Below are 54888 nucleotides of genomic sequence, written 5' to 3' on the forward strand. Positions count from 1 at the left end.
TCGAGGACCCGACGCGGACCGAGGAATCCATCACCGTCATCGAGAAGAACCTGGACAAGATCAACGAAAAGACGGACGACGACAAGGGCCACGGCAAGGTCGACAAGGCGGTCGACGACCTCAACGACGCGATCAAGGACTACAACAGGGCGATCCTGAACGGCGACACCCACCCCGACTCCGGCAGGATCGACGCCGCGGCCGACCGGCTCAAGAGCGTGTGCACGTCCTGACGCGGTCTCCGGGCCCGGCCCCGCCGGAGCCCGGAGACCGCCACCCGAGAGACACTCGTCCTGTGACGAGTGTCTCTAGTGAGGAGTGGCGCATGACCACGGTAGGTATTGCCACCGGTGCCGGTCGCGGGACGGGGCAGGCATGCGCGAACCGCCTGGCCGACATGGTGGACGTGCTGTTGCTCGTCGACCGTGACGAGGCCGCCGTGGCCGCGTTCGCGAAGGACCTGTCGGGTCATGGCGGGCGGGCCGTCGTCGAACCGTTCACGGGGGACACCGCCGACCGCGACGACATGGCCAGGCTGGCTGCGCGGGCCGGGGAACTCGGCACGCTCAGGGCCGTCGCGCACGCCGAGGGCCTCGCTCCGGAAGAGGCCGACTGGCGGGGCATGCTCCAGGCCGACTTCGTCGCGACCGCGCTCGTCGCCGAGGCGCTGCGCCCGCTGGCCGGCGCCGGAACGGCGTTCGTGTACCTGGCCTCCGTGTCCCCCCTGATCGCCCACGTCGACCCCGACCCGGCGGTCGCGGCGGTCCTCGACGATCCGTTGCAGGACGACTTCCTCGACCGGGTCCGCGAGGCGGTGGGCCCGGCGATCGAGGATCCCGCCTGGGCGTACCCGTGGGCCACCTACGGCGTGCACCGCTACGTCCGCGCCGAGGCGGTGCGGCTCGGACCGGTGGGCGCCCGGGTGTGCTCGGTGTCGCCCGGCGCGATCGACACCCCGCAGACGCGCTTCGAGATGGCGCGGCACGCGTCGGTACGGGAGCTCGTCGAGAGCACACCGCTGGGGCGTGTCGGCCGGTGCGAGGAGGTCGCGGCCGTCGCCGCGTTCCTGCTGTCGGACGAGGCGAGCTTCGTGACGGGCGTGGATGTCGTCGTGGACGGGGGGCTGTGTGCGGCGGTGGGGGAGGAGTGAGGTCGTAGCGCTGCGTGGGGAGTGGGGTCGGGGGTGCGCGGCTGCGGGCCGGTGGGGGCTGGTCGCGCAGTTCCCCGCGCCCCTGACGGGACGCTTGAGTCACGTGACGTGCAGCGTGTAGGGCGATTCTCGCTTACGGTATTGGCATTCTCTTTTTGTGCAAGTAGCGTATCCGGGCGATGGATGACTTCGTGCAGACCTCGTCCGGCATCCCGCTGAAGCCGGTCTACGGACCGGCGGACCGGGGTGCCGAGCCGCCCGTGCCGGGTGCCTTCCCGTTCACGCGCGGCAACTACGCGTCCGGGTACCGGGGGCGGCTGTGGACGCTGAGGCAGTACTCGGGGTTCGGCACCGCCGAGGAGTCGAACCGGCGCTACCGCTATCTGCTGGAACAGGGCGGGACGGGCCTCTCCGTGGCGCTCGACCTGCCCACCCAGTGCGGTTACGACTCCGACGACCCGGAGGTGAGCGAGGAGGTCGGCCGGGTCGGGGTCGCCGTCGACACGCTGGCCGACGCCGAGGTGCTGTTCGAGGGCATCCCGCTGGACCGGATCAGCACCAGCTTCACCATCAACGGCACGGCGGCGATCCTGCTCGCGTTCTACGTGGCCGCCGCCGAACGCCGGGGAGTTCCCCGGGCGAAGCTCACCGGCACCATCCAGAACGACATTCTCAAGGAGTACGCCTCCCGGGGCACCTGGATCTGGCCGCCCGAGCCGTCGCTCAGGCTCATCGCCGACACCATCGAGTTCTGCGCCGCCGAGGTGCCGAGGTTCAACGCGATCTCGGTGGCAGGCGCGCACTTCCGGGACGCGGGCGCCAACGCCGTGCAGGAGATGGCGTTCACGCTCGCGGACGGGGTGACGTACTGCGACACCGTGCTGGAGCGCGGCCGGATGACGATCGACCAGTTCGCCCCGCAGGTCTCCTTCTTCTTCTACACGCACGGAGATTTCTTCGAGGAGATCGCCAAGTACCGTGCGGGGCGCAGGCGTTGGGCGTCCATCGTGCGCGAGCGGTACGGCGCCGCGTCCGACAAGGCGGCCATGTTCCGCTTCGGGTGCGTGGCCGGGGGCGCCTCGCTGTACGCACCGCAGGCCCGCAACAACACGGTCCGGGTCGCCTACGAGGCGCTCGCTTCCGTCCTCGGCGGCGTCCAGTCGATGTTCACCGCCGCCTGGGACGAGCCGTTCGCCCTGCCCAGCGAGGAGTCGGCGACCCTCGCCCTGCGCACCCAGCAGATCCTCGCCCACGAGACCGGCGTCGCCCGGGTCGCCGACCCGCTCGGCGGCTCCTACTTCGTCGAGGCCCTCACCGACGCCACCGAGGAACGGATCGTCGAGATCATGGCCGACCTGGAGGCGCACGGCGGCATGGTCCGGGCCATCGAGGACGGCTATCTGCAGGGGCTGATCGCCGACGAGGCCTACCGGGTCCACCAGGAGGTCGAGGCCGGCACCCGCCCGGTCGTTGGCGTCAACCGGTACGTCGACGCGCACGAACCCGCCCCGGAGATCGCCACCTACGAACTCGACGCGCGGGGCCGCGAGACCCAGCTCAAACGCCTCGCCCGCGTCCGGGCCGAACGCGACCCGGCCGACGTCCGGGCCCGGCTGGCCGCCCTCTCCCGGGCCGCCGAGGGCACCGACAACCTCATGGGCCCCCTGATCGACTGCGCCAACGCCTACTGCACGGTCGGCGAGATGGTCGCGGCGCTGAAGAACGTGTGGGGCGAGTTCCGGCAGCCGGTGGTGTTCTGATGGGGATCCGCGTGCTCATCGCCAAGCCCGGCCTGGACGGCCACGACCGGGGCGCCAAGATCGTCGCGCGGGCCCTGCGCGACGCGGGCTTCGAGGTCGTGTTCACCGGCATCCGGCAGCGCGTCGACGACATCGTGGCCACCGCCGTCCAGGAGGACGTGGCGATGGTCGGCCTCAGCATGCTCTCCGGCGCGCATCTCGCGCTGACGGCGAAGACGGTCGAGGCGCTGCGGGCCGCCGACGCCGGGGACATCGCGGTCGTCGTCGGCGGCGCCATTCCGCCCGCGGACGTCCCGCGGCTCAAGGCCGCGGGTGCGGCGGGGGTGTTCCCCACCGGCACCCCGCTGGACGTCGTGGTCGCCGAGGTACGCGCCCTCACGGCGTCCCCCTGAATCCCCTGACTTTCCCCCGGCTCCTCGCAGGAGCGGGGCCCGCACCCGGACAGCTGGAGGGAACGTGCGGATCGGTGTCATGATCGGGCCCGAGCGGGGCGACTCCGCCCGCAAGGCGGCACGCATGCTCGCGGACGTGGGGTGGGCCGAGTCGGCGGGCCTGGACACCGCCTGGATCCCGCAGGTCCCCACGGACTTCGACGCGTTGACCGCCGTCGCGCTGATGGGTGCGCGCACCTCGCGGATCGAACTGGGCACCGCCGTCGTACCCCTCCAGGCCCAGCACCCCATTGCGCTCGCCCGCCAGGCCCTGTCCACGCAGGCGGCCACCGGCGGACGGCTCGCGCTGGGCGTGGGCCCCTCGCACCACTGGATCGTCCAGGACATGCTCGGCCTGCCCTACGAGCGCCCGGCCGGGCTCACCCGCGACTACCTCGACATCCTGGACGCGGCCCGCCGCGGCCCCGGCCCCGTCGACGTCGAGAACGCCACCTACACCGTCCACAACCCGCTCGACCTCGGCCCCGTCGCACCCCTGCCGGTCCTGCTCGCCGCCCTCGGCCCGGTCATGCTGGCCCTCGCGGGCGAGCGGGCCGACGGGACGGTGCTGTGGATGGCCGACGAGCGGGCCGTCGCCGAACACGTCGTCCCCCGCATCACCAGGGCCGCCGAGGCCGCCGGACGTCCGGCACCACGCGTCGTCGCCGGTATCCCGGTCTGTCTGTGCGGCCCCTCCGAGGTCGACGCGGCGCGGGAACGCGCGAACCGGATTCTCGGCGAGGCGGAGATCTCGCCCAACTACCAGCGGCTGCTGGAGTACGGCGACGCCAAGGACGTCGGCGACCTGTGCGCGGCCGGTGACGAGGCGGCCGTCGCCGCCCGGTTCCGGCGGTTCGCGGACGCGGGCGTCACCGACCTCTCCGTACGGCTGCTGCCCCTCGGTGACGGCCGCGAGGAACTGGTCGCCTCCAAACGCCGTACCCGGGAGATGATCGCCGGTCTCGCGGCGGAGTTCCGGTGAGCCCCGGACCGCTTGCCGGGCTGCGTATCCTGGAGGTCGGCCACATCCTCGCGGGCCCCTTCGCCACCATGCTCCTCGCCGACCTCGGCGCCGAGGTCACCAAGATCGAGCCCCCCGGCGGCGACCTGTCCCGGCAGGTCGGCGACGCCTACTTCGCCAGCATCAACCGCAACAAGCGCAGCATCCGCCTGGACCTCACCACCGGGCGAGGGCAGTCCCGGCTCGGCGAGTTGGCCGCCGACGCGGACGCGCTGCTGGTGAACCTCAAGCCGTCGGTGATACGGCGCCTGGGCCTCACCTACGACGCTCTGCGCCGCTTCAACGAGCGGATCGTCTGCGTCGCCGTGACCGGGTACGGGCTGGACGCGGGCGACGACCCGGCCTTCGACTACGTCATCCAGGCCGCGACCGGCGTCGCCGCGCTCACCGGGGACCCCGACGGGCCGCCGACCCTGCCCGGCTACTCCTCCGCCGACAACTCGGCCGCCCTGACGGCCGCGTTGGGGCTGCTCGCGCAGATCGTGTCCGGGCGCGGCGGCCAAGTGGAGGTCGCGCTGCGGGACGTGATGCTCGCGCAGCTCAACTACCGCGCCGCCGCCTACCTCAACGACGGCGTCGCACCGCGCCGCATGCCCCACGGCGCCCACTCCTACTACGTACCGGCCCAGCTCTTCCCCACGGGCGACGGGTACCTGGCGCTGTTCGTCACGCACGACGGCTTCTGGCGGGCCTTCGCCACCGAGGCCGGGATCGACGGCTTCCCGACGATGGCCGAGCGGGCCGCCCGCCGCGACGAGGTCCTCGCCGCCGTCACCCGGGCCCTGGCCGCCGACACGGCCAAGGGCTGGGAGGCGCGGCTGCGCCCGCTCGGCGTCCCGGCGGCGGCCGTGCGCACCCTGCCCGAGGCGCTGGACGCCACCCCGGAGATGATCGTGCGGGCGGGCGGCTTCCGGCTGGTCGGCAGCCCGGTCCGGGTCGCCGGATACCAGCCCGAGTTCCGGCCGCCGCCCCGCCTCGGCGAACACGGTTCACTCGTAGTGGACGGTGACTGACCCGTCGTCCGGCACGCCCTGGCAGGTGAGGACGTAGCCCTCGGCGACCTCCTCCTCGGTGAGGACGTCGTTCACCCGCATCGTCACGCTGCCCTCCGTCACCCTGGCCATGCAGGTGGCGCAGTTGCCGGCCTCGCAGGAGAACGGCGGGGTGAGACCGGCCCGGCGGGCGCTCTGCAGGAGGGTCTCGTTCGGGTGCTTGGGCACCGAGACGCGGGCGCCGCCGAGCAGGACGGTGACGGTCCCGGTGTCCTCGGGCGCCTCGGTGCCGTTGACCCCGGCCGCGGGCACGGGCGCACCGCCGCCGAATCGCTCGCTGAAGACCCGCCCCGGACCGGGCAGCGCCGCCTCCACGAGCTCCATGAAGGGCTCCGGCCCGCACAGGTACGCGTCCGCGCCGGTGTCCGCCCCGACGAACTCCCGTATGCCGTCGGGGTCCAGGAACCCGCGCTCGGCATCGAAGTGCCGTACGACCGTCAGCCGCCCCGGGTATCGGGCGGACAGCTCCTCCAGCACCGAGCGGAAGATCGCCGCGTCCCGGTCGCGGTCGGCGCAGAGCAGCCGGACGCTCCGCCCGGTGCCGGCGAGGGCGCTCTTGGCCAGGGAGAGGATCGGGGTGACACCGCTGCCGCCGCTGAAACCGAGCAGCGGTGTCCCGGCCGGGCGTAGGCAGAACTTCCCGCGGGGTTCGGTCAGTTCGAGCTCGTCGCCCTCGCCGACGCGGTCGAGAAGCCAGTTGGAGACCTTGCCCCCGGGGACGCGCTTGACCGTCGTCGTCAGCTCGGCGTCGGACTCCGGAGCACTCGACATCGAGTACGAACGCAGCAGGTCCCGCCCGTCGACCCGGACCCGGAACACGCAGAACTGCCCGGCCAGATAGGTGAACGGGCCGTCGTGCGGGTCCAGCACGAAGGTCCGGGCGTCGGCGGTCTCCTGGACGATCTTGACGACGGTCGCACGCCGGAACAGGGCCGGGCTCGCCATGGACGCCCTCCTCAAGCTCTGGTATCAAGGTTCTGTCCAAATGAGAATACTATTCTCACCTGGCAGAGGGGACCCTCTCAACGAGCGGGAGCCGGAGATGACCGAACGGGCCGCGCTGGTCTTCGAGAACCGGGAGTACAGCCGCGCCGAACTGACGGCGCTCGCGGACGGGTTGGCCGGGACACTGGCCCGGCGGGGCCTGCGGGCGGGGCAGCGGGTGGCTCTGATGTCGTCCAACCGGCCCGAGTTCGTGATCGCCGTGCAGGCCGTCTGGCGGCTGGGCGCCGCGGTCGTCCTGCTCAGTCCGGCCTGGAAGCGCGGCGAGGTGGAACACGCCCTGGCCGTCACCGAGCCGGACCACGCCGTCGGCGACCACCCGGTGCTCGGCGGCCTGATGCCGATGCTGGACCTGGACACGACGATCACGCCGGGACGGGCGTACGAGGTGCCGGTGGACCAAGACGCCGACGCGGTGCTGGTGTTCAGCTCGGGCACCACCGGGATGCCCAAGGCCGTCCGGCACACCCACGGCTCGCTGGCCGCCGCCGTCCGCCACTGGCGGGACGCCCTCGGCCTCACCGCCCGCGACCGCGTACAGATCGCCACCCCGCCCTCGCACATCCTGGGCCTGCTCAACATCGTCACGGCCCTCGAAACCGGCGCGCGGCTGCGGCTGCACCGCCGCTTCGACCTGGACCGGCTGCTGCGCCACATCGAACTCGACCGCATCACCGTGGAGATGGCCGTCGCCCCGATCGCGCTCGCCCTCGCCTCCCACCCGAAACTGGAGTCCTACGACCTGTCCTCGCTGCGCTACATCATGTGGGGCGCCACGCCGGTGACCCCGAGCATCGCCGAGACGGTGACCCGGCGGACGGGCGTCCGCTGGGTGCCCGCCTACGGGGCGAGCGAACTGCCGGTCATCGCCTGCAACCCGCTCGACGGGGCCCGGCTGGACACGCCCGGCCGTCCCGTGCCCGGAGTACGCCTGCGGGTCGTCTCGCTGGACACCGGGGAGCCGGTCGGGCCTGGCGAGACCGGGGAGATCGAGGTGCGCTCCGCGTCCCTGATGGCCGGCTACCTCCCGGCCGAGGCCACGGCCGACGCCCTCCACGACGGCTGGTACCGCACCGGTGACGTCGGCAGTGTCGACGCGGACGGCTGGGTGTGTCTCACCGACCGCTCGAAGGAGATGATCAAAGTGCGGGCCTTCCAGGTCGCCCCCGCCGAGGTCGAGGCCGTCCTGCACGGTCATCCGGCGGTCGCCGACTGCGCGGTGTTCGGGGTTCCCGACGGCGCCGACGGAGAGGCCGTCGTGGCGGCGGTACGGCGGGCCGCACCCGTCGAGGCCGCCGAACTCGTCGACCTGGTCGGCAGCCGGCTGGCCTCCTACAAGCGACCCCGCCGCGTGGAGTTCGTGACCGAGATCCCGCGCCTGCCCTCGGGGAAGGTGCTGCGGCGCGTGCTGAAGGAACAGCTTCTCAAGGAACAGCTTCTCAAGGAACAGCTTCTCAAGGAGCGCGATGGACGTACGGCTGACAGCTGAGCAACGCCAACTCCGTGACGCGGCCGCTCGTTTGGCCGCCGACCTGGGGCCCGGCTCGGTCCTCGCGCTGGACGACGCCGACCGGATCGCCAGGCTGGAGAAGGCGGTCGGGGCGACCGGCTGGCGGGCGCTGCGCTCGGACGGCGCCTCCGGGGTCGAAGTGGCCCTGGTGGTGGAGGAGTTCGGGCGAGGGCTGGTCGACGTGCCGTTCCTCGGGCCGGTGCTCGCCGATGCCCTGGCTCCCGGGCTCTCCTCGGCGACCGTGGCCGTCGCCGTGCCCGGCTCGGCGACCGGTTCCCTGACCGGACGGGCCTGGGACACGCGCGGCATGCGACAGGCTCTCGCCCTCGTGGGCAACCGGGTGCTGTCCGCCGGGATCGGCCCCCTCGCCGCCGGCGCCGATCTGACCCGCCGCACCGCCGAACTGCGCGGCACTCCCGCGGGCATTGGCACGATCTCTGCCGAAGCGGCCCACCGCTGGAGGGCGTTGACCCTGGTCGCCACCTCCGCCGACCTCCTCGGCACGGCTCGCGGCGCGCACACCCTCGCCTGCGACTACGCCAGGATCCGCGAACAGTACGGCCGGACGATCGGCTCCTACCAGGCCGTCGCCCATCTCCTCGCCGAAGGACTGGCCCTGATCGAGGGCTCGGTCAGCGTCCTGCGGCACGCGGCCTGGGCCGTCGACGAACTGCCGCCCGCAGAGGCGCTCAGGGCCGCCCGGATCGCAAAGCTCTACTGCGCCCGCGCCGCCCGCACCGTCTGTGAGACGGCCGTCCAGGTGCATGGCGGCGTCGGCAACACCTGGGAGTGCCTGGCCCATGTCCATCTGCGCCGGGCGCTGACGTCCGCCGGCCTGTTCCCCGTACGCCCGGAGGAGATCGACCGTGGACTTTCGTGACTCGCCCGAGGAGGCCGCCTTCCGCGACCGCCTGCGCACCTGGCTGGCCGAGCACGCCGGCGCCTTCCCCACGTCCGGCGACGCGTACTGGGCCCGCCAGGGCGACTGGCACCGCGCCCTGCACGCGGCCGGATTCTTCGGCCTCTCCTGGCCCAGGCGGTACGGCGGCCACGACCTCCCGCCGGTCTACGACGTCATCCTCGACGAGGAGTTGGTCCACGCCGGGGCCCCGGCCCGCCCCAGCCTCGGCTATCTCGTCCAGGGCCTCGGCCGGCACGGCAGCGAGGAACTGCGCCGACGCTTCCTGCCCGGCATGATCGACGGCACCGAACGCTGGTGCCAGGGCTTCAGCGAACCGGGCGCCGGCTCCGACCTCGCGTCCCTCACCACCACCGCCACCCGCGACGGCGACACCTATGTGGTGAACGGCCACAAGATCTGGACCAGTTACTCCGACGTCGCCGACTGGTGCCTGCTCCTCGCCCGCACCGACCCGGACGCACCCCGCCACCGGGGCATCTCCGCGTTCGTCGTCGCCATGGACCAACCAGGTGTGGAGCAGCGTCCGTTGAAGATGATGAGCGGGGTGACCAAGGAGTTCGGGCAGGTCCTGTTCGACGGCGCGACCGTGCCCGCGGACCAGATGGTCGGCGCGCCGGGGGAAGGCTGGGCGCTCGCCATGACGGTCGTCGGACACGAACGTGAACCCTCGACCCTCGGCTTCTCCGCCCGCTACGGGAAGATCGTCGGCGACCTCGTGGCGCGCACCCCGGGCACCCCGCCGCCCGAGCTCGCCTGGGCGGTCGTGGAGACGGAGATGCTGCGCCTGCACGTGCGCCGCAGGCTCTCCGAGCAGCTCGACGGCGTCTCCCACGGCCCCGAGGGCTCCCTGGACAAGCTCCTCATGACCTGGACCGAGCAGACGGTGGGCCACGCGGCCCTGGCCGTCGGCGGCAGCGACGACCCGGAGCTCCTGCACACCTACCTCTACAGCCGCGCGCAGAGTGTCATGGGCGGCACCTCGCAGATCCAGAAGAACATCATCGCCTCGCGGATCCTCGGACTGGGAGCCTGACATGACGGACAGTCAGCACAGGTACGGCATGCCTGCGGAGATCGAGGTCCGCGCGGACGGGCCGTTGCGGATCATCACCCTCAACCGGCCCGACGCGCTCAACGCCGTCAACGACCCGCTGCACACCGGCCTCGCCCGGCTCTGGCCCCGGCTCGCCGACGACCGGGACGCGCGGGCCGCCGTACTCACCGGAGCGGGAAAGGCGTTCTCGGCGGGCGGTGACTTCGGGTATCTCGACGAGATCAGGCAGGATCCCGACCTGCGGGCCAGGGCCATCGCCCACGGCCGGGACCTGGTCCTCGGCATGGTCCGCTGCCGGGTTCCTGTCGTCGCCGCCGTCAACGGCCCCGCCGTGGGCCTGGGTTGCAGCCTGGTCGCGCTCAGTGACATCGTCTACATGGCCGAGTCCGCCTACCTCGCCGACCCGCACGTCCAGGTCGGCCTGGTCGCGGCCGACGGCGGCCCGCTCACCTGGCCCCTGCACACCAGCCTGCTGCTCGCCAAGGAGTACGCGCTCACCGGTGCCCGTATCCCGGCCGAGAAGGCTGTCGTCCTCGGCCTGGCCAACCACGTCGTGGCCGACCCGCTCGCCGAGGCCACCGCCTGCGCCAAGCGGATCGCGGGACTGCCCCGGCAGGCGGCGGAGAGCACCAAACGCCTCCTCAACCTGCACCTGGAACGCGCGGTCCTCGCCACCCTCGACTACGCCACGACCGCCGAGGAGCAGTCCTTCCAGACCGACGACTTCAGGGACACCCTCGCCCGCCTCACCAACCGGGAGAAGTGACCGGCCGCCCCAGGGCGGGGCTCACTTCGGCGGGAAGCGCAGCGCCCCGTCCAGGCGGATCACCTCGCCGTTGAGGTAGTCGTTCTCGCAGATGTGCTGGACGAGAGCGGCGTACTCGGGGGAGCGGCCCATCCGCCGGGGGTGCGGGACCTGCGGCCCCCAGTACTCCTCCAGCTGGTCGCCGGCCTTGCCGTAGGCGGGCGTCAGGAACGTGCCCGGCGCGACCGTGACCACCCGGATGCCCAGCGGGGACAGGTCGCGGGCGGCCACCAGGGTCATGGCGGCGACCCCACCCTTGGCCGCCGCGTACGGCAGCTGCCCGATCTGGCCCTCGTACGCCGCGATGGAGGCGGTGTTGACGACGACCCCCCGGCCGCCGTCCTCGTCCACCGGTTCCTGCCGGGCCATCGCGGCGGCGGCCAGCCGCAGGACGTTGAAGACGCCGGTCAGATAGATGTCGACGGTCCGCCGGAACCCGGCGAGGTCGAGCGGTTCACCGTCCCTGCCGACCAGCCGACCGCCGCTCGCCGGACCGCCGTGCACGTCCACGGAGATCCGCAGCGGGCCCAGCGACTCCGCCTCCCCGAGCGCCGTACGCACCTGGCCCTCGTCGGTGGCGTCCGTGCGCACGTACCGGACCCCCAGCTCCTCCTCCAGGGCCTTGCCCTTCTCGTCGGCGAGGTCGGCGACGACCACGGACGCTCCCGCCGCGTGCAGCCGGCGGACGGTCGCCTCGCCCAGACCCCCGGCCCCGCCCACCACGACCGCCGACGCCCCTTGAACCCGCATCGCGACTCCCCTCCCAGGGATACATGGTTCTAGTATGAGGAGAGTAGCATTCTCGCAGTGTGCTGAGATCCCTGTCCGGCCCGCCGAGTTGGAGACCTCCATGCCCGAGGCAGTCATCGTGTCCGCCCTGCGCACCCCCGTCGGCACCGCCCGCAAGGGGACCCTGCGCGACACCACCGCCTTCGAACTGGCCCACCACATCGTCGAGGCCGCCGCGGCCGGGCTCGACCCGGACCGTGTCGACGACGTCATCCTCGGCGAAGGCCTCTACGGCGGCGGCGTCCTCGCCCGGCACGCCGCCCTCACCACCGGCCTCACCGGAATCCCGGGGGCCGCCGTCAACCGGCACTGCGCTGCCGGCCTGGCCGCCGTCGCCGACGCCGCCGCGAGCATCCGCGCCGGGATGGACGACCTGGTGATCGCGGGGGGCGTCAACTCCGCCTCCACGGCCCCGAAGTCCGCCTTCCGCGTCGACGGCGCCTGGGTCGAGCCCTGGATGCCGCCCACCCATCCCGACCGCCCGGACGCCCCCAACAACGACATGTCGATCACCATCGGCTGGAACGTCGCCCAGCGCGCCGGCATCAGCCGCGAGGAGATGGACGCCTGGGCGCTGCGTTCGCACCGCAACGCCGTACGCGCCATCGACGAGGGCCGGTTCGACGCCGAGACCGTCCCCGTCGGCACCCCGCACGGCTGCTTCGCGGTCGACGAACACCCGCGCCGTGACACCTCGTTGGAGAAGCTCGCCGCGCTCAAGCCGCTGCACCCGGAGATCGACGGCTTCAGCATCACCGCGGGCAACGCCTGCGGCGGCAACGACGGGGCGGCGGCCCTGGTCGTCGCGAGCGAGGTGACGGCGACCGCCCAGGGCCTGCCCGCGCTGGCCACCGTACGGTCCTGGGCGTCCGTCGGCGTGGACCCCGCGGAAACCGGGCTCTCACCCGTCAAGGTCATCCCGAAGGCACTCGCCCGCGCCGGCCTCACCACCGCGGACGTCGACCTCTACGAGATCAACGAGGCCTTCGCCTCGGTGACCGTGGCCGCCGTCCGCCTCCTCGACCTCGACCCCGACCGGGTCAACGTCAACGGCAGCGGCTGCTCCCTCGGTCACCCCGTCGCCGCCACCGGCGCCCGCATGCTCGTCACGCTCGTGCACGAACTGCGCCGCCGGGGCGGCGGGATCGGCGTCGCGTCGATGTGTGCCGGGGGCGGGATGGGGTCGGCGATGGTGGTGGAGGTATCGGCGCCCTGAGACCGGCAGCGGGGGCGGCGCGGCTCCGGCGGGCGGGTCACGTCGGTGCCGCGGCGCTGCTCCGGCGGGTCACGCCAGTGCCGCCGTGATGTGCGGCAGATCGAGCGTCGTACGGATCCCCGGTGCCGCCTCGCACACCACCGGCACGGCGTTGACCGCACGGTTCGCCGTGTACGCCGGTGACACCTCGGCCATCCGGTCGAGCGGCACCGGCAGCCGGATGCCGACCTGCAGCGGGGCGTCGCCCTCGACCGAGAGATGCCAGCCCGTGTCCCCCAGGTCCCAGGCGGGATCGAGGTCCCTGGTGCAGTACCAGGTGGCCCGGAAGCGGAGCAGCGGACGGCCTGCCCGTACTCCGGTCACCACCAGCCGCTGGGCCGCGACCGTGCCGACGGCCAACTCGCCTGCGGCGATGCGGACCGGGCGGTGCGCGGTCGCCAACTCGCCAGAGGCCTCAAGGGAGTCGAGAGGCAGGCCCAGCGCGTCCGCGACCAGTCGCAGCGACGGACCGAAGCTGGTGCGGGCCCCGGACAGCCGTCGCTCGTCGAACGCCGCCGGTGCCAGGCCGAAGCCCATCACCCCGAACAGCAGTTCGGGAGAGGGGCGTTGGGACAGGTCGGCGTACTCGTCGATGGTCAGGCCGTCGAGGCGCCGCGCCAGGGACGTCAGCACGAGAGGCACCGCCTCGGTGATGAACCCGGGGCTGCTGCCCGTGCTGTGGATCGAGCTGCCACCCCGCGCGCACGCCTCCTCGACCCGCCCGCGCACGACGGGATCCATGCTCCCCGGATGATGGAACTCGCCCCGCGTGGTCACCACGTTCGCACCCGACGCCAGCAGTCGGCACACCTCGTCGACGTCGCAGGTGAGCGGCGCGTAGAGCACGCAGTCGGCGCCCAGGGACAGGATGCTCTCGACGTCGTGGCTCGCGGTGACGCCGGTCGGGCCGGTCCCGCACAACTCGCCCGCGTCGCGGCCCGCCTTGGCCGGTGTGTGGACGTACACGCCGGCCAGGGTGAGCCCTGGATGCTCGATGATCCCGCGCAGCGAGCGGGCGCCGATGGTGCCGGTGGCCCACTGGACGACCCGGTACGGCCTCATGCGGGCTCCAGGGTGAAGCGCAGCAGGGCCTCCTGGGCGTAGGACGCGACCAGGGAGCCGTCCTCGGTGAGGACGTCGCCCCTGCCGAAGCAGCGGCCGTGCGCCAGCAGCGGGCTGTGCTGGCGCAGCAGCAGCCAGCCGTCGGCGCTGAACGGACGGTGGAACCAGACCGTGTGCGAGGTGACGGCGGAGGTGAACGCCGTGCCCGAGTCGTGCTGGGTGACCCCGGCCAGGGGGCGCAGGGCGGTGCCGATGAGGGTCAGGTCGGTGGCGTACGCGGTGAGCGCCGGGGCCAGTTCGGCCGCTCCGTTGGCCGGGAGGCGCATCCACACGTCGTACTCGGGCGGTTCGGCGGCCGGGGTGTCCAGGTCGGTGGCGGCCCTTGTCTCCCAGGGAATCGGGTGGAGATCGGTGTGGTGTTCGGGGCCGGGCGGAGCGGACACGGGCGGGACCGTCTGCCGGGCCGGTCCGTCCTCCGGGACGTGCAGGGAGACCGAAGCGGTGGCCACCACGCCCTTGGGCTGCCGGGCGACGATGGTCAGCGCGGCGAAGGAACCGCCGTCGTGGTGGCGCGCCACCTCGTAGCGGACGGGTTCCTCCGGCCGGCCCGCCCGTGCGAAGAGCGCGTGCAGGGACTTGACGCCCTTGTCCGGGCAGCTCAGCTGAGCCGCCCGGACGAACTGGGCCAGCAACTGCCCGCCGAACAGGCGGTGATAGCCGAGTCGCTGGTTGCCCGCCTCGTAGACGGGACCCGTCTCCTCCTCGTGCCCCCGGAGGTCGAGACAGTGCAGGAGGTCGTCCCAGAGTTCACTCACGGCAAGTGGCATACCGGTGAGGGTAGTCCCACTATCCGGATATGAGAATGACGCTCTCGCCCGGCTCAGTCGCTGGTGATCCCGTTGGCGCAGTAGTCCCAGATCTCGTCGGCCGTCAGTGGATGGGCCGCGTCCTGGCCGCTCGACTGGGCGTTGAACATGACGGTCTGCATGGTCAGCGCCGCCACCCGCTTGGGCTTGAAGCCCTCACGGAGCAGGCGGGCGTCCTCCAGCTCCTGCATCAGCTCCGTGAACAGCGTCAGCAGGGGCGCGTTCGCCACCCGCATCTCGGCCGGGTGGGAAACCAGCAGGCGCAGGGCGAAGTCGCTGAACAGCGGGCGCTGCCGGCCGGTCGGGTCGGGGCGCGAGCTCTCGAACAGCTCCTGCACGACGACCCTGAGCCGGTCCAGCGGGGCGGACTGCTCGGCCGCGATCGTCCGCAACTGGTCGGCGGACTTGCTCATCGCGTCCTCGAACAGGGCGAGCAGCAGCTCGTGCTTGCCGTCGAAGTGCTGGTAGAAGCTGCGCAGCGACTGCTTGGACCGGTCGACGACCTCCTGCACGGTGAAGTCGGTCGTGCCCTTCTCCGCCATGATCGCCTGGGCCGCGTCGAGGAACCGCTCCACCCGCTGCTCCGCGCGGCGTTTCGCCGCCTGGGTGGAACGCTCGACCGCGCGCTGCTTCCAGGCCGGTTCCTCGGTCGGTGTGCTCACGGGCTGCTCCGCCTTCTGTGCCATGAGGAGAACATTACTGCAGCCCACCGACAAGCATCTGTATCCAGTCTGGACACCGTCGGAGATCTGGAGGAGACTTCGAATTCCATCTGAGGAGAATTACATTCTCATCGACTGTCACGCTCACCGACTCTCACCGATTCTCGCCGCAGGAGGCCGTCGGGATGCTGTTCGAGTTCGACGCCGAGCAACGGCTGTGGCAGGACACCGTGCACAAGGCCGTCCTCAAGGAGTGCCCGCCCGCGCTGGTGCGGGCCGTCGTGGACGACGGCGCCGACCCGGCCCCGCTGTGGCGCGTCTACGCGGACCTCGGCTGGACCGGGCTGACCGACCCGGCCGACGCGGTCGAACTGGCGATCGTCCTGGAGGAGCTGGGCCGGGCCACCGACCCCACGCCCTACCTGGCGACGCTCACCCAATTCGCCCCGCTCGCCCCCGGGTTCGGCGACCCCGGCCAGTCCGGTACGGCCGTCTACGAAGGCGTCACCGCGCGGCCCGCCGACGGCGGCTGGGTCCTCGACGGCACCGCCCGCCACGTACTGGACGGCGACCGGGCCGACCACTTCGCCGTGGTCACCGACGCGGGCGTCTTCGTCGTACCCGCCGCCGCGGCGAGCGCCGTACGCACCCCGGTCCTCGACCCCGTCCTGCACCTCGCCGACGTCACCTTCAAGGGGGTCGGGGTGGGCGGAGGCGACCGTGGCGGGGCGGATCCGGACAGCGCCCGGGACATCGCGCTCACCGGCATGGCCCTGACCATGGTCGGCGCCTGCCGCCGCGCCCTGGACCTGGTGCTCGACCACGTGCGCGGCCGACGGCAGTTCGACGCGCCCATCGGCTCCTTCCAGGCCGTCCAGCACAAGGCGGCCGACATGCACGTGGCCGTCGAACGGGCCCGCGCCCTCGCCTACTTCGCCGCCCTCACCATCGCCGAGGACGCCCCGCGCCGCCGCCTGGCCGCCTCGATGGCCAAGGCGTCGGCGGGGGAGTGCCAGGCCCTGGTGTTCCGCAACGCCGTGCAGCTGTTCGGCGCGATGGGGCACACCTGGGAGAACGACCTGCAGTTCGCGGTCAAACGGGCCAAGGCGGGCGAGCTGATGCTGGGCGGGGCCGCCGAACACCGGGCGTTCATCGCCGAGCACGCGGTCGCCGGGGAGGTCGCATGAGACTGTCCTTCGACGCCGAAGTGGAAGCCTTCCGGGCCGAGTTCGTGGCCTTCCTGGAGGCGAACCTGCCGACCGGGGCCGAGGCCGCCGAACGCTCCCGCTCCACCGCGCACCTGCCCGAGTGGGCCAGACGCTGGCAGCGCCTCCAGTTCGACGAGGGCTGGCTGCTGCCCGGCAACCCGCCCGAGTACGGCGGTCGCAACGCCACCGTCGTCCAGCAGTACGTCCACCGGGAGGAGCTGTCCCGGCGCCGGATCTGCCACAGCTTCAACCCGCAGGGCGTCGGCATCATCGCCGCCTCCCTGCTCACCTTCGGCACCGAGGAGCAGAAGCGGCGCTGGGCCGTGCCCATCCTGCGCGCCGAACTCACTGCCGCGCTCGGCATGAGCGAGCCCGGCGCCGGATCCGACCTCGCCTCCCTGCGCACCCGCGCCGACCTCGACGGCGACCACTTCACCGTCAACGGCCAGAAGGTCTGGACGTCCGGCGCCCACGACGCCGACGTACTCCTCACCTTCGTCCGCACCGACCCGGACGCCCCCAAGCACAAGGGGATCAGCGTCCTGCTGGTCCCCACCGACACCCCCGGCGTCACCCGCCGCCCCTTCGCCTCCTACACCAGCCCCGACGACCGGGACTTCAACGAGGTCTACTTCGACGACGTCCGGGTTCCCGCCGAGAACCTCGTCGGCCCCCTCAACCAGGGCTGGCGGATCGCGAACGGTTCCCTCGGCCACGAGCGCACCCTGATGTGGCTGGGCGAGGCCGAACGGCTGGAGGCCGTCGTACGGGACTTCCGGCCCACCGGCGCCGTACAGCGGGACTGGTACGCCACCCTGGTCATGGACCTCCAGGCGCTACGACTGCTCGGCTCGGCCGCGCTCGCCCGCGCCGCCCGCGGCGAGCAGGACGTGCCCGCGCTGTCCGTGCTGAAGGTGTTCGGCTCGGAGGCGGCCCAGCACGCCCTGGAGCACGTCCTGGAGGCGTCAGGACCGGACGGCCTGGACCACCCGGCACGGACCGCGCCGTACTTCCACATGAGCTTCGACGACGACTCCGCCAGCTGGTTCAACCGCTTCGCCCGCAGCTTCGGCGGCACCATCGCCGGCGGCACGTCCGAGATCCAGCGCACGATCATCGCCGAGCGGGTGCTCGGTCTGCCCCGACGCTGAGGAGACGTCCGTGCACATCCTGTACGAGGTGAAGGACGGCATCGCCACCCTCACCCTCAACCGGCCCGAGGTCGCCAACGCCCAGAACGCCGCGCTCCTCGACGAACTCGACGCGGCCTGGACCCGGGCCGCCGACGACCCGGACGTGAAGGTGATCGTGGTGCGCGCCGAGGGGAAGCACTTCTCCGCCGGCCACGACCTCAAGGACCGCTGGCCCGGCCCCGACGAGATCACCCTGGAGTGGATCTACCGCGCCGAGAACCGCCGCTACCTGGAGTACACCCTGCGCTGGCGCAACATCCCCAAGCCGTCGATCGCCGCCGTCCAGGGCCGGTGCATCGCCGGCGGGCTGATGCTGTGCTGGCCCTGCGACCTGATCGTGGCCGCCGACGACGCCCTGTTCTCCGACCCGGTCGTCACCATGGGTATCGGCGGCGTCGAATACCACGGCCACACCTGGGAGTTGGGACCCCGCAAGGCCAAGGAGATCCTGTTCACCGGCCGCCCGCTGACCGCCGAGGAGGCGGAACGGGTCGGCATGGTCAACCGGGTCGTGCCGCGGGCCGAGTTGGACACGGCCACCCGGGAACTCGCCGAGCGGATCGCCGCGATGCCCGCCTTCGGCCTGCGCCAGGCCAAACGCGCCGTCAACCAGACCCTGGACGTGCAGGGCTTCTACGCCGCGATCCAGTCCGTCTTCGACATCCACCAGACCGGACACGGCAACGCGCTGAGCGTCAGCGGCTATCCGATCCTGGCAAAGCTGGACGAGATGAAGGAGAAGCTGCGGTAGGGGTCGTCCGCGGGTGGTGACGCCGGCTCACGCGTGCTGAACCGTCGGGGCGTGGCACACCGTCGCGCGCACGCGGTGCCTCAGTGCCGCTCGGCCAGGCTCTGGGTGCCGAGCACCGAGATCAGCGCCAGCTTCTCGGCGTCCTCGGTGCCGGGCTCGGCCGAGTACACGAGGATGTGCAGGTCGTGCTCCTCCACCCGGAGCTGGTCGCAGTCCAGGGTGAGCAGCCCCACCTGAGGGTGCTCGATCGTCTTGCGCGAGGCTTCCAGGCGGCCGACGACCCCCGCGTCCCACAGCTCGGCGAACCGCTCGCTCCCGGCACGCAACTCGGCGATCAGCCGCCGCAGCTGGCGGTCGCCGGGATAGCGGGCCGCCGTGGCGCGCAGTTCGGCGACCATGCCGGTCTCGAAGGCGCGCCGTTCCTCCGGGGTGTGCCGCACCCGGGTCGGCCAGCCCAGGAAGTTCCGCCAGGCGCCGTTGCGCTGGAAGCCGCGCAGCTGGGACGGGTCACCCATCAGCGCCCCGTACATCGTGTTGGCCACCAGCAGCGTCATCGCCGCGTCGGAGACCGCCACCGGGGTACCGGCCAGCCGGTCAAGGAGCCGCTGCACGCTGGGCGTGATGTACCCGGGCACCATGTCAGGACCCGGCGGCACCAGCCCCGCCACCCCGAAGAGGTAGGTCCGCTCGTCGGCGGAGAGCCGCAGCGCCCTTGCCAGCGCCTCGACGACCTGCACGGACGGATTGGCCGCCCGGCCCTGTTCGAGACGCGTCACGTAGTCGACCGAGATCCCGGCCAGCAGCGCCAGCTCCTCGCGCCGCAGCCCGGCCGCGCGCCGCTGGCCGCCGGCCGGCAGCCCCGCCGCGTCCGGGGCGACGCGGTCCCGCCAGCGCCGCAGCGCCTGCCCCAGTTCCGTCGCCGTCATGCCCCCAGTCAACACCGTGGGCCGCCGCCGTGCCTGGTACCGGCAGTCCCAGGAAGAAGGGTCTGCTGGCTGACCCGGCGAGCCGGGCGCAGGGTGGAGACATGACGACAACACTGATCACCGGAGCCAACAAGGGCATCGGCTACGAAACCGCCCGCCAGCTCGTCGCCGCAGGTCACACCGTGTACGTGGGAGCCCGGGACGCCGAGCGCGGACGCCGGGCCGCGGAGGAACTGGGCGCCCGGTTCGTCCTGCTCGACGTCACCGACGACGCCTCCGTCGAAGCCGCGGCCAAGACCGTCGCGGCCGACGGCGGACTCGACGTCCTGATCAACAACGCCGGGATCGAGTCCCGGACCCCGGACAACAGCGTGCCCACGGCCGAGACGGTCACCGCCGACCTGATGCGCAACACCTTCGAGACCAACGTCTTCGGTGTGGTCCGCGTCCTGCACGCCTTCCTGCCCCTGCTGCAGCGCTCGGCCGCCCCGGTCGTGGTCAACGTCAGCAGCGGCCTGGCCTCGCTGACGGCCCTCTCCGACCCCGACCACCCCGCGCACTTCTACCCGGGCATCGCCTACCCGACGTCCAAGACGGCCGTCAACATGCTCACCGTGCAGTTCGCGAAGGCGTTCCCGGCGCTGCGGATCAACTCCGTCGAGCCCGGCTTCACCAAGACGGACCTCAACGGCAACACGGGCACCCAGAGCGTCGAGCAGGGCGCCGAGATCATCGTCCGGATGGCGCAGATCGGCCCGGACGGCCCGACCGGCGGCTACTTCGACGTCAACGGACGACTGCCCTGGTGAACGGCGAGCGACCGGGGCAGGTGCTCCGGTGATGCGCGACCGGCCGGGGCGCGTGCTCCGGTGAATCGTGACCGACCCGGGCGGGCGCCCCGGTGAGTCACAGCTGAACCAGCCGGGGCGCGGTGCCGCGCGAGCGCACCAGCGCCCCCGCCTCGCGTGTCAACTCGCGGGCGCTGCCGAGGAGTCCGTCCAGGACGACGGCCCGGCGGACGTGCCGGTGGAGCGGGTGCTCGGCGGTGAACCCGATCCCGCCCAGCACCTGCTGGCAGTGCCGGGCCGCGGTCAGCGCCGCCTGTCCGGCCGCCGCCTTGGCCAGCAGCGCGCCCAGGTCGTCCTCGGCCGCCGTGAGGACGGCCTCGGCGCCCTCCAGCGCCACCAGGGTCTCCGCGAGCCGGTGCCGTACCGCCTGGAACGCGGCGAGCGGGCGGCCGAACTGGACCCGGTCCACGGCGTGCCCCCGGGCGATCGCCAGCATGGCGTGACCGGTGCCGAGCAGCCACCAGCCGACCGCCCGCCGGCCGGCGGCGAGCGGGACGGGATCGCCGGTGGGTGCTGTGACCGGCCGCAGGGGCAGCTCCTCGTCCAGCCCGGCGCCCGGTACGGCGGCTCCGTACTCCCACACCACCCACCGGCCACCCGCGTACGGCAGCGTCGCCGAGCCCACGACGTCCGTGAGCACCGAGGCGTGCGTGCCCGTCTCGCCCAGCAGCCGGAACACCGTCGCGACGGCCGGACCCGGGAACTCGGCCAGCAGCTCGCGCCAGCCCAGTCCGGCCAGCGCCGTGTCCAGGGCGGGGCCCGGGGCGATGGTCGTCATCGCCTTGCGGAGCGTCTGGGTCAGCAGCTCCAGTTCGGCGGGGTCCACGGTCACTCCCTCCCCAGGTCGAGCAGCCGGCGGGCGATGATGCTGCGCTGGATCTCGGCGGTGCCCCCGTAGAGGGTGGCGGCCTTCGCGTAGAGGTACTCCGACCGCCAGGGCGAGTCCGTCAGTTCCAGGACTCCGGGCAGCAAGTCCCTTACCGTCTCGAAGAGTTGTTGCTCGGCGGTGGCCAGCAGCACCTTGTCGACCGAGGTCTCCGGGCCGAGCCGGGCGCCCGCGGCGAGCCGGCGCTGGGTGGCGTGGGAGCGGCAGCGGACGGTGTGCAGGGCGAGGTAGGCGGCGCCCAGGGCCGTATCCTCCGCCGCGTCCGTGGCGTCGGTCTCGTCCAGGAGGCGGTCGAGGCGGGTGTAGAGGTGGGCGACCCGGTGCCAGAAACAGGTGGAGCGCTCGTGCGGGAGCAGGTCCATCGCGAGCCGCCAGCCGTCGCCGGGGCGGCCCAGCATCCGGTCGGCGGGCACGACGGCCTCGTCGAAGAAGACCTCGGCGAACTCGTCGACGCCGTGCATCGTGCGCAGCGGCCGTACGGTGATGCCGGGGGTGTCCATGTCGACGAAGAACGCGGTGATGCCGTCGTGGCCGGGGGCCGTGCGGGTGAGCAGGACGCAGCGTGCCGCGTACTGGGCGAGACTCGTCCACACCTTCTGCCCGCTGACCACCCAGACGTCGTCCCGGGATACGGCCCGGGTGGCCAGGGAGGCCAGGTCGCTGCCCGAGCCCGGCTCGGAGAAGCCCTGGCACCACTGCTCCCGGCCGCTCAGAAGCAACGGGACCATGTCTGCGGCCAGTTCGGGGCGGGCGTAGGAGAGGAGGGTGGGGGTGAGGACCTCGACCATCGAGTAGATTCCGGGCTCGGCGAGGCCGCGGCCGGCGACCTCCTCGCCGAGCACCGCCCGCAGGACGGCCGGTCCGCCCAGGCCGCCGACCTCCTCCGGCCAGCCGTACCGCATCCAGCCCGCGTCGAACAGGGCCCGGCGCACCCGCGCCAGCTGGGCGACCTGGGCGTCCAGGGAGTGGTCGGGGCCGGGCGTGAGGTCGTTCCGGTCCAGCCAGGCCCGCAGGGCGGTGCGGAACTCCGCCGCCGTGGTGAACGCGCTCATACCGCCGGACGCCCGAACGCGTGCGGGCGCCCCGAGTCGTGGGCGCCGCTGCGCCGGATGAAGGTCATGGCCCGGGTCCGCAGCCGCCAGCCGTCGGCGGTGCGGACGTAGGTGTCGTTGTAGTAGCCGATGCGCATCTCGTGCGTGGTGTGCTCGACGAAGCAGAGCGGCTGGGTGCCGGTGGCCGTGTCGCCCGACAGGTCGACGGCGGGCGCGCCGGTGAGGAACAGCCCCTTGGGGGCCGCCGCGACGAGCGCGGGAAACTCCGCGAGGGGGTAGGTGTCGCCGAACGCGCTGTAGCTGCCGTCGGGGGTGAACACCGCGAGCAGCCCGTCGAGGTCGCCGCGGGTGATGGTCACCGCGTAGCGGGCGAGGAGCTGCTGGATCTCGACGAGGTCGGCGGTGGTCGTGTCAGTGGTCACGGGCCCGCCTCCTTTCCGCACGCTCGCGCGCGTCGTGTTCGGGCCGGATGCCGAAGGTGTTGAAGGCCGTCGCCATGAGGGCGTACGTCCCGACGGTGAACACCAGGTCCATCAGCTGGCGTTCGTCGAGGTGTTCCGCGAGCGCGGCCCAGGTGTCGTCGGACATGTCCGAGCCGTCTTCCAGTTCGTCGACGGCCCGGAGCACCGTGCTCTCCAGCGGATCGTCCGCCTTGCCCCGGCCCGCGGCCTCGATCTCGGCCTCGGTGAGACCGCACTGCTGGGCGGCGAGGACGTGGTGGGCCCACTCGTACGCGCAGTCCCGGCGCCGCGCGACCCGCAGGACGACCAGCTCGCGCAGCCGGTCCGGGAGGGTGGAGCCGACCAGGAGGTACGTGCTGAAGGGGAGGAAGGCCGCGGTCAGGTCGGGGTGCCGGACGAGCGTCGACATCGCGTTGCCGGCCGCCTCGGCGTTGCGCATGCGCCGGGGGAGCAGGGCGGCGAGCACCTCACGGGTCCGGTCGTCCCACTGGTCGTCCGGCAGCGGAGGCAGACGAGGCGGCATGCGGGCTCCCTCGGCAGAGTCTTGTGAGAATGGGATTCTCGGATGCGAGTTTCAGATTTTCACCTGCGTCGCGGCGGCGTCAACCGTTGGGCGCGGCCCTTCGGGCCCGGCGATCCCCGCTCCTCCGTCCTGACCGGGCGCGATTCCTCCCGCTCCCGTGTGATTGCCCAATTCTCCTGTGCGGATGGTTGCTTCTCATCTGATGAGAAGCTACTTTCCACCGCAGGCAGGGCCATGGCAGGCACGACCTGTGACACCCAGAAGAGATGGGGAGCCGTGAGTCTTTTCCATGAGGACCGGCTGTTGATCGACGGGCGGCTCGTGCGCGCGGAGCGCACGTTCGAGACCGTCGATCCGTCCACCGGGAAGGTGCTGGGGACGGCATCCGACGCGGACACCGGTCATGTCGAGGCGGCGGTGGCGGCCGCCCGCCGCGCGTTCGACACCACCGACTGGATGCGCGACCGCGAGCTGCGGCTGCGCTGCCTGCGCAGCCTGTACGACGCGCTGCACACGCACCGCGAGGAACTGCGCGACCTGACCATCGCCGAGGTGGGCGCACCCCGCTCCCTCACCCACGGACCCCAGCTCGACGAGCCGATCGAGATGGTCAAGTACTACGCGGATCTCCTCGAACGCCACTCCTTCCGCGAGGAGTTGCCCGTCCTGGAGAGCCGGGGGCGTCGGCACCGCCGCTGGATCGAGAAGGAGGCCGCCGGAGTCGTCGCGGCCATCCTGCCGTACAACTTCCCCAACCAGCTGGCCCTCGCCAAGCTCGCCCCCGCGCTCGCCGCGGGCTGCACGGTCGTCCTCAAAGGCGCACCGGACACGCCGTGGACGACCCTCGCGCTCGGCCGGATCATCGCCGAGGAGACCGGCATCCCCCCGGGTGTCGTCAACGTCCTGACCTCGTCAGGACCCGAGACCGGCGAACTGCTCACCACCCACCCCGGCATCGACATGATCACCTTCACCGGGTCGACCCCGGTCGGCAAGGCGATCATGGCCGCCGCCTCCGCCACCCTGAAGCGGGTCTTCCTGGAGCTCGGCGGCAAGTCCGCGATGATCCTGCTCGACGACGCCGACCTCGCGGGCGCGGCCATGTTCGCCGCCTTCACCATCTGCTCGCACTCCGGCCAGGGCTGCGCCCTCACCTCACGCCTGCTGGTCCCGCGCGAGCGGCACGACGAGATCGTCGGCATGGTCGCCGCCATGCTCGGCAAGGTCAGGTACGGCGACCCGGCCGACCCCAGGACCCACATGGGCCCCCTCATCAGCGAGAAGCAGCGGGCCAAGGTGCACGGCATGGTCGAGCGGGCCGTCGCCGCCGGCGCCCGCCTGGTGACCGGCGGCCGGCCCGTCGACGGGGAGGGCTTCTTCTACGAGCCCACCCTGCTCGCGGGCGTCGACCCGGCCGCCGAGATCGCCCAGGAGGAGGTCTTCGGACCGGTGCTCGCCGTCATCGCCTACGACGACGAGGACCACGCCGTCCGGATCGCCAACGACTCGGTGTACGGGCTGTCCGGCGCGGTGCTCGGCGCCGACGCCGAGCGGGCGACCGCCGTGGCCCGCCGGATCCGCAGCGGCACCTTCAGCATCAACGGCGGCAACTACTTCGCCGCCGACGCCCCGTTCGGCGGGTTCAAGCAGTCCGGCATCGGCCGGGAGATGGGCGTCGCGGGCCTCGAGGAGTTCCTCGAGCTCAAGACCTTCGCCGTGCCGGCCGACTGACCGGCGGCACGTGCTGCAGCCCGGGGAACACCACCGAGGAGGAACCCCGTGAGAGTCCAGGCAATCCCCGCCGCCCTGGCGGCGGCCGCGCTGTTCGCCGTCGCCGGATGCGGCGGCCACGACAGCGCGGGCGCGTCGGACGACGGCGACGCGACCCCCACCAAGGCCGCCCAGCAGGCCGCGGGCGGCGACTTCGGCGATCTGAAGGACGTCTGCGGACCCGGCGACGCGAAGACCGCCACCGCCCAGGGCGTCACCGCCGACAGCATCGACGTCGGAGTCTTCTCCGACGTCGGCTTCACCAAGAACTCCGAATTCGTCGACACCGCCAAGGTGTTCACCTCCTGGTGCAACGCGGCCGGCGGCATCAACGGCCGCAAGCTCGTCGCCACCACCCGCGACTCCAAGCTGATGGAGGTCCGCCAGCGGATGCTGGAGGCCTGCAAGGACGACTTCGCGCTCGTCGGCGGCGGCGCCGCCCTCGACGCGCTCGGCGTGCAGGACCGGCTGAAGTGCCTGCTGCCCGACTTCCCCGCCCAGGTCAGCCAGATCCAGAACCAGGGCTCCGACCTCCAGCTCAACGAGTCGGGCGGCGCCTCCTACGACCGCTACCCCGGCTACTACCAGTGGCTGCTCAAGACCGCCTACCCCGACTCCGCCCCATCCGTCGGCACCATCGCGGGCGACGCCGCGGTCAGCAAGGTCATCGACGCCCGCGCCCAGGAGAGCCTCAAGGCGTCCGGCGCGAAGATCACGTACCACGACCTGTACCCGGCCGCCGGGGTCTCCGACTGGACGCCCTACGCCCAGGCCATCAAGAGCAAGGGCGTCAAGGGCCTGGTCTTCCTGGGGGACTTCGCGAGCCTCGCCAAACTGGAGCAGATCCTCACCGGCATGGACTACAAGCTCGACTGGATCGACGCCAACAACAACGCCTACGGCGCGCCCTTCCTCCAGCTCGCGGGCAAGTCCCTCGACCACCAGAACAACTTCGCCGACCTCAGCGGGGTCTACCCGCTGGAGAAGGCCGCCGACAACCCGGCCACCGGCCAACTCGTCAAGCTGTTCAAGCAGTACGCGCCCAGCGCGCAGCCGACCCTGCCGGGCATCCGGGGCTTCGCCGCCTGGCTGCTGTTCGCCAAGGCGGCCTCCTCCTGCGGCGACCGGCTGACCCGCACGTGCGTCTACGACGCGGCCCGCAAGGAGACCGCGTGGACCGGCGGCGGCCTGCTGGCACCCGTCGGCCTGTCCGCCGGTGACGCCCCGCTGACCTGCTTCAACGTCGAGAAGGCCACCTCCAAGGGCTGGCAGCCCGCCGACTTCCGGCCCGACAGGGGTGCCTACCGCTGCAACGCGCCCACCTACAGGTTCAAGGGCGCCTACGGCAAGCCCCTCACCCTCGCCGACGTCGGCAAGAGCATGAGCGATGTGAAGTAGAGGCTGAAGCAGATGGAGCAGTTCCTCACCTTCGGCATCGTCGGCCTGAGCACCGCGGCGATCTACGCGGTGATCGGCAGCGGCCTGGTGCTCACCTACGTCACCACCGGCGTGTTCAACTTCGCGCACGGGGCCGCGGGCATGCTGGCGGCGTTCTGCTACTGGCAGTTCACCGTCGGCTGGGGCTGGCCCGTCCCGGTGGCCCTGGCCGCGGTGCTGCTGGTGCTCGCCCCCGCGTTCGGCCTCGCAGTCGAACGGGTCCTGATGCGGCCCGTGCAGCACCTCGGCGAAGCCGAACGCCTGGTGATGACGGTGGCGTTGCTCAGCGGCGCCATCGCCGCCGCCCGCTGGATCTGGGACCCCGACGTGCCCCGCCCGCTCTCGGTGTTCTTCGCCGACCGGCAGCCCTTCCACCTCGGCCCGTCCACCGTCACCTGGCACCAGGCCCTCACCATGGCCGTCGCCGTCGCGGTCGCCGCGGGCCTGTGGTTCCTGCTCACCCGCACCCGCACCGGCGCCGAGATGCGCGCCACCGTCGACGACCGCGCCCTCGTCCGACTCACCGGCGCCGACCCGGTCCGCGCCAGCCGCGTCGCCTGGATCCTCGGCACCCAGCTCGCCGCGATCGGCGGCATCCTCATCGCCCCGACCGTCGCCCTGGACGCCGCCCAGCTCTCCCTCCTGATCGTCAGCGCCTACACGGCCGCCGTCTTCGGCAGGCTGCGCAGCCTGCCGCTCACCTTCGCAGGCGCCGTCGTCGTCGGCTGCCTGGAGAGCTACCTCACCGGCTACCTCCCGCAGAACCCCTACCTGCCCGGCCTGCGGCTGGCCGCCCCGGCCCTGCTGCTCCTGCTCGCCCTGCTCCTCTTCCGCCACCCCCGCCTCCGCCACCGCGACCGGCGCCTGGTCCAGGTGCCCGCGCCCAGCCTGCGCGGCACCGCCGTCTTCGCCGCGTCGACCGTCGCCTTCGGCCTCGTCCTGGCCACCGTCCTGGACGAGGCCGACCTCGTCACCTACGGGCCGATCTTCTCCCTCGGCATCGTCGCCCTGTCCTACGTGCCGCTCGCCGGGTACGCCGGGCAGATCTCCCTGTGCCAGCTGAGCATGGCCGGCATCGGCGCCGTCGTCTGGGGCCACCTCGGCGGCCACGGGCAGCTGTGGGCGCTGGCCGCCGCGATCGCCGTGTCCGGGGCCGCCGGGGCGCTGATCGCCGTACCCGCGCTGCGGTTCTCCGGCGTGTATCTCGCCCTCGGCACGGCGGCCTTCGCGGTGGTCCTGGACCGGTGGATCTTCACCCTCCCCGCCTTCCACCTGTTCGGCGCGCGCATCTCGCTGTTCGACCAGGGCTCGGTGGAGATGAGCGGCCCCGACCTGTTCGGCCTGCACCTCGACTCCGCCGCCGAGCTGACCGTCCTCGCCGCCGTCTGCCTCGGCCTCGCCTCGCTCGCCGTCGCCCGGCTGCGGCGCGGCGGCTTCGGGCGGCGCCTGATCGCGCTCCGGGACAGCGAGGCCGCCTACGCGACCCTCGGCGGCAACCTGCTGCTGACCAAAGTGGCCGTGTTCGCGCTCGCGGCCGGCCTCGCCGGACTCGGCGGCGCCCTCTACGGCATGCAGCAACGCTCCATCACCGCCGAGCAGTTCAACCTCGTCGCCGGACTGCCGATCTTCCTCGTCGCCGTCATCGGCGGCCTCGGCGCGGTGGGCAACGGCCTGTTCACCGGCACCGCCTACCTCGGCCCCAACATCCTGACCGGCGTGGCCTCCTGGACGCAGAACATCGTCGCCCTGCTGCCCGCCCTGGCCGGCATGGGCCTCGGCCACAGCCCCGAGGGAATCATCGCCCGTTTCCGGCACCAGTGGGCGCCCCTCGGCCGGGACCTGATCGCCCTGCCCGTCCTGCTCGCGGCCCTCGCCCTGGGCTGGGTACTGCGGCTCACCGACGCGATCGACGGCTGGACGTTCCTGACCGGCTCCCTGGCCGTGGCGTTCGCCCTGCGCGCCTGGGCCGCCGCCCGCCAGGACCCGGAGACCGAGGCGGACGTCCCCGTCGAGTGGTGGGGCGTACGACGGCCCTGGCGGCCCCAGGACGGGGAGGTGCTGGTCCGTGCCACTGCTGGACGTTAGCGGCGTCACCGTCTCCTTCGGCGGCAACCGCGCCCTGGACGAGGTCGCCATGAGCGCCGACCGGGGCCGGATCACCGGCCTCATCGGACCCAACGGAGCAGGCAAGAGCACCCTGTTCGACGTCGTCTCCGGACTGCGCCGCCCCTCGGCGGGCCGGGTCGCCCTCGACGGCCGGGACGTCACCCGCCTCGGACCCGCCCGCCGCTGCCGGCACGGACTGGCCCGCACCTTCCAACGCCTCGAACTCTTCGGCCGGTTGAGCGTCCGCGACAACCTCCTCGTCGCCGCCGAACTCGGCCCCGGACGACGGCGGGCGGCACCCCTGACCGACGAACTGCTCGACCGGCTCGGCCTGTCCGGCATCGCCGACACCCGCGCCGACAACCTCCCCACCGGCGTCGCCCGCCTGGTCGAGGTCGGCCGCGCCCTGGCCGTACGGCCCGCGCTGCTGCTCCTCGACGAGCCCGCCGCCGGGCAGGACGGCGAGGAGACCGGACGGTTCGCCGCCCTACTGCGCTCGCTCGCCGCCGACGGCACCGCCGTCGTCCTGGTCGAGCACGACATGGGGCTGGTCATGGGCGTCTGCGACGAGGTGTACGTGCTCGACCTCGGCAAGGTCATCGCCGCAGGACCGCCCGAGGTGATCCGCAACGACGAGACGGTGCTCGCGGCCTACCTGGGGGACGTGTGAACGCTCTGCTCGAACTGCGCGCCGTCCGCGCCGCCCACGAGGGCATCACCGTCCTGCACGGCGTCGACCTGGGCGTCGGCGCCGGGCAGGTCGTCGCGCTGCTCGGCCCCAACGGCGCCGGAAAGACCACCACGCTGCACGTCGCCGCCGGACTCCATCCGCCGCTCTCCGGGCAACTCCTGCTCGGCGGGCGGGACATGACCGGCGCCGATCCCCGAGGCCTGGCCCGGGCCGGGGTCTGCCTCATCCCCGAGGGACGCGGGGTCTTCCCCAGCCTCTCGGTTCGCGACAACCTCCTCATGATGACCTTCACCGGCCGCACCCGCGCGGAGATCGAGGAGACCGCCTACGCCCGCTTCCCCGTCCTCGGCAGACGGCCGGGCCAGGCGGCGGGGACGCTCTCCGGCGGCGAACAGCAGATGCTCGCCCTCGCCCGGGGCCTGGCCACCGACCCGGCCGTCCTGCTCCTCGACGAACTCTCCATGGGACTCGCCCCGCTGGTCGTCTCCCGGCTCTACGAACAGGTCGCCGAGATCGCCCGGCAGGGCGTCGCCGTCCTGGTCGTCGAGCAGTTCGCCGCCGCCGTCCTCTCCATCGCCGACCACGCCGCCGTCCTCGTGCGCGGCCGCATCGAACGCCAGGGCCGCCCCGACAGCGGGCTGCGCGACGAACTGTCCGCCCTCTACCTCGGGAGCTCCGCATGACACCCACCGAGCCGCCCACCGACTCCCGTGCGGACCGCTTCGTCCGCGAGCTGGCCGACCTCCGGATCCCCGACCCGGCCGCCGCCCGCGCGGGCCTGTGGCTGCGCCTCGGCGCCGCCCTGATGGCCGTCGGGCTGGTCCTCGCGGTGTCGGCGTACTTCGTCTCGCACACCACCCAGAACGCGCTCGACCAGCGCGACGCCCTCGCCCTCGGCCTCGGCGGCATCGCCGGGACGGTCGTCGGCGCCGCGCTGTTCCTGCGCTACTCGCTCACCGGCTTCCTGCGGTTCTGGATGGCCCGCCAGTCCTACGACCTCGCCGTGCTCGCCGACCGCCTGTCCGAAAGGGACCCGCACCATGACCTCACCAGCACCGACGCTGCGCCCCGGTGACCAGCTCGCCAGCACGGTGTGCACCACCCGCGTCGTCGTGGTCCGCGCCCCGGCCGCCCCGCAGCCCGCCCTGACCTGCGGCGGCGCCCCCATGGTCCCCGCATCCACCGCACCGCCCCCGCCCGCCACGACCACGACGGGCGACCCCGTCACCCTCCTCGGCAAGCGCTACACCGACGCCGACGACACCCTCGAACTGCTCTGCACCAGCCCCGGCACCGGCGAACTCGCCTGCGCGGGCGTCCCCATGACCCTCAAGGCCGCCAAACCCCTCCCCGCCTCGGACTGACCCGCACCCAACGGCTTCACAGCGAAAGGGACCTCGCATGAACAAGGACGACCTGATCCTCATCAGCGTCGACGACCACGTCATCGAGCCGCCGGACATCTTCGTGAACCACCTCCCGAAGCGGTACCTGGACGACGCCCCCAAGCTCGTCCACCGCGAGGACGGCAGCGACGTGTGGCAGTTCCGCGACAACACCGTCGGAAACGCCGCCCTCAACGCGGTCGCCGGACGGCCCAAGGAGGAGTACGGCCTCGACCCGCAGGGCATGGACGAGATCCGCCCCGGCTGCTACGACGTCCACGAACGCGTCAAGGACATGAACGCCGGCGGTGTCCTCGCCCAGATGAACTTCCCGTCCTTCCCCGGCTTCTCGGCCCGCATGTTCGCCACCGAGGACTCCGACTTCTCCCTCGCCCTCGTCCGCGCCTACAACGACTGGCACATCGACGAGTGGTGCGGCGCCTACCCCGGCCGCTTCATCCCGATGGCGCTGCCCGCCATCTGGGACGCCGAACTCTGCGCGGGCGAACTGCGCCGGGTCGCGGCCAAGGGCTGCCACTCGATGACCTTCCCCGAGAACCCGGCCGCCCTCGGCTACCCCAGTTTCCACGACCCGTACTGGAACCCGGTGTGGCAGGCCGCCTGCGACACCGACACCGTCCTGTCGGTGCACATCGGCTCCTCCGGCCGCCTCGCCATCCCGGCCGTCGACTCACCGCCCGACGTGATGATCACCCTCCAGCCCATCAACCTCGTCCAGGCCGCCGCCGACCTGCTCTGGTCCCGCACCCTCAAGGACTTCCCGGACCTGAAGATCGCCCTGTCGGAGGGCGGCACCGGCTGGATCCCCTACTTCCTGGAGCGCGTGGACCGCACCTTCGAGATGCACGCCGCCTGGACCCTCCAGGACTTCGGCGGCAAGCTGCCCTCCGAGGTCTTCCGCGAGCACTTCCTGACCTGCTTCATCACCGACCGGCTCGGCGTGAAGCTGCGGCACGAGATCGGCATCGACAACATCTGCTGGGAGGGCGACTACCCGCACAGCGACTCCCTGTGGCCCGACGCCCCCGAGCAACTGCACGGCGTCCTCACCGAGTTCGCCGTCCCGGACGCGGACACCGTGAAGATCACCCACGAGAACGCCATGCGCTGGTACTCCTTCGACCCGTTCTCGCACATCCCCCGCGAACAGGCCACGGTCGGCGCCCTGCGCAGGGCAGCCGAGGGCCACGACGTCAGCATCCGGGCCCGCAGCCGCCAGCTCAAGGAACCCGTCGACAAGCTGGAGGCCTTCCGCGCCCGGGCCCGCGCGGCCGTAGCGGCGGCGAGCAAGTAGTGGCGAACGGCAACGAGCTGTTCGACCTCACGGGACGCTCGGCGCTGGTCACCGGAGCCGCGGGCGGCATCGGCGCCGCCGTCGCCCACGCCCTTGCCCGGGCCGGTGCCGCCGTCCTCGTCACCGACGTCGACGCGACCGCCGCCGCTGCCGTCGCCGGGAAGATCACGGCGGCGGGCGGCACCGCCGACAGCGCACCCCTCGACGTCCGCGACCGGACCGCCGCCGAGCACACCGTCTCCCGGGCCGCCGACCTCGCCGACGGCACCCTGCACATCCTCGTGAACAACGCCGGCGTCACCGCGCCGGCCATGTTCCCCGACCTCGACGAGGACACCTTCCGCCGACTGCTCGACATCCACGTCCTGGGCACCTTCACCTGCTCCCAGGCCGCCCTCCCGTACCTGCCCTCCGACGGCACCGGACGGATCGTCAACGTCACCTCGTCCGCGGGCCTGACCGGCACCCTCGGCCAGGTCAACTACTCGGCCGCCAAAGCGGCGGTCATCGGCATGACCAAGTCCATGGCCAGGGAGCTGGCGAGACGGCAGATCAAGGTCAACGCCCTCGCACCGCTGGCCGCCACCCCCATGACCGAGACCATCCGCACCCACGAGAAGTTCGCCGCCACCATGCTCGCCCGCATCCCGCTCGGCCGCTGGGCCGAACCCGACGAGGTCGCCGGCGCCTTCGTCTTCCTCGCCTCGGACGCGGCCTCCTTCGTCACCGGCCAGGTCCTGCCGGTCGACGGCGGCCTGGTGATCTGATGGCCCCGGCACCCCTCTCGGCTCCGGGACCTCTCTCCGGCGTGACGGTGGTCGCCCTGGAACAGGCCGTCTCCGCGCCCCTGTGCACCCGGGTCCTGAGCGACCTCGGCGCCCGGGTCATCAAGGTGGAGAACCCGGACGGCGGCGACTCGGCCCGCCACATCGACGACGTGGTCGGCGGCCTCGCCGCCCACTTCGTATGGGCCAACCGGGGCAAGGAGTCCGTCGCCCTCGACCTCAAGTCCGAGTCCGGGACGGAGATCCTGCACCGCCTCCTCGACCGCGCCGACGTGCTGGTCTCCAACCTCGCCCCCGGCACCACGGCCAAACTCGGCCTGGCCCCCGACGACCTGGCGACCCGTCACCCCGACCTGATCGCCGTGGAGATCGACGGCTACGGACCCGGCGGCCCGCTCTCCCACAAACGCGCCTACGACCTTCTCGTCCAGGCCGAGTCCGGCGTCTGCGCCATCACCGGCCACCCCGGCGCCCCGGCCAAACCGGGCCCGCCCATCGCGGACGCCAGCACCGGCCTCTACACGGCCCTGTCGATCGTGGCGCTGCTCTACGCCGGTGAGCGCCGCGGCAAGCCGGGCGGGGCCGTCGCGGTCAGCATGTTCGACACCATGACCGAGCTCATGGGCTATCCGCTCACCTACACCCGGCACGCGGGCCGCTGGCAGCAGCCGCTCGGCATGAGCTCGCCCGCCGTCGCCCCGTACGGCGCCTACCGCACCGCCGACGCCCACACGGTCGTCCTCGGCACCACCAACGACCGCGAATGGCAGCGCCTGGCACGGGAGTTGCTGGAACGCCCCGACCTCGCGGCCGACGACCGCTTCCGCACCAACCCCGGCCGCGTCGCCCACCGCGACCTGCTCGACACCGAGATCGCTGCCTGGTGCGCCCGCCACGACCTGGCACACGTCCAGCAGCGCGCCGACGACGCCGGCATCGGCAACTCCCGCTACAACACCCCGGACGACGTACTCGCCCACCCCCACCTCGCGGCCCGCGACCGCTGGCGCCGGATCGACACCCCCGCCGGACCCGTACCGGCCCTGCTGCCGCCCCCGGTCATCGCCGGCTACGACCCCCCGATGGGCGCCGTCCCCGCGCTCGGCGAGCACACCGAGCGAGTGCTGGCCGAACTCGGCTGCCACGAACCGGAGTCGAGGAGCGGCACATGACCGCCCCGCCCGCCCGCCTGAACGCCGACAGCGGCGCCGTACGGACCCGCCACGGAGGACCCTTCATGCGCGAAGCAGTGATCGTCGAGGCAGTCCGCACCCCGGTCGGGAAACGTGACGGCGGGCTGTCCGGCGTGCACGCGGCCGACCTCTCCGCCGTCGTCCTGAACGCCCTCGCCGAGCGCACCGGCCTCGACCCGGCGCTCGTCGACGACGTCGTCTGGGGCTGCGTCTCCCAGGTCGGCGACCAGTCCGGCAACATCGGCCGCTACGCCGTCCTCGCCGCCGGCTGGCCCGAGACCGTCCCCGGCACCACCGTGAGCCGGGCCTGCGGGTCCGGGCAGCAGGCCCTGGACTTCGCCGCCCACGCTGTCATGTCCGGCCAGCAGGACGTCGTCGTGGCCGGCGGGGTCGAGGTCATGAGCCGGGTGCCGCTCGGCTCGGCACGGGCCACCGGGACGCCGTACGGGCCCCGGGTCCTGGCCCGTTACCACGGCTTCTCCTTCAACCAGGGACTCTCCGCCGAGAGGATCGCCCAGAAATGGGGCTTCACCCGCACGCGCCTGGACGAGTTCGCGGCCCTGTCCCACGAACGCGCCGCAGCCGCGCAGGACTGCGGCGCCTTCGAGGCACAGCTCGTGGCGGTGGAGGGAGTCAAGGCCGACGAGGGCGTACGACGCGGCACCACCGCCGAGAGACTGGCACGGCTCAGGCCCGCCTTCCTCGACGACGGCCTGATCCACGCGGGCAACGCCTCCCAGATCTCGGACGGCGCGGCGGCCCTCCTGGTCACCACCCCAGAGAGGGCAAGGGAGTTGGGGCTCACCCCTGTCGCCCGCTACCACTCGGGCACGATGGTCGGCGCCGACCCGGTGCTCACGCTGACCGGCCCGATCCCGGCCACCGAGAAGGTGCTCGCGAAAGCCGGCGTCGGCCTCTCCGAGGTCGGCGTCTTCGAGGTGAACGAGGCCTTCGCACCCGTCCCGCTCGCCTGGCTCGCCGAGACCGGCGCCGACCCGGCCCTGCTCAACCCGCTCGGCGGCGCCATCGCACTCGGCCACCCGCTGGGCGCGTCCGGTGCCGTCCTGATGACCCGCATGGTCCACCACATGCGCGACCACGGGATCCGCTACGGCCTGCAGACCATGTGCGAGGGCGGTGGCACCGCCAACGCCACACTCGTCGAACTCATCGACTGACCGGGGGTTTCGGTGCGCCGACAGATCTTCACCGCCGACCACGAGGAATTCCGCACACTGGTCCGGGAGTTCGTGGCCAAGGAAGTGGTCCCGAACTACACCTCCTGGGAACAGGACGGCCGCCTGCCCCGCGAGCTCTTCGAGCGGCTGGGCGCGCTGGGCGTCCTCGGCATGGCGATCCCCGAGGAGCACGGCGGGTCGGGCATCGCCGACTACCGCTACAACGTCGTCCTCCAGGAGGAGGCGTCCCGGGCCCTGGTCACGCTGGGCACCGTACGCACCCAACTCGACGTCATCCTGCCCTACTTCCTCGCCTACGCCGACGCGGAGCAGCGGCGGCGCTGGTTCCCCGGCCTCGCCGCCGGCCGGCTGCTCACCGCCGTCGCCATGACCGAACCCGGCACCGGCTCCGACCTGGCGGGCATCCGCACCACCGCCGTACGCGACGGCGACACCTACGTCCTCAACGGCGCCAAGACCTTCATCACCGGCGGGCTCCTCGCCGACCTGGTGATCGTCGTCGCGCGGACGTCGGCGGACCCCGCCGACCGGCGTGCGGGACTGACCCTGCTCGTGGTGGAGGACGGCATGCCCGGCTTCACCCGGGGACGGGTCCTGGACAAGCTGGGCATCAAGGTCCAGGACACCGTCGAGCTGGCCTTCGACGGCGTACGCGTCCCGGTCGCCAACCGGCTGGGGGAGGAGGGCGCGGCCTTCGGCTACCTGGGCCGCAACCTCTCGCAGGAGCGGCTGACGGTGGCGGTCGGCTCGGTCGCGCAGGCACGGGCCGCCCTGGAGACGACGATCGCCTACGTCAAGGAGCGCGAGGTCTTCGGCAGGCCGGTGGCGGCCTTCCAGAACACCAAGTTCGAACTCGCCGCCGTGGCCACCGAGATCGAGGCCGCGCAGAGCATGCTGGACCGCGCGGTCCTCGACCTCGTCGCCGGCGAGCTGTCCGGCGCGGACGCGGCCAAGGTGAAGCTCTTCTGCACGGAGACGCAGGCCCGTGCGGTCGACCGCTGTCTGCAACTCTTCGGCGGCTACGGCTACATGACGGAGTATCCGATCGCCCGGCTGTACGCCGACGCCCGCATCACCCGGATCTACGCCGGAACGAGCGAGGTCATGAAGGTGATCATCGCCAAGTCACTGGGGCTGTGAGCCGCTCGCGCGCGGCTCAGGCTCCGTAGGCCGTCGTCTCCGCCAGGTCGGCCGCGGACCTCATCAGGTCCAGCACCATCGGACCGAAGGCCTGCAACTTCTCGTTGTCACCGGCCCGTTGGAAGCCCTGTTCCAGCACGATGGCCAGCTTCCACTGGGCGAGGACGTCGTAGTAGTCCATGTCGTCGACCTGACGGCCGGACACCTGCGCGTAGTGGTCGATCAGCTGCGCCCGCGACGGCATGCCGAACAGGTCGACGTAGGACGCGGTGGCCGCCTCGGGGGCACCGGTGTCCTCGGGCCAGCCGCGGAGCATCCAGGCGAGGTCGAGCTTGGGGTCGCCGATCGTGCCCATCTCCCAGTCGACGACCGCGGCGAGGCGGGCCGGGGCGCCGTGCCGGAACATCACGTTGGCGAACTGGTAGTCGCCGTGCATCAGCCCCGGCACGTAGTCGAGGGGCTTGTGGGCGCGCAGCCAGGCGGCGGCCGTCTCGAAGCCGGGCAGCTCGCGGCCCTTGGCCCGCTCCAGGTAGCGGGTCCAGCGGTCGACCTGGCGCTCGTGGAAGCCGTCCGGGCGGCCGAGGTCGTGCAGCCCCTTCGCCCGCCAGTCGACCCGGCCCAGCAGGGCGGCGCCCTCGGCCAGTTGGTAGGCCAGCCCGGCGCGTGCGGCGAGATCGGTGCCGAACGGCTCCGGCCAGCCGCGTCCGCCGGTGGTGGACATCGGCGACCAGCCGTCGACGAACTCCATCAGGTAGAAGGTGCGGCCGAGGACGGCGGTGTCCGTGCAGACGGCGATTGCCTCGGTGTGCGGGACGTCCGTGCCGTTCAGCGCCTCGGTGATCCGCCACTCCCGCAGGATGCCCTCGTCGCGTGCGGGCGGCGCGGTGGGCGGCGGGATGCGCAGCGCGCAGTGCAGTTCGCCGCGCCGGATCTCGTAGATCTCGTTCTGCGCGCCGCCCGAGACGAACCGGTGCTCGACCGGTTCGCCCTTGCCGGGAAGACCGGACTCGTCCAGCCAGGGCGCCAGCCGCTCGACGTCGATCACCGGGCCTCCGCCTTCGACTCCGCGGCCGGCTGCGGGGACTCCGCGCCCGGCTCCAGGAACTCGGCGTACTTGGCGCGGGCCGCGGCCAGCCGCTTGGGCAGATAGCCGGTCGGCCAGAGGTCCTCGCTGGCCCGGTGGTCCCGCAGCACCTGCCGGGCGACCGTCACCTTGTGCACCTCGGTCGGCCCGTCCGCGATGCCCAGCACACTCGCGCCCAGCAGCATCCGGAACAACGGCATGTCGCCGCTGACGCCCAGCGCGCCATGCACCTGGATCGCACGGTGTGCAATGTCATGCAGCACACCCGGCAGCAGCACCTTCACCATCGCGATGTCCTTGCGGACCCTGCGGTAGTCGTTGTACTTGTCGATCTTCCACGCGGTGTGCAGCACGGTCAGCCGGAACTGCTGGAGCTGCGCCCACGAGTCGGCGACGTGCCCCTGCACGAACTGCTTGTCGGCCAGGACCGTGCCCTGGGTGTGCCGGCTCAGCGCCCGCTCGCACATCATGTCGAACGCCTTGCCCGCGAGCCCGATCGTCCGCATCGCGTGATGGATCCGCCCACCGCCGAGCCGGGTCTGCGCGATCACGAACGCCTGTCCCTCACCCCCGAGCAGCGCGTCCGCCGGTACGCGTACACCCTCGTAGTGCACCAGTGCATGAGAACCCCGCTCTTCGGGCTCACCGGCCAGCGCGACATTCCGCTCGATGACGATTCCGGGCGTCTCCGCCGGGACCAGGAACATCGACATGCTCTTGTACGGGTCCCCGTCCGGGTCCGTCACGGCCATCACGACGAAGAAGGCGGCCGTCCTCGCGTTGGACGAGAAGTACTTCCATCCGTCGATGACCCACTCGTCACCGTCCCGCACCGCCCGGGTGGTGAACTCCTTGGGATCGGCGCCCGCCTGAGGCTCCGTCATCGAGTAGCAGGAGAAGATCTCGCCGTCGAGCAGCGGGCGCAGATAGCGCTCCTTCTGCGCCCCGGTGCCGTAGTGGGCGAGGATCTCGGCGTTGCCCGTGTCCGGCGCCTGGCAGCCGAAGACGATCGGGGCCCAGGAGGAGCGGCCCAGTATCTCGTTGAGCAGGCACAGCCTGACCTGCCCGTGGCCCGCGCCGCCCAGCTCGGGGCCGAGGTGGGTCGCCCACAGTCCGTGCGCCCGCACCTCCTTCTTGAGGGGGTCCAGGACACGGCGGAGGTTGTCGTCGGGCGGGGTGAACTGCAGGCCGTCCCAGAGGAGATCGAGGGGTTCGACCTCCTCCCGCACGAACTGGTCCGCCCAGTCCAGCTGCGCCTGGTAGTCCGGCTCGGTCTCGAAGTCCCACGGCATTGTGTCTCCTTCCGACGGGTGCCAGAATAACGTTCTCATGAAGGAGAACACAATTCCCGCGACGCGGAACGCGACTTCTGACGCACCGCCGGACCGGCCTCCGGACGGCGTCGCACACCCGCCCGCGGGCGCGGACCGACCGTCGGACGCTGAGCGACCGTCGGGCGTGGACCGTCCGTCGGGCGTGGACCGTCCGTCGGGGGGCGTGGCCGAGCGGATTGCCCGGCGTGCCCTGGCCCGGCGCGCCGACCAGTACGGCGACGAGGTGCGGGCCCTCCTCGACGCGGCACGGGCGGTGATGCGCCGCTGCGGCACGGGCGCACGCCCGCGGGTCGCCGACATCGTGGCGGCCGCCGGACTGTCGAACGAAGCGTTCTACCGGCACTTCCGGTCGAAGGACGCCCTGGTCGCCGCGATCATGGAGGACGGCACCGAGCGCCTGTGCGGCTACATCGCCCACCAGATGGCGAAGGAGCCCACGCCGGAGGGCCAGGTGCGCCGCTGGGTCGAGGGCGTCCTGTCCCAGGCCAGGGATCCCGACACGGCGGCGACGACGCTCGCCGTGATGTGGAACGCGCAGAGCGTGGGGGAGGGGTTCCTGGCCGGCCCGCCCTCGGCCACCGGCCTCCTCGCCGACCTGCTCAGCGCGCCCTACGCCCGGCTGGGCAGCACCGCTCCCGGCCTGGACGCGTCCCTCGCCGCCCACGCCACGGTCGGCCGCCTCGCCGACCACCTGTGGCGCCGGACGCCGCCGACGGACGGCGACGTCGACCACCTGACCCGCTTCTGCCTGCGCACGGTCACACCTCAGGGAGCGCACGAATGAAGGCGACCGACCAGTTCCACGTCGGCATCGTCGTGGACGACATCCCGGCGGCAGCGGCCGAGCTGACGGCACTGTTCGGCTACCAGTGGTGCGCGGAACTGGGCGCACCCGCCCAGGTGAGCCTCCCCGCCGGTGACACGGTGCTCGACCTGACGTCGACGTACTCCATGACCGTCCCCCGGCTGGAACTGGTCCGCAGCGTCCCGGGCACCCTCTGGCAACCGGCCGCCGACTCGGGAGTCCACCACCTCGGGTACTGGTCGGACGACGTGGCCGCCGACTCCGCCGAACTGGCCCGCCGCGGCTACCCGTCCGAGGCCGTCGGCCGCCGCCCGGACGGTACCCCGTACTGGGCGTTCCACCGCGGCCCCACCGGCCCGCGCGTCGAACTCGTCACCCGCGCGCTGCAACCCGTCCTGGAGCAGTACTGGGCGACCGGCAGGAGGCCGTCATGACCGCCGTACCGGAGCCGGGACGGGCGACGAGCGTGGGAATCGTGACCGGAGCCGGGCGCGGCATGGGCCTGGAGTGCGCCCGACGGCTGGTGGGGGTGGTGGACCGGCTGCTGCTGGTCGACCTCGACGAGAAGACGGTGTCCATGGCCGCGGAGGAACTGTCCACGGACGCGCGCACGACCGTCGTCGAACCGCACACCCTGGACATCACCGACCGCGACGGCCTGGCCCGCCTCGCCGCCCGCGCCCGTGAGCTCGGCACCCTCCGTGCCGTCGCCCACGCCGCCGGCATCTCGCCGACCATGGCCGAATGGCGCCGCATCCTCACGGTCGACCTCGTCGGCACCGCACTCCTGGCCGAGGCCCTGCGCCCGCTCGCGACGCGGGGAACGGCGCTGGTGTGCTTCGCTTCGATGGCGGCGCTGTTCGGCGACACCGCACCGCGGCCCGCGACCGAGGAGGCCCTGGCGGACCCCCTGCACGAGCACTTCCTCGACCGCATCCGCACCGCTGTCGGACCGGACATCGAGGACCCCGGCGTCGCCTACACCTGGGCCAAACGCGGAGTCCAGCGCTTCGTGCAACGGGAAGCGGTCCGCATCGGGCCGGCCGGAGCGCGTGTCTGCTCGGTCTCGCCCGGCGTCGTCGCCACCCCGCAGGGCCGGCAGGAGGCGGAGCACCACCCGTCCATGGCCGCGCTGGTACGGCAGTCGGCCCTCGGCCGCGAGGGCCGCCCCGAGGAACTCGCCGCCGTCGTCGCCTTCCTGCTGTCCGACCAGGCGTCCTTCCTCACCGGCGTCGACATCCTGGTCGACGGCGGGGTCCGGGCCGGACTGACGGCACGGTAGCGGAGCCGGGGCACGTGCCGGGCCCGGCCCGCGGGACGTGCTCATGCGGCGCCCGGTACTCCGGAGCGACTTCGCGACCGCGCGCTTGGCCGCCTCGGCGGATGGACGTGGTCGCCCGAGGGCCCGGACCATCCGACGGCCGGCCATCTGCTGTCAGCGAATCCGCCTGGCCGGGCGGTGATCCCGGTGCTTGTGTGTCCGTATGGAGATCCTTGTTCTGGGCGGAACGGCATGGGTGGCTCGGGAGCTGTCGCGGCAGGCGATCGAACGCGGCCATCGGGTGACCTGCCTCGCGCGCGGCGAGAGCGGGGAAGTCGCGGACGGAGCGACACTGGTCGCCGCCGACCGGCGCGATCCGTCGGCGTACGAGCCCCTGCGCGACCGGGTGTGGGACGCGGTCGTCGAGGTGTCATGGCAGCCGGGCTTCGTTCGTGGGGCGCTCGACGCCCTGGGCGGCAAGGCCGGGCACTGGGTGTACGTCTCGTCCGGAAACGCCTACGCCTCGCACGCCACGCCGGGGGCGGACGAGTCCGCGGCCCTGCTCGCCCCGACCGAACGGAGCGAGGTCGACCGGGAGTTGTACGGCGAGGCGAAGGTCGCCTGCGAGCAGGCGTCGACGGCGGCCGTGGGCGACCGCCTCCTCATCGCACGGGCCGGGCTCATCGGCGGCCCGGGCGATCACAGCGGGCGCTCCGGCTACTGGGTCGCCCGCGCCGCACGCGATCCGCGAGGGCCGATGCTGGTCCCCGACACACCGGCCGTCCCCACCCAGGTGGTCGACGTGCGGGACCTCACCTCCTGGCTGCTCGACTCCGCGGAGACGGGAACCACCGGCACGTACAACGCTGTCGGCCCGGTCGTCCCGTTCGAAGAGTGGATCGAACTGTCCCGCGCCGCCGGCGGCCACACCGGTCCGGTGGTCACCGCCGAGTCGGCATGGCTGCTCGCCAACGGCGTGGCCGAGTACATGGGGCCCGAGTCGCTGGCGATGTGGCTGGTCGAGCCGGGCTGGGAAGGATGGTCGGCGAGGGACGGGTCCTCGGCGCACGCGGCGGGGCTGCGGCACCGGCCCCGGGCGGAGCTGCTGGCCGACACGCTGGACTGGGAACGGGAGCAGGGGCTGGACCGGGAGAGGCGCGCGGGCCTGAGCGCGCAGCGCGAGCGGGAGCTGCTGGACGCCCTCGGCTGACGGCGGTCGGCTGACGGCGATCGGCTCACGGCGGTCGGCTGACCGCGGCCGGTTGACGGCTGACGGCGAACCGGCCGGTCAGACCACGAAACGGCGCTGGAGTACTGGAGTACCTGAGTACTGGAGTACTAGTCGCCGGTCGACGTCGCCGCGAACCCCGACACGATCACGGCGTTGGTCCGGGCCGCCGCCTGCCGCAGCGGCTTGGCCTTCTCGTAGGCGGCCGACTCGTACCACGCCCGGGCCGCAGCCACCGACTCGAACTCCAGGACGACGGTCTGGTCGCCGTGCCACTCACCCTCCAGGACCTGGGGGCCGGAGTCGACGGCCAGCACCGTGGCCCCGCTCTCCGCGAGGGAGAGCCCGGCCGCCCTGCCGTAGGCGGCCATCGCGGCCGGATCGTCGATGGCCTCGGTGAAGATGACGTAACCCTTGGGCATGGCGCTCCTCGTCGTCAGCTCACGGTGATGGCGTGTTCGGGGCACAGGGCGGCGGCCGAGCGGACCGCGTCCTCGTGCTCGGCGGGGACCTCGGGCGGGTCCACCACGGCGTAGCCGTCGTCGCCCAGGTCGAACACCTCCGGGCAGATCGAGCAGCAGACCCCGTGCCCGCGGCAGCGGTCGTCGTCGACGGTGGCCTTCACCGGGCCGGGCTCCACTCCAGGTCGAGACGGGTGAGGCCGCGGAGGATGAAGGTCGGCACGTACTGGTAGCGGCGGGCGTTCGCCGGGCCGTGCACCTGCTCGGCGATCCTGATGTCGGAGGTGCGCTCCAGCAGCCGTTCCAGGGTCACCCGGGCCTCGGCACGGGCCAGGGGCGCGCCCGGACAGGTGTGCACACCGCGGCCGAACGCGAGGTGCCGGCGGACGTTCGGACGGCCGACGTCGAAGGTCTCCGGGTCCTCGAACTGGCGCGGGTCGCGGTTCGCGGCGCCGTTGAGGACCATCAGCGTGGTTCCGGCGCGGACTTCGACACCGCCCACCGTCGTCGCCACCCTGGACAGCCGGAAGTCGCCCTTCACCGGGCTCTCCGCGCGCAGCGCCTCCTCGACGAAGTTCGGGATGCGCTCCCGTTCGGTGCGCAACAGCCGCTGCAGCTCAGGGCGTTCGGCGAGCACCTTGAGTGCCGAGCCGAGCAGCCGGACGGTGGTCTCCTGGCCGGCGGCGAAGAGGTTGGCGGCGACCCGGACGACGTCCATGACCTCCGGGGTCGAGCCGTCCGGGAAGGTCGCGGTCGCCAGTCCCGTGAGCACGTCCGCGCGCGGCTCCCGGCGGCGCTCCTCGATGTACGTGGTGAAGCGGCCGTAGAGGAACTCCAGCGGTGAGTGGTGCAGCGTGCCGTCCCCCGTGCTGCCGACGCCGCCCCCGTCCGGCGGGCGGTTCTGCAGCCGGTCCATGAACTCCTGCCGGTCCTCCTCCGGCACGCCGAGCAGGTCGGCGATGACGAGGAGCGTGAACGGCCCGGCGAACCCGCCGATGAACTCCCCCTCGCCCGGCGCGAGAAACGCGTCCAGCAGCCCGTCGGCCAGGTGCCACATGGAGGCCTCGTTCTCCTTGAGGCGCTTCGGCGTGATCAGCCGCATCAGCAGGGCGCGGTGGTCGGTGTGCACCGGCGGGTCCATGGTGGGCAGTTGGTCGCTCATCGGCAGCGCGTCCCGGTGCCGCTCGATCAGCCCGCTCACGTCGTCCCCCTCCAGCGGGACCGGGAACCCGGGGAACGGACCGGTGACGGAGACACAGGAGGAGAAGGTGTCGGTGTCGTTGTAGACCTGCAGCGCCTCCTCGTATCCGGTCACCATCATCACGTCGTGATGGCTCTCCCGGTGGACGGGGCACTGCCCGCGCAGGGCGTCGAAGTAGGGATAGGGGTCCGCGACGAGCCTCTCGTCCCGGAAGAAGTCGATCGCCTCGAAGTCGTTCACGGTCTGTTCGGCTCCCTCTCGGCCGGCACCCTGACGATCGGGGACGGTAGCACAATTCTCCGATTGCTGGAATGCTGAATGAAGTTCAGGAGAGTGGCATTCTCATTCGCTGCGGGGAGAGTTGTGGAAGAGACGCGGGAGATCGACGGAAGCGGCGGAGAACTGCGCGCAGGGAGCGTCGGATTCGTCGGACTCGGCAACATGGGGAGCGTGCTCGCCGGGAACCTGGTGGGGGCGGGGCGCGCGGTCGTGACGCATGACGCACTGGGTGCGGGGCGCTCGCCAGAGGGTGCCGTGCACGTCCCCGGGGTGGCCGAAGTCGCCCATCGTGTACGCGTGTTGGTGCTGAGCCTGCCTGACGGGGCCGCGACCGAACAGGTGGCCCACGAGATCCTGGCGGCGCCCTGCCGCCGGGTCCGCTACGTCGTCGACACCTCCACCGTCGGCCCGGCCGCCGCCCGCACCGTCGCCGGACTCCTGGCCGAGGGCGGCATCGGCTACGTCGACGCCCCCGTCTCCGGCGGGGTCGCCGGAGCCCGCGCCCGCACCCTCACCGTCATGTACGCCGGGGACGACGAGGCGTGCGATGCCGTCGAGGGCGTGCTGGCCGGGCTGAGCGACCGCCCCCGCCGGGTCGGCGACCGTCCCGGCATGGCCCAGGCGCTCAAGCTCGCCAACAACTTCCTCTCCGCGACCACCCTCGCCGCCACCAGCGAGGCCGTCGCCTTCGGGCTCGCGGCCGGACTCGACATGGCCACGATCCTCGACGTGCTCAACGAGTCCAGCGGCCGGAGTGCGGCCACCGAGGACAAGTTCCCGGCCCACGTCCTCACCGGCCGCTATGCCGCCGGCTTCGCCAACTCCCTGATGGACAAGGACGTACGGCTGTATCTGCGGGCGGTGGGCGAGCAGGGCGGTCCCGCCGCCATCGGCGAGGCGGCCGGGGCTGTCTGGGGGCGGTTCGCCCGGGCCGAGCCGGGGGCCGACTTCACCCGGATCTTCCCCTTCGTGGACGGATCCTGACGGACCGGCCGTCGCGGTCTGCGGCGCCCCTCCTGACGAACGGCTGACTTGACGGCCGATCCGGAGCGAGAATAGCATTCTCATTCGGAGAGACTGAGATTATCGTGAGTCCCCTCCGTACAAGCGACTGGAGGACCAGACCCCATGGCGCACTTCAAGAAGCCCGCGGCGGGCAGCTGGACCGCACACCTGAAGATCGGCACGGAGCCGGTGTCGTACGAGGACTCGATCTCCCCCGCGCACTACGAGCTGGAGCGCGAGGCGATCTTCAGGCGCACCTGGCTGAACGTGGGGCGGGTCGAGCAACTCCCCAAGCGCGGCAGCTACTTCACCAAGGAGCTGGACGCGGCCGGCACCTCGGTGGTCGTGGTGCGCGGCATGGACGACGAGGTGCGTGCCTTCCACAACGTGTGCCGGCACCGCGGCAACAAGCTCGTGTGGAACGACTTCCCGCGCGAGGAGACCAGCGGGGTCTGCCGGCAGTTCACGTGCAAGTACCACGCCTGGCGCTACGACCTCGAAGGCAAGCTGTCCTTCGTCCAGCAGGAGCAGGAGTTCTTCGACCTGGACAAGTCGCAGTACGGCCTCAAGGGCGTGCGGACGGAGATCTGGGAGGGGTTCGTCTTCGTCAACCTCGACCCCGAGAACACCACTCCGCTACGGGAGTTCCTGGGCGAGTTCGCCAAGGGCATCGAGGGCTACCCGTTCCACAAGATGACCCAGGCGCACCGCTACCGCGCCGAGATCGGCGCCAACTGGAAGCTGTTCATCGACGCGTTCGCCGAGTTCTACCACGCGCCGATCCTGCACGCGGGCCAGTACGTGTCCGACGAGGCCCGCAAGATCCAGAAGTACGGGTACGAGGCGCTGCACTACGACATCGACGGCCCGCACAGCATGGTCTCCTCCTGGGGCGGCATCGCCCCGCCGCACGACCGGAAGATGGTCAAGCCCATCGAAGGGGCCCTGCGCAGCGGCCTGTTCGGGCCGTGGGAGGCACCCGACATCGGTCTGAGCACCGAACAGCTGCCGCCGGCCGTCAACCCCACCCGGGACCCGCGCTGGGGTATGGACTCGTTCGTCTTCTTCCCCAACTTCATGCTGCTGATCTGGCGGCCGAACTGGGTGCTGACCTACCACTACTGGCCGACCTCGTACAACACGCACATCTTCGAGGCGACCTGCTACTTCGTCCCGCCCGAGAACGCCTTCCAGCGCCTGCAGCAGGAGCTGGCCGTCGTCTCCTTCAAGGAGTACGGCCTGCAGGACGGCAACACCCTGGAGGCGACCCAGACCATGCTCGAATCGCGCGCGGTGGGCGAGTTCCCCCTCAACGACCAGGAGGTTCTGCTCCGCCATCTGCACGGCACCGCCCGGCAGTACGTCCGCGAGTACCAGCAGCGCACCTCCGGCGCCCCGGCCGCGAACTGACCCGAGGAGACCGAACCATGGCCACCGTCCTTCCCGCCGAGTTCGCCGCGCTGGAGCCCTTCGCCGACTGGGCCGTCCCCACCGAGAAGGCCCGTTACGCCAAGCGGATCGCCAGCACCATGGACGAACTGGACACCTTCTACAACGCCGCGTTCCCGCTCCTCGCGTCCGGCACGGAGTACCTGCAGAACGTCTCCATGGCGGACATCTCCGACGCGGACAAGCACCTGCTGTGGCTGTTCTGCGCCCTGGTGACCGTCGCCTTCTCGGTGGAGGCCTGGCGGCAGCCCAGGGTGCCCGACACGGGCCCGGCGAGCATCGACGCCGTCGTCGAACCGGCGGTGTGAGCGCCATGCGAGCCCACCGCGCCGCGGGAGGCACCTGATGCCCCGCCCACGCACTCCGCAGCCCCCGGTCCGGCTGCGCGCCGCCCGCATGCTCGACATCGACAAGGGGGAACTCGTCGAGCCAGGCGACCTGCTGATCGAGGGCGAGCGCATCACCGCCGTCGCCCCGACGACCGTCCCGCCCGACACCGTCGAACTGGACCTGGGTGACGTCACGCTCCTGCCGGGCCTGATGGACATGGAGGTCAACCTGCTCCTCGGCGGGCCCGACCACCGCAGCCCCCTCAACCCCGTCCAGGACGACCCCGCCGTCCGCACCCTGCGCGCCGTCGCCAACGCCCGCCGCACCCTGCGGGCCGGTTTCACGACCGTACGCAACCTCGGCCTGTTCGTGCAGACCGGCGGCCTGCTGCTCGACGTGGCGCTGAAGAAGGCCATCGACCTCGGCTGGATCGAGGGACCGCGGGTCGTGCCGGCCGGGCATGCCATCACCCCCACCGGCGGGCACCTCGACCCGACCATGTTCCAGGCGCTGGCGCCGCACATCATGCCGCTGACGACCGAGGAGGGCATCGCCGACGGGGTCGAGGAGGTGCGCAAGGCGGTCCGCTACCAGATCAAGCACGGGGCGCGGGTCATCAAGGTGTGCGCCTCCAACGGTGTCATGTCACATACCGGTCCGGCCGGCGCCCAGCAGTACTCCGACGACGAACTGCGCGCCATCGCCGACGAGGCGCACCGCGCCGGGCTCAAGGTGGCCGCGCACTGCATGGGCGACCGGGCGATCCGGGCCGCGCTGGACGCGGGCATCGACTGCGTCGAGCACGGCTTCCTGGCCGGCGACGAGACCCTCGACCTGATGGTGGAGCGCGGCACCTTCCTGGTCGCCACCACCTACATCGCCGACGGCATGGACGTCTCCAAGGCCGCGCCCGAACTCCAGGCCAAGGCCGCCGACGTCTTCCCCCGCGCCAAGGCGACGACCAGGCGTGCCATCGAACGCGGCGTCCGGGTCGCCTGCGGCACCGACGCCCCGGCGATCCCGCACGGCCGCAACGCCCGCGAGCTCCTCGCCCTCGTCGACCGCGGCATGACCCCGCTGGCCGCCCTCCGGGCCGCGACGACCGTCGCCGCGGAACTGATCGACGCCGACGACCGCGGCCGCCTCCAACCCGGCCTGCTCGCCGACGTCGTCGCCGTCCCCGGCGACCCGCTGACCGACATCGGGGTCACCGAGGACGTGCGGTTCGTGATGAAGGGCGGACAGGTGTACCGGAACGAGACCGCCGACCACTGACAGGCCGGGGGGACGGGGGACGGAAGGGCGGCGGCTCCGACAGGAGCCGCCGCCCTTCCGTATGGCTCACGGGGTTCAGACCTTCCGTGTGATGCCCCCGTCGACCCGCACGATCGCACCGGTCGTGAAGCTGGACGCGGCACTGGCGAAGTGCAGTGCCAGGGGTGCCACGTCGGCCGGCAGCCCCAGCCGGCCCAGCGGCACGAACGAGGCGTCGAAGTCCTCGGCCGCCCAGGCCCGGTGGGCGTCGGTGAGCACCGGCCCGGGGAGAATGGCGTTCACCCGCACCTTCGGGGCGTACGCCTCCGCGAGCCCCACCGTGAGCGCGTTCAGACCGGCCTTGGCGCAGGCGTAGGGCAGTTCGTGGACGCTCGCCATCAGCGACCCGGCCGTACCGATGTTGACGATCGAGCCGCCGCCGTGGTCCGCCATGTGCGTCGCCGCGAGGACCGCCAGCCGGAACGGCCCCTTCAGGTTCACGGCGAGGGTCTTGTCGTACAGCTCCTCGCCGACGGCATCGAGACGCTCGTACGGGGGTGACATCCCGGCGTTGTTGACGAGCACGTCCAGTCCGCCCAGCCGCTCGACGGACTCCGCCACGAGCCGCTCGCAGTCGTCCCAGCGGCCGACATGGCAGGCGATCCCGACGGCCCGCCGCCCGGTCGACGCCCGCACCTCCTCGGCGACCGCCCGGCACACCTCGCCCTTCCGGGAGGCGACCACCACATCGGCACCGGCCTCCGCCAGCGTCTGGACGATGGCCCGCCCGATCCCGCGCGAACCGCCGGTGACCACCGCCACCTTGCCCGTCAGGTCGTGCAGCTCAGCGAACGACGTCACGGCGTCAGCCCTCCCGTATCAGTGTCAGCAGCTCGCGCCGCAGCAGTTTTCCGGTGGGTGTGTACGGCAACTCCGCGCGGAAGACGACCACATCGGGCGTCCTGGACCCGCGCAGCCGGGCACGCACCCAGGACCGCAGCCCCTCGGCGTCGACTTCCGAGCCCTCGTGGACGACGACGAAGGCCGCGATCCGCTCGCCCCACTCCTCGTCCGGCACCCCGACGACCGCCGCCTCGCGCACGGCCTCATGGCCCAGCAGGACGTCCTCCACCTCGGCGGGCGCGATGTTCTCTCCGCCACGGATGATCGTGTCGTCGGCGCGTCCCACGACGAACAGATAGCCCGCGTCGTCGAAGCGGGCCAGATCCCGGGTGCGGAACCAGCCCGCCGCGTCCAGCAACGCGGCGGCCCCCTTGTACTCCCCGGACACCTGCGGACCACGCACCCACAGCTCGCCCGGCACCCCGGCGGGCAGCACGGCCCCGGCCGTGTCCCGGATCTGCGCCTCCACACCCGGCACCATGCGGCCCGCCGAGCGCAGCCGGGCGCGCACCGCGGGGTCGTCGGAGGCCAGCGCCGCACGATGGTCGTCGGGGCCGAGCAGCGCGATGGTGGAACTGGTCTCGGTGAGTCCGTAGGCGTTGGTGAAACCCGCGCCGGGGAACGCCCGTAGCGCCGCCTCCAGCACCGTGTGCGGCATGCGGGCACCGCCGTAGGCCAGCGCGCGCAGCGTCGGCACCCCGGCCGGCCGGCCGTCCAGGTGCTCGACGATCCTGGCCAGCATGGTCGGTACCACCATCGCGGAGGTGACGCCCTCGGAGCGGACCAGCTCCAGCCAGGCACCCGGCTCGAAGGCGCCGAGGTGCACCATGCGGCGGCCGGCGTACACGTTGCTCAACACGGAGCCGACGCCCGCGACGTGGTACGGCGGGACCGAGGCCAGGACGGTGTCGTCCGGGGCGGCGGAGGCGAACTCCACGGTCTGCAGGACGTAACTGGTCAGGTGGCGGTGCCGGAGCACGGCTGCCTTCGGCGCGGCGGTGGTCCCGCTGGTGAAGAGCAGCACGGCCGGGTCCTCCGCCGCACCCTCCAGACCCTCGGCCGGCTCGGCGGCCCGCCCCTCCGCCAGCAGTTCCTCGGGGGTGCGCACCGGCAGTCCGGCCCCGGCGAACACGCCCGCCAGGGACTTGTCCGCGACCACCAGCGGTGCGTCGGTGTGAGCGAGCAGACCGGTCAACGCGTCCGCGGAGAGGCGGTAGTTGACGGGTACCAACGGGACGCCGGCCAGCGCGGCACCGAACAACAGCACGGGAAACTCCGCGCCGTTGACCCCGGCGAACACCAATTCCCGCGCTCCCGACCGATGGACGACAGCCGCCACTCCACCGGCCGCGCGCCGAAGCTCCGCACGGGTCATACCCGAACCGCGCGGCCCGACCGCCACCCGGTCCGGATCGCCCGCCACGGCCATGTCGAGCAGCATCGCGATGTTCACGGCGCCCCTTCCTTCCGCTCCCCGACTGCGAACGATATTCTACGTATAGGGAAACCTCATTCTCCAGAGTTGTGCAGGATCGCGCTCCAGGGGGCCACGTGGATTTCGAGCTGACCGAGCAGCAGGAGGACATCCGCACGGGCGTCCGCGAGCTGGCCGCCTCCTTCGGCCCCGAGTACTGGGCCCGGCAGGACGAACGGGGCGAGTTCCCCTGGAGCTTCTACGACGCCTTCGCCAAGGCCGGCTGGCTCGGGATCGCGGTCCCCGAGGAGTACGGCGGCGGCGGACTCGGCGTCCTGGAGGCCGCACTGCTGCTGGAGGAGGTGGCCGCCTCAGGAGCCGGCATGAACGGGTGCAGCACCATGCACCTGACCATCTTCGGCCTCAACGTCCTGGCCCGGCACGGCAGCGAGCAGCTCCGCCGCGAGGTCCTCCCGCACGCCGCCACCGGAGACCTGCACGTCTGCTTCGGCGTCACCGAACCCGACGCCGGCACGGACACCACCAGCATCTCCACCGTCGCCCGCCGTGACGGCGGCCACTACGTCATCGACGGCCGCAAGATCTGGATCACCAAGGCGGGCGACAGCCAGAAGATGGTTCTCCTCGCCCGTACGACCCCACGCGACCAGGTCGACAAGCCCACCAAGGGCATCTCGGTCTTCCTGGTCGACGTCGACCGTACGGCGATGGACATCCGGCCGATCCCCAAGATGGGCCGCAACGCCGTCGCCTCCAACGAGATCTTCATCGACGGCCTGCGGGTCCCGGCGAGCGCCCGGATCGGCGAGGAGGGCGAAGGCTTCCGCTACCTCCTCGACGGCCTCAACCCCGAGCGCATCCTGCTCGCCCACGAGGCGCTCGGCCTGGGCCGGGCGGCCCTGGACGCGGCCACCCGGTACGCAACGGAACGGATCGTCTTCGGCCGTCCCATCGGCCAGAACCAGGGCATCGCCTTCCCGCTCGCGGAAGCCCTGACCCGCCTCGACGCCGCCCGCCTGATGGCCCGCAACGCCGCCTGGCGCTACGACCGGGGGCTGGAGTGCGGCCGCGAGGCCAACATGGCCAAGTTCCTGTGCGCCGACGCCGGATTCCAGGCCGCCGACCGGGCGGTGCAGACGCTGGGCGGTATGGGGTACGCCCGTGAGTACCACGTCGAGCGGTACTTCCGTGAGGCACGGCTGCTGCGGCTCGCGCCGATCAGCCAGGAGATGGTGCTCAACTACGTCTCCCAGCACGTGCTGGGGCTGCCCAGGTCGTACTGACCCGGGCAGCGCCGAACCGGTGAACCGCCGCTCGGGGCCCCGAGCGCGAAGGAAGCTTTCTTCAGGCCGCCTTCACAGCGCTTTCAGGCCTCGCGGCTCGGATCGCACAGCACCATGACCGCGCGGGCGACGAGTTCGCCGGCGCCGCCGAGTTCCTGGCGGTAGCGGCCCGTGATGCCCCGTACGGTCTCCGCGAAGGCCGGGTCGGCGGCGCGGGCGCGGGCCGGGGGCGGGAGTTCCTGGGCCATCGCGCGGCGGCGGGCGAGGAGCGCGATGATCTCGTCGTCGAGGCGCTCGAGCCGGGCCAGTGACAGATCCGCCGTCGGGTCCGCGGTGCGGTGCGTCGTCACGAGAGATCTCCGTTCTCCAGGGCGGGAACCCGGTCGCGGTTCCCGTCGGCCTTCATCGCAGTCGGTCCTTCATCACCTTGCCCGTGGCGTTGAGCGGCAACTCCTCGCGGAACTCGACGGACCGCGGCACCTTGAACCCGGCCATGCGCTCGCGGCTCCAGGCGATCAGCTCCGCCTCGGTCACCGGCCCGTGCCGCACCACGAACGCCTTGCCGACCTGCCCCATGCGCGGGTCCGGCACGCCGATCACCGCGACCTGTGCCACGGCCGGGTGCCGCAGCAGGAAGCCCTCGATCTCCGCCGGGTAGGCGTTGAAGCCGCCGACCAGGAACATGTCCTTCTTGCGGCCCACGATCCTCAGGTGCCCCCGGCCGTCCAGGGTCCCGAGGTCGCCGGTGTGCAGCCAGCCGTCCTCGTCCACGGCCTCGGCGGTCGCCGCCGGGTCGTCGAGGTATCCGCGCATCACGCTGTAACCGCGCACCAGCACCTCGCCGTCACCGGCGACGCGGATCTCCACGCCGTCGCAGGGGGTGCCGACGGTGGTCGCGATGTCCTCGAAGGAGTCGCCGGGGCGGGAGGCGGTCACCGTGCCGGCCTCCGAGAGGCCGTAGCCCGTCATGATCGAGCGGAAGGGGAGTTCCTCGCTGATCCGGCGGATGAGTTCGACGGGGATGTCGGCCGCGCCGGTGACGGCGCAGCGCAGGGAGGACAGGTCCCGGCCGCCCTTCGCCCGGGCCTCCAGGAGGGAGTGGTAGAGGGTCGGCGGGCCCGGCAGCATCGTCACGCGTTCCCGCTCGACCAGGTCGAGCACCCGCTCCACGTCGAAGACCGGTACGGGCAGGATCGTGGCGCCGCGGATCAGGGAGGCGACGCAGCCCGCCTTGTAGCCGAAGATGTGGAAGAACGGATTGACGATCAGGTAGCGGTCGCCCGCGCGCAGGTCGGCGAGGTCGCACCACTCCTCGTACAGGCGCAGCGTCTGGGCGTGGGTCATCAGGACGCCCTTGGGGCGGCCCGTCGTCCCCGAGGTGAACACGATGTCCGCCACGTCGTCACCGCCGACGTGCCGTTCGAGGGGCGAACCGCCGTCCAGGAAGCCGGACTTGAGGTCGAGCACCGGCACGCCGGGCGGTCCGGTGAACTCCAGCCCCAGGAAGCCCTGTTGGACCAGTACGGCCTTGGCGCGGCTACGGACGACGATGTCGTGTGCCTCGGCTGCCTTGAACCGGGTGTTGACCGGGACGAGCACCCCGCCGGCGGTCAGCAGCCCGAACGCGGCCACGATCCACTCGGCGGAGTTGGGCGCCCAGATCGCCACCCGGTCGCCCCTGCCGACCCCCAGCGCGGCGAAGGCCCCTGCTGCCACCCGTACCCGCTCGGCGAGCTGGGCGAAGGTGAGGCGCAGCGGTCCGTCCACGACCGCCTCGGCGTCACCGAAGCGGTCGGCCGCGCTCAGCACCATCCGGGGGATGGTCTCCCACCTCACGAGAGAAGCCCTCTCCTGCTCACGCCGGGATCAGCCGGGACAGGTTGCCGCCCATGATCTTCGCCTGGTCGGCCGCGCCGAGCCCCTGGATGGCGTCCACGTAGGAGGTCGGCTGGGCCAGGCCCTCCGGATGCGGGTAGTCCGAGCCGAACAGCACCCGGTCGACGCCGATGAGGTCGACCAGCTCGCCGAGGTTCTCCTCGTAGAACGGGCTGACGTGGATGCTGTCCTTGACGGCCTGCACCGGGTCGCCGAGGAACTGCTCCGGCATCTTCTTGTGGACGTCGGCGAGTTGGTCGAGCAGCGGAGCCACCCAGGACGAGCCGTTCTCGATGAGGGCGATCTTCAGCTCGGGGAAGCGGAACAGCGCGCCGTGGCAGACCCAGGAGGCCACCGCGTCCTGGATCGGCCGCCACTCGTTCACCTGGCGGAAGGCGTTCGACTTGAACGGCAGCATCTCGGCGGAGGTGCCCTCCCAGTCGTTGGCGTACCGGGAGTACCCGCTGTCGGAGGAGTGCATCGCGACCAGCACACCGGTCTCCACGACCCGCTTCCAGAACGGGTCGAACTCCTCCATCGCGAAGGAGCGCGAGCCGCCGTACCCGGGCACCGGGGCGGGCCGGACGAGAATCGCCCTCGCGCCGCGCTCCACGGCCCAGTCGAGCTCCGCGATCGCCTTCTCCACGATCGGGAGGGTGATCACGGGGGTGGTGAAGATGCGGTCCTTGTAGTTGAAGGACCAGGTCGCGTGCAGCCACTCGTTGAGCGAGTGGATGACGGCGTGGATGAGCTCCGGGTGGTGCCGCATCCGCTCCTCGATCAGGCTCGCCAGCGTCGGGAACATCAGCGTGCGCTGCACCCCGAGTTCGTCGAGCAGCTCAAGGCGCGGGCCGGGTTCCCGGTAGGCGGGGATCGAGCGCATCGGCTCCCCGAAGATCTCCCGGCGGGACTTGCCGTCCGGGTTGCCGATCCGGAAGTACTCCTCCATCGCGCCGGGCCGGGCGACCACCTCGAAGGTGGGGTTCGGGATGTACTCGCTGATCTGGCCGAGGATCGCGATCTTCGTACGGCCGCGGACCTGCACGTACTCGATCGCTCCCGCGTACTGCTTGGGGAGGAACCGGGTCAGCGCCTCCTCGGTCTCGTACAGGTGGTTGTCCGCGTCGAAGAGCGGATACGGCAGCGCACGCGACGACATGAGACCCTCCTTTGCGATTTGAGAGAATGTTATTCTCTTCAGGTGCCTACGGCAATGTCCTGACGGAGCCGGAACTTCTGCACCTTGCCGCTCGCCGTCCGCGGGAACTCCGCCACCTCGTGCAGCTCCTCCGGCCACTTCTGCCGGGCCAGCCCCGCCCGCTCGAAGTGCACCCGCATCGCGTCGAGTCCGGGCAGCGGGTGTCCGGGCAGCATCCGCAGGAACCCGGCCGCGTGTTCGCCGAGCCGGGCGTCGGGTGCGGCGACCACCGCGGCCTCCGCGACCCCGGGCATGGCGAGGAGGACCTCCTCGACCTCCAGCGCGCTGATGTT

At 72.1% G+C, this 54888-nt stretch carries 57 protein-coding genes (2 of these 57 running past the window's edge); 36 read left to right on the forward strand and 21 right to left on the reverse strand.

The window, feature by feature from the left end; all coding sequences use genetic code 11:
* From ACIQVL_RS31190 to ACIQVL_RS31215, 6 genes are all read left to right on the forward strand, one after another.
* On the forward strand, positions 1 to 233 hold the 3' portion of the coding sequence (locus tag ACIQVL_RS31190) for a hypothetical protein (RefSeq protein WP_403476994.1). Its footprint begins 175 nt before the window's first position; the window shows 233 of its 408 coding nt (coding positions 176-408); its start codon lies off the left edge, out of view; its stop codon occupies positions 231 to 233.
* A gap of 92 nt (positions 234 to 325) precedes the next feature.
* On the forward strand, positions 326 to 1150 hold the full coding sequence (locus ACIQVL_RS31195) for an SDR family oxidoreductase (RefSeq protein WP_403476995.1): 825 nt from the start codon (positions 326 to 328) through the stop codon (positions 1148 to 1150).
* A gap of 179 nt (positions 1151 to 1329) precedes the next feature.
* Positions 1330 to 2910 carry a methylmalonyl-CoA mutase family protein gene (locus ACIQVL_RS31200; RefSeq protein WP_403438735.1) on the forward strand — a complete coding sequence of 527 codons (1581 nt, stop codon included), beginning with the start codon at positions 1330 to 1332 and terminating at the stop codon, positions 2908 to 2910.
* Entirely contained in the window at positions 2910 to 3302 is a 393-nt protein-coding gene (locus tag ACIQVL_RS31205) for a cobalamin B12-binding domain-containing protein (protein WP_403476996.1), read from the forward strand. The genes ACIQVL_RS31200 and ACIQVL_RS31205 overlap by 1 nt, the downstream gene beginning before the upstream one ends.
* A gap of 64 nt (positions 3303 to 3366) precedes the next feature.
* A complete protein-coding gene (locus ACIQVL_RS31210) occupies positions 3367 to 4323 on the forward strand; it encodes a TIGR03564 family F420-dependent LLM class oxidoreductase (protein ID WP_403438731.1) in 957 nt (318 codons plus the stop codon).
* Positions 4320 to 5375 carry a CaiB/BaiF CoA transferase family protein gene (locus ACIQVL_RS31215; RefSeq protein WP_403476997.1) on the forward strand — a complete coding sequence of 352 codons (1056 nt, stop codon included), beginning with the start codon at positions 4320 to 4322 and terminating at the stop codon, positions 5373 to 5375. Before ACIQVL_RS31210 ends, ACIQVL_RS31215 begins: the two co-directional genes overlap by 4 nt.
* Here the strand turns inward: ACIQVL_RS31215 and ACIQVL_RS31220 are convergent.
* Entirely contained in the window at positions 5352 to 6359 is a 1008-nt protein-coding gene (locus ACIQVL_RS31220; RefSeq protein WP_403438726.1) for a 2Fe-2S iron-sulfur cluster-binding protein, read from the reverse strand. The two genes, ACIQVL_RS31215 and ACIQVL_RS31220, sit on opposite strands and share 24 nt — an antisense overlap.
* A gap of 97 nt (positions 6360 to 6456) precedes the next feature.
* Between ACIQVL_RS31220 and ACIQVL_RS31225 the strand changes: the two genes are divergently transcribed.
* From ACIQVL_RS31225 to ACIQVL_RS31240, 4 genes are read left to right on the forward strand one after another with little or no spacing between them, the layout of a single operon-like run.
* Positions 6457 to 7905, forward strand: a complete 1449-nt coding sequence (locus tag ACIQVL_RS31225) for a class I adenylate-forming enzyme family protein (protein ID WP_403476998.1) — start codon at positions 6457 to 6459, stop codon at positions 7903 to 7905.
* Positions 7883 to 8806 carry an acyl-CoA dehydrogenase family protein gene (locus tag ACIQVL_RS31230; protein ID WP_403476999.1) on the forward strand — a complete coding sequence of 308 codons (924 nt, stop codon included), beginning with the start codon at positions 7883 to 7885 and terminating at the stop codon, positions 8804 to 8806. Before ACIQVL_RS31225 ends, ACIQVL_RS31230 begins: the two co-directional genes overlap by 23 nt.
* The gene (locus ACIQVL_RS31235) at positions 8793 to 9881 is read left to right on the forward strand and encodes an acyl-CoA dehydrogenase family protein (RefSeq protein WP_403477000.1); all 1089 of its coding nucleotides are present in this window, start codon (positions 8793 to 8795) and stop codon (positions 9879 to 9881) included. The genes ACIQVL_RS31230 and ACIQVL_RS31235 overlap by 14 nt, the downstream gene beginning before the upstream one ends.
* 1 nt (position 9882) lies before the next feature.
* Positions 9883 to 10668 carry an enoyl-CoA hydratase/isomerase family protein gene (locus tag ACIQVL_RS31240; RefSeq protein WP_403477001.1) on the forward strand — a complete coding sequence of 262 codons (786 nt, stop codon included), beginning with the start codon at positions 9883 to 9885 and terminating at the stop codon, positions 10666 to 10668.
* 21 nt (positions 10669 to 10689) lie between these two features.
* Here the strand turns inward: ACIQVL_RS31240 and ACIQVL_RS31245 are convergent, their stop codons facing one another.
* Positions 10690 to 11457: an SDR family NAD(P)-dependent oxidoreductase gene (locus ACIQVL_RS31245; RefSeq protein ID WP_403438715.1), complete on the reverse strand. Its 768-nt coding sequence runs from the start codon at positions 11455 to 11457 to the stop codon at positions 10690 to 10692.
* A 100-nt stretch (positions 11458 to 11557) separates the two neighbouring features.
* Between ACIQVL_RS31245 and ACIQVL_RS31250 the strand changes: the two genes are divergently transcribed.
* Positions 11558 to 12712, forward strand: coding sequence for a thiolase family protein (locus ACIQVL_RS31250; protein WP_403477002.1), 1155 nt, complete (start codon positions 11558 to 11560; stop codon positions 12710 to 12712).
* A 69-nt stretch (positions 12713 to 12781) separates the two neighbouring features.
* Here ACIQVL_RS31250 and ACIQVL_RS31255 read toward each other — a convergent pair whose 3' ends face one another.
* From ACIQVL_RS31255 to ACIQVL_RS31265, 3 genes are read right to left on the reverse strand one after another with little or no spacing between them, the layout of a single operon-like run.
* The gene (locus ACIQVL_RS31255) at positions 12782 to 13813 is read right to left on the reverse strand and encodes a dihydrodipicolinate reductase (protein WP_403477003.1); all 1032 of its coding nucleotides are present in this window, start codon (positions 13811 to 13813) and stop codon (positions 12782 to 12784) included.
* Positions 13810 to 14640, reverse strand: a complete 831-nt coding sequence (locus ACIQVL_RS31260; protein ID WP_403438707.1) for an acyl-CoA thioesterase — start codon at positions 14638 to 14640, stop codon at positions 13810 to 13812. Before ACIQVL_RS31260 ends, ACIQVL_RS31255 begins: the two co-directional genes overlap by 4 nt.
* A gap of 53 nt (positions 14641 to 14693) precedes the next feature.
* The gene (locus ACIQVL_RS31265) at positions 14694 to 15365 is read right to left on the reverse strand and encodes a TetR/AcrR family transcriptional regulator (RefSeq protein ID WP_403438704.1); all 672 of its coding nucleotides are present in this window, start codon (positions 15363 to 15365) and stop codon (positions 14694 to 14696) included.
* Between the two features lie 161 nt (positions 15366 to 15526).
* Between ACIQVL_RS31265 and ACIQVL_RS31270 the strand changes: the two genes are divergently transcribed.
* From ACIQVL_RS31270 to ACIQVL_RS31280, 3 genes are read left to right on the forward strand one after another with little or no spacing between them, the layout of a single operon-like run.
* Positions 15527 to 16528, forward strand: coding sequence for an acyl-CoA dehydrogenase family protein (locus ACIQVL_RS31270; RefSeq protein ID WP_403477004.1), 1002 nt, complete (start codon positions 15527 to 15529; stop codon positions 16526 to 16528).
* On the forward strand, positions 16525 to 17700 hold the full coding sequence (locus ACIQVL_RS31275; protein ID WP_403477005.1) for an acyl-CoA dehydrogenase family protein: 1176 nt from the start codon (positions 16525 to 16527) through the stop codon (positions 17698 to 17700). The genes ACIQVL_RS31270 and ACIQVL_RS31275 overlap by 4 nt, the downstream gene beginning before the upstream one ends.
* A gap of 10 nt (positions 17701 to 17710) precedes the next feature.
* Entirely contained in the window at positions 17711 to 18493 is a 783-nt protein-coding gene (locus ACIQVL_RS31280) for an enoyl-CoA hydratase (protein ID WP_403477006.1), read from the forward strand.
* Positions 18494 to 18573: 80 nt separating this feature from the next.
* Here ACIQVL_RS31280 and ACIQVL_RS31285 read toward each other — a convergent pair whose 3' ends face one another.
* Positions 18574 to 19419, reverse strand: coding sequence for a helix-turn-helix domain-containing protein (locus ACIQVL_RS31285; RefSeq protein ID WP_403438692.1), 846 nt, complete (start codon positions 19417 to 19419; stop codon positions 18574 to 18576).
* Between the two features lie 101 nt (positions 19420 to 19520).
* Here ACIQVL_RS31285 and ACIQVL_RS31290 point away from each other — a divergent pair, with 101 nt between their 5' ends.
* A complete protein-coding gene (locus ACIQVL_RS31290) occupies positions 19521 to 20228 on the forward strand; it encodes an SDR family oxidoreductase (RefSeq protein ID WP_403438689.1) in 708 nt (235 codons plus the stop codon).
* A 97-nt stretch (positions 20229 to 20325) separates the two neighbouring features.
* Here ACIQVL_RS31290 and ACIQVL_RS31295 read toward each other — a convergent pair whose 3' ends face one another.
* The 4 genes from ACIQVL_RS31295 to ACIQVL_RS31310 are packed head-to-tail and all read right to left on the reverse strand — an operon-like array spanning position 20326 to position 23189.
* Positions 20326 to 21093: an acyl-CoA dehydrogenase family protein gene (locus ACIQVL_RS31295; RefSeq protein ID WP_403477007.1), complete on the reverse strand. Its 768-nt coding sequence runs from the start codon at positions 21091 to 21093 to the stop codon at positions 20326 to 20328.
* 2 nt (positions 21094 to 21095) lie between these two features.
* Positions 21096 to 22205 carry an acyl-CoA dehydrogenase family protein gene (locus tag ACIQVL_RS31300; protein WP_403477008.1) on the reverse strand — a complete coding sequence of 370 codons (1110 nt, stop codon included), beginning with the start codon at positions 22203 to 22205 and terminating at the stop codon, positions 21096 to 21098.
* Positions 22202 to 22627 carry a nuclear transport factor 2 family protein gene (locus tag ACIQVL_RS31305; RefSeq protein ID WP_403438681.1) on the reverse strand — a complete coding sequence of 142 codons (426 nt, stop codon included), beginning with the start codon at positions 22625 to 22627 and terminating at the stop codon, positions 22202 to 22204. Before ACIQVL_RS31305 ends, ACIQVL_RS31300 begins: the two co-directional genes overlap by 4 nt.
* Complete coding sequence (locus ACIQVL_RS31310; protein WP_403438678.1) at positions 22617 to 23189, reverse strand: carboxymuconolactone decarboxylase family protein; 573 nt, start codon at positions 23187 to 23189, stop codon at positions 22617 to 22619. The genes ACIQVL_RS31305 and ACIQVL_RS31310 overlap by 11 nt, the downstream gene beginning before the upstream one ends.
* A 276-nt stretch (positions 23190 to 23465) precedes the next feature.
* Between ACIQVL_RS31310 and ACIQVL_RS31315 the strand changes: the two genes are divergently transcribed.
* The 12 genes from ACIQVL_RS31315 to ACIQVL_RS31370 all read left to right on the forward strand — a co-directional run bounded on the left by ACIQVL_RS31315 (position 23466) and on the right by ACIQVL_RS31370 (position 36210).
* Positions 23466 to 24920 carry an aldehyde dehydrogenase family protein gene (locus ACIQVL_RS31315; protein ID WP_403477009.1) on the forward strand — a complete coding sequence of 485 codons (1455 nt, stop codon included), beginning with the start codon at positions 23466 to 23468 and terminating at the stop codon, positions 24918 to 24920.
* Between the two features lie 48 nt (positions 24921 to 24968).
* Positions 24969 to 26357, forward strand: coding sequence for an ABC transporter substrate-binding protein (locus tag ACIQVL_RS31320; protein ID WP_403477010.1), 1389 nt, complete (start codon positions 24969 to 24971; stop codon positions 26355 to 26357).
* A 12-nt stretch (positions 26358 to 26369) separates the two neighbouring features.
* On the forward strand, positions 26370 to 28481 hold the full coding sequence (locus tag ACIQVL_RS31325; protein WP_403477011.1) for an ABC transporter permease: 2112 nt from the start codon (positions 26370 to 26372) through the stop codon (positions 28479 to 28481).
* Positions 28462 to 29172: an ABC transporter ATP-binding protein gene (locus ACIQVL_RS31330; RefSeq protein ID WP_403477012.1), complete on the forward strand. Its 711-nt coding sequence runs from the start codon at positions 28462 to 28464 to the stop codon at positions 29170 to 29172. Before ACIQVL_RS31325 ends, ACIQVL_RS31330 begins: the two co-directional genes overlap by 20 nt.
* Positions 29169 to 29876: an ABC transporter ATP-binding protein gene (locus ACIQVL_RS31335; protein ID WP_403477013.1), complete on the forward strand. Its 708-nt coding sequence runs from the start codon at positions 29169 to 29171 to the stop codon at positions 29874 to 29876. Before ACIQVL_RS31330 ends, ACIQVL_RS31335 begins: the two co-directional genes overlap by 4 nt.
* Positions 29873 to 30268 carry a hypothetical protein gene (locus ACIQVL_RS31340; protein WP_403438660.1) on the forward strand — a complete coding sequence of 132 codons (396 nt, stop codon included), beginning with the start codon at positions 29873 to 29875 and terminating at the stop codon, positions 30266 to 30268. The genes ACIQVL_RS31335 and ACIQVL_RS31340 overlap by 4 nt, the downstream gene beginning before the upstream one ends.
* Positions 30234 to 30557, forward strand: coding sequence for a hypothetical protein (locus ACIQVL_RS31345; RefSeq protein WP_403477014.1), 324 nt, complete (start codon positions 30234 to 30236; stop codon positions 30555 to 30557). Before ACIQVL_RS31340 ends, ACIQVL_RS31345 begins: the two co-directional genes overlap by 35 nt.
* Before the next feature lie 37 nt (positions 30558 to 30594).
* Entirely contained in the window at positions 30595 to 31893 is a 1299-nt protein-coding gene (locus ACIQVL_RS31350) for an amidohydrolase family protein (protein ID WP_403477015.1), read from the forward strand.
* The gene (locus ACIQVL_RS31355; RefSeq protein WP_403477016.1) at positions 31893 to 32660 is read left to right on the forward strand and encodes an SDR family NAD(P)-dependent oxidoreductase; all 768 of its coding nucleotides are present in this window, start codon (positions 31893 to 31895) and stop codon (positions 32658 to 32660) included. The genes ACIQVL_RS31350 and ACIQVL_RS31355 overlap by 1 nt, the downstream gene beginning before the upstream one ends.
* Positions 32660 to 33850, forward strand: coding sequence for a CaiB/BaiF CoA transferase family protein (locus ACIQVL_RS31360; RefSeq protein WP_403438650.1), 1191 nt, complete (start codon positions 32660 to 32662; stop codon positions 33848 to 33850). The genes ACIQVL_RS31355 and ACIQVL_RS31360 overlap by 1 nt, the downstream gene beginning before the upstream one ends.
* A gap of 65 nt (positions 33851 to 33915) precedes the next feature.
* On the forward strand, positions 33916 to 35049 hold the full coding sequence (locus ACIQVL_RS31365) for a thiolase family protein (protein ID WP_403477061.1): 1134 nt from the start codon (positions 33916 to 33918) through the stop codon (positions 35047 to 35049).
* Between the two features lie 12 nt (positions 35050 to 35061).
* Positions 35062 to 36210 (forward strand): acyl-CoA dehydrogenase family protein, encoded by a 1149-nt coding sequence (locus ACIQVL_RS31370; protein WP_403438647.1) that lies wholly within the window; start codon positions 35062 to 35064, stop codon positions 36208 to 36210.
* 16 nt (positions 36211 to 36226) lie between these two features.
* On the opposite strand, the gene ACIQVL_RS31375 is transcribed toward ACIQVL_RS31370, so the two are convergent.
* Both ACIQVL_RS31375 and ACIQVL_RS31380 read right to left on the reverse strand, forming a co-directional pair.
* Positions 36227 to 37255 carry a phosphotransferase family protein gene (locus ACIQVL_RS31375; RefSeq protein ID WP_403477017.1) on the reverse strand — a complete coding sequence of 343 codons (1029 nt, stop codon included), beginning with the start codon at positions 37253 to 37255 and terminating at the stop codon, positions 36227 to 36229.
* Complete coding sequence (locus tag ACIQVL_RS31380) at positions 37252 to 38586, reverse strand: acyl-CoA dehydrogenase family protein (protein WP_403477018.1); 1335 nt, start codon at positions 38584 to 38586, stop codon at positions 37252 to 37254. Before ACIQVL_RS31380 ends, ACIQVL_RS31375 begins: the two co-directional genes overlap by 4 nt.
* A gap of 205 nt (positions 38587 to 38791) precedes the next feature.
* Between ACIQVL_RS31380 and ACIQVL_RS31385 the strand changes: the two genes are divergently transcribed.
* The 4 genes from ACIQVL_RS31385 to ACIQVL_RS31400 all read left to right on the forward strand — a co-directional run bounded on the left by ACIQVL_RS31385 (position 38792) and on the right by ACIQVL_RS31400 (position 41904).
* Positions 38792 to 39412, forward strand: coding sequence for a TetR/AcrR family transcriptional regulator (locus ACIQVL_RS31385; protein ID WP_403438639.1), 621 nt, complete (start codon positions 38792 to 38794; stop codon positions 39410 to 39412).
* On the forward strand, positions 39409 to 39867 hold the full coding sequence (locus tag ACIQVL_RS31390) for a VOC family protein (protein WP_403438636.1): 459 nt from the start codon (positions 39409 to 39411) through the stop codon (positions 39865 to 39867). The genes ACIQVL_RS31385 and ACIQVL_RS31390 overlap by 4 nt, the downstream gene beginning before the upstream one ends.
* Positions 39864 to 40715, forward strand: a complete 852-nt coding sequence (locus ACIQVL_RS31395) for an SDR family oxidoreductase (RefSeq protein WP_403477019.1) — start codon at positions 39864 to 39866, stop codon at positions 40713 to 40715. Before ACIQVL_RS31390 ends, ACIQVL_RS31395 begins: the two co-directional genes overlap by 4 nt.
* Before the next feature lie 202 nt (positions 40716 to 40917).
* Positions 40918 to 41904: an oxidoreductase gene (locus ACIQVL_RS31400; RefSeq protein ID WP_403438630.1), complete on the forward strand. Its 987-nt coding sequence runs from the start codon at positions 40918 to 40920 to the stop codon at positions 41902 to 41904.
* Positions 41905 to 42032: 128 nt separating this feature from the next.
* Here the strand turns inward: ACIQVL_RS31400 and ACIQVL_RS31405 are convergent, their stop codons facing one another.
* The 3 genes from ACIQVL_RS31405 to ACIQVL_RS31415 are packed head-to-tail and all read right to left on the reverse strand — an operon-like array spanning position 42033 to position 43824.
* The gene (locus tag ACIQVL_RS31405; protein WP_403438627.1) at positions 42033 to 42344 is read right to left on the reverse strand and encodes a DUF1330 domain-containing protein; all 312 of its coding nucleotides are present in this window, start codon (positions 42342 to 42344) and stop codon (positions 42033 to 42035) included.
* Positions 42345 to 42358: 14 nt separating this feature from the next.
* Entirely contained in the window at positions 42359 to 42547 is a 189-nt protein-coding gene (locus ACIQVL_RS31410) for a ferredoxin (protein ID WP_403438624.1), read from the reverse strand.
* Positions 42544 to 43824 (reverse strand): cytochrome P450, encoded by a 1281-nt coding sequence (locus ACIQVL_RS31415; RefSeq protein WP_403477020.1) that lies wholly within the window; start codon positions 43822 to 43824, stop codon positions 42544 to 42546. Before ACIQVL_RS31415 ends, ACIQVL_RS31410 begins: the two co-directional genes overlap by 4 nt.
* A 78-nt stretch (positions 43825 to 43902) precedes the next feature.
* On the opposite strand from ACIQVL_RS31415, the gene ACIQVL_RS31420 reads away from it, so the two are divergent.
* The 4 genes from ACIQVL_RS31420 to ACIQVL_RS31435 all read left to right on the forward strand — a co-directional run bounded on the left by ACIQVL_RS31420 (position 43903) and on the right by ACIQVL_RS31435 (position 47922).
* Complete coding sequence (locus ACIQVL_RS31420) at positions 43903 to 44847, forward strand: NAD(P)-dependent oxidoreductase (RefSeq protein WP_403477021.1); 945 nt, start codon at positions 43903 to 43905, stop codon at positions 44845 to 44847.
* 144 nt (positions 44848 to 44991) lie between these two features.
* Positions 44992 to 46278: an SRPBCC family protein gene (locus tag ACIQVL_RS31425; RefSeq protein ID WP_403477022.1), complete on the forward strand. Its 1287-nt coding sequence runs from the start codon at positions 44992 to 44994 to the stop codon at positions 46276 to 46278.
* Positions 46279 to 46295: 17 nt separating this feature from the next.
* Entirely contained in the window at positions 46296 to 46625 is a 330-nt protein-coding gene (locus tag ACIQVL_RS31430) for a hypothetical protein (RefSeq protein WP_403477023.1), read from the forward strand.
* Positions 46626 to 46662: 37 nt separating this feature from the next.
* Positions 46663 to 47922: an amidohydrolase family protein gene (locus tag ACIQVL_RS31435; RefSeq protein ID WP_403438610.1), complete on the forward strand. Its 1260-nt coding sequence runs from the start codon at positions 46663 to 46665 to the stop codon at positions 47920 to 47922.
* 75 nt (positions 47923 to 47997) lie between these two features.
* Here ACIQVL_RS31435 and ACIQVL_RS31440 read toward each other — a convergent pair whose 3' ends face one another.
* Positions 47998 to 48762, reverse strand: coding sequence for an SDR family NAD(P)-dependent oxidoreductase (locus ACIQVL_RS31440; protein ID WP_403438607.1), 765 nt, complete (start codon positions 48760 to 48762; stop codon positions 47998 to 48000).
* 4 nt (positions 48763 to 48766) lie between these two features.
* Complete coding sequence (locus ACIQVL_RS31445; protein ID WP_403477024.1) at positions 48767 to 50257, reverse strand: class I adenylate-forming enzyme family protein; 1491 nt, start codon at positions 50255 to 50257, stop codon at positions 48767 to 48769.
* Positions 50258 to 50355: 98 nt separating this feature from the next.
* Between ACIQVL_RS31445 and ACIQVL_RS31450 the strand changes: the two genes are divergently transcribed.
* Positions 50356 to 51522: an acyl-CoA dehydrogenase family protein gene (locus ACIQVL_RS31450; protein WP_403477025.1), complete on the forward strand. Its 1167-nt coding sequence runs from the start codon at positions 50356 to 50358 to the stop codon at positions 51520 to 51522.
* 83 nt (positions 51523 to 51605) lie between these two features.
* On the opposite strand, the gene ACIQVL_RS31455 is transcribed toward ACIQVL_RS31450, so the two are convergent.
* The 4 genes in view from ACIQVL_RS31455 to ACIQVL_RS31470 are tightly spaced (at most 52 nt apart) and all read right to left on the reverse strand, a layout consistent with a single transcriptional unit that may run on beyond the window.
* Positions 51606 to 51872 (reverse strand): hypothetical protein, encoded by a 267-nt coding sequence (locus ACIQVL_RS31455; protein WP_403438598.1) that lies wholly within the window; start codon positions 51870 to 51872, stop codon positions 51606 to 51608.
* Positions 51873 to 51924: 52 nt separating this feature from the next.
* Positions 51925 to 53358 (reverse strand): FadD3 family acyl-CoA ligase, encoded by a 1434-nt coding sequence (locus tag ACIQVL_RS31460; RefSeq protein ID WP_403477026.1) that lies wholly within the window; start codon positions 53356 to 53358, stop codon positions 51925 to 51927.
* 19 nt (positions 53359 to 53377) lie between these two features.
* The gene (locus ACIQVL_RS31465) at positions 53378 to 54556 is read right to left on the reverse strand and encodes an amidohydrolase family protein (RefSeq protein ID WP_403438593.1); all 1179 of its coding nucleotides are present in this window, start codon (positions 54554 to 54556) and stop codon (positions 53378 to 53380) included.
* Positions 54557 to 54594: 38 nt separating this feature from the next.
* On the reverse strand, positions 54595 to 54888 hold the final stretch of the coding sequence (locus tag ACIQVL_RS31470; RefSeq protein WP_403477027.1) for an AMP-binding protein. It continues 1242 nt past the right edge of the window; the window shows 294 of its 1536 coding nt (coding positions 1243-1536); its start codon lies beyond the right edge, outside the window; the stop codon is at positions 54595 to 54597.

The sequence above is a fragment of the Streptomyces sp. NPDC090499 genome (assembly GCF_044769305.1).
Lineage (GTDB): Bacteria > Actinomycetota > Actinomycetes > Streptomycetales > Streptomycetaceae > Streptomyces.

What these genes read in the sequence shown, in the direction of transcription:
- ACIQVL_RS31465 (WP_403438593.1), bottom strand. Translation starts at nt 54,556, where the DNA reads ATGTCGTCGCGTGCGCTGCCGTATCCGCTCTTCGACGCGGACAACCAC.
- ACIQVL_RS31310 (WP_403438678.1), bottom strand. Translation starts at nt 23,189, where the DNA reads ATGCCGCCTCGTCTGCCTCCGCTGCCGGACGACCAGTGGGACGACCGG.
- ACIQVL_RS31395 (WP_403477019.1), top strand. Translation starts at nt 39,864, where the DNA reads ATGACCGCCGTACCGGAGCCGGGACGGGCGACGAGCGTGGGAATCGTG.
- ACIQVL_RS31255 (WP_403477003.1), bottom strand. Translation starts at nt 13,813, where the DNA reads ATGAGGCCGTACCGGGTCGTCCAGTGGGCCACCGGCACCATCGGCGCC.
- ACIQVL_RS31230 (WP_403476999.1), top strand. Translation starts at nt 7,883, where the DNA reads ATGGACGTACGGCTGACAGCTGAGCAACGCCAACTCCGTGACGCGGCC.
- ACIQVL_RS31360 (WP_403438650.1), top strand. Translation starts at nt 32,660, where the DNA reads ATGGCCCCGGCACCCCTCTCGGCTCCGGGACCTCTCTCCGGCGTGACG.
- ACIQVL_RS31425 (WP_403477022.1), top strand. Translation starts at nt 44,992, where the DNA reads ATGGCGCACTTCAAGAAGCCCGCGGCGGGCAGCTGGACCGCACACCTG.
- ACIQVL_RS31300 (WP_403477008.1), bottom strand. Translation starts at nt 22,205, where the DNA reads ATGAGCGCGTTCACCACGGCGGCGGAGTTCCGCACCGCCCTGCGGGCC.
- ACIQVL_RS31225 (WP_403476998.1), top strand. Translation starts at nt 6,457, where the DNA reads ATGACCGAACGGGCCGCGCTGGTCTTCGAGAACCGGGAGTACAGCCGC.
- ACIQVL_RS31265 (WP_403438704.1), bottom strand. Translation starts at nt 15,365, where the DNA reads ATGGCACAGAAGGCGGAGCAGCCCGTGAGCACACCGACCGAGGAACCG.
- ACIQVL_RS31250 (WP_403477002.1), top strand. Translation starts at nt 11,558, where the DNA reads ATGCCCGAGGCAGTCATCGTGTCCGCCCTGCGCACCCCCGTCGGCACC.
- ACIQVL_RS31325 (WP_403477011.1), top strand. Translation starts at nt 26,370, where the DNA reads ATGGAGCAGTTCCTCACCTTCGGCATCGTCGGCCTGAGCACCGCGGCG.
- ACIQVL_RS31365 (WP_403477061.1), top strand. Translation starts at nt 33,916, where the DNA reads ATGCGCGAAGCAGTGATCGTCGAGGCAGTCCGCACCCCGGTCGGGAAA.
- ACIQVL_RS31400 (WP_403438630.1), top strand. Translation starts at nt 40,918, where the DNA reads ATGGAGATCCTTGTTCTGGGCGGAACGGCATGGGTGGCTCGGGAGCTG.
- ACIQVL_RS31430 (WP_403477023.1), top strand. Translation starts at nt 46,296, where the DNA reads ATGGCCACCGTCCTTCCCGCCGAGTTCGCCGCGCTGGAGCCCTTCGCC.
- ACIQVL_RS31350 (WP_403477015.1), top strand. Translation starts at nt 30,595, where the DNA reads ATGAACAAGGACGACCTGATCCTCATCAGCGTCGACGACCACGTCATC.
- ACIQVL_RS31220 (WP_403438726.1), bottom strand. Translation starts at nt 6,359, where the DNA reads ATGGCGAGCCCGGCCCTGTTCCGGCGTGCGACCGTCGTCAAGATCGTC.
- ACIQVL_RS31245 (WP_403438715.1), bottom strand. Translation starts at nt 11,457, where the DNA reads ATGCGGGTTCAAGGGGCGTCGGCGGTCGTGGTGGGCGGGGCCGGGGGT.
- ACIQVL_RS31340 (WP_403438660.1), top strand. Translation starts at nt 29,873, where the DNA reads ATGACACCCACCGAGCCGCCCACCGACTCCCGTGCGGACCGCTTCGTC.
- ACIQVL_RS31260 (WP_403438707.1), bottom strand. Translation starts at nt 14,640, where the DNA reads ATGCCACTTGCCGTGAGTGAACTCTGGGACGACCTCCTGCACTGTCTC.
- ACIQVL_RS31270 (WP_403477004.1), top strand. Translation starts at nt 15,527, where the DNA reads ATGCTGTTCGAGTTCGACGCCGAGCAACGGCTGTGGCAGGACACCGTG.
- ACIQVL_RS31285 (WP_403438692.1), bottom strand. Translation starts at nt 19,419, where the DNA reads ATGACGGCGACGGAACTGGGGCAGGCGCTGCGGCGCTGGCGGGACCGC.
- ACIQVL_RS31380 (WP_403477018.1), bottom strand. Translation starts at nt 38,586, where the DNA reads ATGCCGTGGGACTTCGAGACCGAGCCGGACTACCAGGCGCAGCTGGAC.
- ACIQVL_RS31195 (WP_403476995.1), top strand. Translation starts at nt 326, where the DNA reads ATGACCACGGTAGGTATTGCCACCGGTGCCGGTCGCGGGACGGGGCAG.
- ACIQVL_RS31435 (WP_403438610.1), top strand. Translation starts at nt 46,663, where the DNA reads ATGCCCCGCCCACGCACTCCGCAGCCCCCGGTCCGGCTGCGCGCCGCC.
- ACIQVL_RS31345 (WP_403477014.1), top strand. Translation starts at nt 30,234, where the DNA reads ATGACCTCACCAGCACCGACGCTGCGCCCCGGTGACCAGCTCGCCAGC.
- ACIQVL_RS31240 (WP_403477001.1), top strand. Translation starts at nt 9,883, where the DNA reads ATGACGGACAGTCAGCACAGGTACGGCATGCCTGCGGAGATCGAGGTC.
- ACIQVL_RS31390 (WP_403438636.1), top strand. Translation starts at nt 39,409, where the DNA reads ATGAAGGCGACCGACCAGTTCCACGTCGGCATCGTCGTGGACGACATC.
- ACIQVL_RS31405 (WP_403438627.1), bottom strand. Translation starts at nt 42,344, where the DNA reads ATGCCCAAGGGTTACGTCATCTTCACCGAGGCCATCGACGATCCGGCC.
- ACIQVL_RS31205 (WP_403476996.1), top strand. Translation starts at nt 2,910, where the DNA reads ATGGGGATCCGCGTGCTCATCGCCAAGCCCGGCCTGGACGGCCACGAC.
- ACIQVL_RS31290 (WP_403438689.1), top strand. Translation starts at nt 19,521, where the DNA reads ATGACGACAACACTGATCACCGGAGCCAACAAGGGCATCGGCTACGAA.
- ACIQVL_RS31420 (WP_403477021.1), top strand. Translation starts at nt 43,903, where the DNA reads ATGAAGTTCAGGAGAGTGGCATTCTCATTCGCTGCGGGGAGAGTTGTG.
- ACIQVL_RS31275 (WP_403477005.1), top strand. Translation starts at nt 16,525, where the DNA reads ATGAGACTGTCCTTCGACGCCGAAGTGGAAGCCTTCCGGGCCGAGTTC.
- ACIQVL_RS31200 (WP_403438735.1), top strand. Translation starts at nt 1,330, where the DNA reads ATGGATGACTTCGTGCAGACCTCGTCCGGCATCCCGCTGAAGCCGGTC.